This window comes from Flavobacterium sp. GW821-FHT11G01 (genome assembly GCF_058808175.1).
This window is the reverse complement of record NZ_JBXARK010000011.1, coordinates 1-57,671: the sequence shown is the minus strand read 5'-3', so window position 1 is coordinate 57,671 and position 57,671 is coordinate 1. Positions and strand designations below refer to the sequence as shown.

Genomic DNA, 57,671 nt, shown 5'->3' with positions numbered 1-57,671 from the left:
TCTTAGTGACTTTAGTTATTTATATTTCTTTAAAGGAGGTGGAGGAGGCGGTAAAATTGGACCTAAGTCTCCAAAGTCTATTATTTGTTTTGTTGGGGAAAATTTTAAATTTTTTTTAAAAGTACCTAATGAGTCAACAAAATTGTAAAGTTCTTGGGGGGCTCTATCTCCATATATAAAAATAGATTTACTTTTTCTATTAATAGAAATGTTTATCAAATAACTTTGGCCATCATATAAATTTTTTTCTGCGTAAACAGAATCAAATTTTTTAAAATTAAAAGGTTTAAGATATTTATTTAGTTTGATTTTTTCTTCACTTTGAATTATAGCAAAGAAATTTTCCGTTGGTGTTGGAAATCTTTTTTGAAGAAATACGGTATCACTTTTGGTAAACTTAATAGAATTATCATTATACTCGCCGGAATAAGAAAAAACTAAACTATCAAATGGAAATTCATTTTCTTCTTCCTTTTTACATCCAAAGAAAATAAATACGATTGCAACTAATAAAATTGTTTTTTTCATGATTTAAAATAATTACAAATTTGCAATCGCTCTTATAATCCATAAAAGTATAATAAATCCCAGAAAAGAGAATTGCACTTTATTTACTTTTTGATTCCTGAACTTTCTGACCAAAAATCTATCGATTAGTATTACTAGTAAAATCGGAATCAAACCAAATAAAATATAAATTCCCATTAAACCATCTTCTGCGGAGTTGCCGTTTATTAGTATTATGGCATAAATTATTCCTGCGACAATGGAGAGAATTCCAGTGATGAAGAATAAGGTTAGGTTTTTTGGCAGGTTTAAAAAATTCTTGTTTTTTATTTTTTCAAATTTTCTCTCACCATTTTTATCGATATAAAAGACAGTTTCTGATTTAGCGTTTTTTATCCAACATTCGACATTAGGGTTTTGTTGAACTTCCTTTGTTGCGAAATCTTTAGCGAGATCAAAAGTTTCGAATACAGTATATATTTCATTTTGATTATCTCCACTTTTAAAATAAAGACCATCATTTTTTAGAACAATTCCTGTTGTAAATTCAGCTTTGCTAACGGCAAATTGATTTTCTTTTAGGTTTATATCATTCATTTCTATGTTGATTTTACTTAGAATTGATTTATAGATTTTTTAAATACAGTTTTTCTAATTCAATAATTCGATCTTTCACAAAAAGAGCATTTTCATGAGCACAAATCATTCTGTAATCTTGTGATTCATGATCTCCATCAAGGTCTTTTGCAGTTTCGGCTTTGACTTTTTTAAAATATAAATCTCTTTTTTTAAGCCATGCCAATTGCTGATTTTTCAATTTTCCCTGATCAGATTGGCTTAATGTAGCTCTGATTTTTTTGTATGTGATGTTAAGTTGTTCGTCTATTTTAGTGTAATATTCGAGTGTACAGTTCAACATATTATTCCCTGTATCATCTAAACATTTTTGAAGTTTTGTGTCTAGTTTTTGTATTGCTTTGTTTTCTTGAGAGTGAGAATTCAAGCCAATTAAAAATAGAATGAAGATTAGATATATTTTGTTCATAGGAGTTATCGTTGCGGACACTGATTGCAAATTATCGGTAAGATAACTTTGATTATGTCAAGCTAAAATACTCTTTTTTTTCTTTCAAAATAATCTCACAAAACTAAAACATGAAGTGTTTAGGTTATATGATGAAGTGTTTAGGTTAATAATCTAAACGATGAGGTTACTAACCTAAAAAATTACGCCTGGTAACCTCAAATTTTAGGTTATTAAGCTAAAAGTTTAGATTAATCACCTAAAATTTTACCCCAACCAACGTAAAATTTTAGGTTCAGAATCCAAAAACTATAGGGCAGCACCTAAACGGTAATTGTAAAAGCTCAATCTATCCGGTTTGATTGCATGATTACACATGCAGATGATTGAAATTAATTTTCTGATTGTTTAAAAACTATTTTGTTATCCGTTTTTGCTATTTGGATTACATGAAAAGGTCTTGATATTCTGGTTGTGAGATCGCCTTTTTTTAGATTCTCTATTGTGATATTTATACTCTTTTGTTGTTGTGTTACTTTAGTAATATCGATAGAATGCCCGCCATTGCTATAGACTTTGTCAATAACAACGATGAGCTGATATTTTGTAAAATCAATTGTAGCGTAAGGTAAAAAGTAATTTGCATCGGTAACAGAATTTATTTTTGGAAGTAAGTTGCTCCATGTTTCCTGATCCTTTATTACCAAATTGGATTTTGGAAGATTATAATCTCCATTGAAATGATCTCCTTTAACAATTTCTGAATACTTTAGGTTTGATGTTTCCGAATCGTCGTTGTTGCAACTTGCTAATACCAGTAAAAGGCTAAAAATTAAAATAATCTGTCTCATGATTTTTGTTTTGGTTAATAAGAATTTTTTTGTAAAAAAACTGTTTATTAATGAGATGAGATTTTTTTTGATAGTTGCGTAGTTTGATGTTAAGTTTTTGTTTATTAATGTTTTGGTAACATATAAGCTTATTGTTGAAGGCATGGATTGCAAGTTCTGGTAATCAGGATCGGAGAGAACGCCAAAAAAAAATATTCTCATTTGTATCAATATTTCACCGAAATTTGCAAAACAAAGTCATAAAGCATAAAATCATGGCAAAAGGACCCGAAAAGAATACCAAAAATAAGGCTTTACATACCAAATTACTGAATCGGAAAAAAGCCAAACTTCAGGAAGAAAAAAGAGAACGGGCCTTGCGTTGGAAAGCTTTGGTGGCCAAAATGAACGAAAAAAAGAATACGGACGAATCTGATGTCATATAAATCAGATTGTATTTCTTTTCTGTTTTAATTTAACTGAAATTTGCAAATCAATCTCAAAACAAAATCAAAATGGAGGAATTCGGTAGAATAATAGTTTCTGAAACAGCAATGAATAGTGAAAATCTTCATGATGTGATTCATTCTAATATTTCGGTAATCAATTTAATGCGCGAAGAAGGTGTCGATGACGAATTTATTCATCCAGATGCTTTGATGAGTTATTATCTCGATTATTACTGGTCGCAATATGCCGAAGGAAATTTTGCGCAATTTGTCTATAAATCGGGTTGGAATAAAGAATTAAACGAATTAATCGAGGAAGGCCTGGCTTTAATTGGCGCCGAAAAACATTTGGAATTATTTCAACAACAAAGCAAAAAAGTCAAATTAATGAGCAGCGTAAAGCTGAATAAATTTGTGAGCGGAAAATTTGAAGGCGTTAATCCGGTTCGCGATTCTTTGAATAATGATACTTTTTATGAACTCGAAGAAAACTTAGTTACCCTAAATGCTAATTTCCTAAAAAATCACCCTGATTTCGAAGTGCTTTCGGTAGACGATATGTTTGCTACTCTGGAGGAATTTGTGGGGCATGAAATTAAGAGAGCTTAAATCTTTTACCACAGAGATACACAAAGGTTTCACAAAGATTCACAAAGGTTTTTTTAATCTCATAAATTCATGAAAGCGCAAAGTTTAATTTTCTTTGTGCAACTCCGTGAAAAATCTTTGTGTATCTCTGTGGTAGAATAAAATTTTAGACATAAGTACTTCTTTTATATCTATTTAGTTTAATTTTAGTTCCGTATAAATAGTACTATTTATGGAAGAACTAACGCATATCAAATCGATTATCGGGATTATTCTTGGATTGAGTTTAACACATCTTATTAAAGGATCGGTTATTTTTATTCAGCATCCGGGACGAAAGAAAGTCTATTTTGTGCACTCGCTTTGGGTGTTTTATGTTTTTTTGCTGATTATTCATTTTTGGTGGTGGGAGTTTAATCTCAAGTTGATAACCGAATGGTATTTTATAGATTACTTCTTTATCATTTGTTATATCCTGATTTATTATCTGCTCTGTGCGATTCTGTATCCCGATGATTTAGTCGATTATACCGGTTATGAAGATTATTTTTATTCGAGGAAAAACTGGTTTTTCGCAATTTTGGCCATCAGTTTTATTGCCGATATGATTGATACTGCTATCAAAGGCGGGAATTATTTTTTGTACAATCAAACGGAGTATTATGTAAGGATTGCTACACATGTTGCTCTTTGTCTGGTGGCGATTAAAATTCATAATAAAATTTTCCATACCGTTTTAGCGATACTTTTTATAGTTTATGAACTCTCTTATATTCTAAGATTATTTAATGTAGAGTAAAAACAGCGAATTAAAATGTAAACTTCCCATGTAATGGGTCAGTTTTTGATATGTAATTTTCTGTCGAATCCTGAAGTTTTGCTTGTAATGATTTTAGTTATTTAAATAGACTCAAAATGAGATATAAATACGTGCAGATATTGCTTTTTCTTTTTTTTGAAATAGGTTTTTCCCAAAATAAAATCAATCTTTTTTCGGAGATTAATTATAGTTCTATTCCAGCTGTTTCTCTAAATGACTATAAATCGGTTCAGGAACGTAATACTAAATTTCAAAACCCAAATATTGCATTGGGAGTTGCCATTTCGGGTGGTGGTTCAAGAGCGCAATTTTTTAGTATGGGCGTTCTTTTGGGATTAGAAGAAATTCAGGAAAGCGATTCGAAGCGTAACTTTCTTAACCAGATCGATTATTTTTCGACCGTTTCGGGAGGTTGTTATTCGGCCGGTTATTATTTAACTATTCTAAAAAATAAACTCAATCATGACAACTGTTCGTTTAATGAGTTTTATTTTTCTAAGGCTGATGCTTACAAAGATTATGTCGATAAATCGGCAACAATATTGTCGCTTTTAAGCAACGGCCGAAATGAAAGAGGGGATAAAATCTCGATGACACAACGTTTAGATTCGGAGATTCTGCAATACGACAACACGAATCCTGATAATCCGAATAAGTTTTCAAGCCAAATGTTGATGTCTGATTTTTTTGTTCCGAAGGAAAGTAAAAACGCACCCAGTTTACCCATGATGGTTGCCAACGGAACAGCATATAACAACGGAGAACGTATTCCGTTTATGCCTCATATTATTCGTGGTCTGAATTTAAATTCATCTTTAGCACCAAATAGAGCTTCGATTCCGTTAGATCGTAATGAGGTAAATGACGGTTTTAATTTCCCGGTTACTTATGCTATTACGGCGAGCTCAGCTTTTCCGGGAGTTTTGCCAAAAGTAAAATTTGGCGTAAAAAATCAACAGAAAATATTGTGCATTATAGATGGTGGTGCTTCTGATAATATGGGGTACAAAACTCTGGTAGAATTACTAAACAATGATTCTAAAGTAGATAATAAAAACAAAAGAGCACTTTTTATAGATTGTCTGGGACAAGGAAAAAAAGAACCTTATATCAGCGATGAAAAAATTAAGCTGATTTCACTTTTTGAAACAGCATCTTTATACACAGTTCAAACGCGTTACATAACTTTTGACAGAGATGTAGAAAATCTAATGGATCGTTATAAAATTCCGGTTTCGAATTATCAGGTTATTGGTTTTACAACGCTTCGGGATCATTTATTAAAGATGGAGAAAGATCAGAAGTACGAAGATTTGGTAACCGAATTAAAAAATTCAGATGACGATTATTCGACCTGGCTTCGATTTTATACCAATTTCAAAAAAGATTTAATTGATCAGTTTGGAGAACTCAGTTTTACAAAAGATAAAGAAGGTGAAGTGATTCTGGCTACTTTAACCCGCGAAAAGTTCAACGAATTAACTGCCAGCGAAATTCTTATTTTATATGAATTTGCTTCTCATGTGCAAACCAAATTGCGTATCACTCCAGAAGAAAGAGAGGTTTTATTACTTTCCGGTCGTTTGGCAACCTTTCTAAAAACAAATCAACTTAAAGAATTATTAGCCGAGCGTAAATAAGCTTGTTTCAAAGCTTCATTGTGAATCTTTGAGAAACTTTGCATTATTTTATGTGAATATTATGAAATACCTTACGAATTTCTAGAAATTATGTAAATCATCGGGAAATTTATGTAACATGTCGAGAATACTTTAAAATTAATTTAGCATTATTAATATTAAAGAAATCAAACATGAAAACGAAAAGCTTATTACTCGCCTTAATCCTAAGCATTGGCTTATTTACAACATCTTGCAGCAATGATGATAATGAAGGAGAAACATTAGTTCCATTAGAAGGAAAATGGGATCTTAGCAAAAAAGGACTTGTTGTTAACGGAAGTGAACAATTGACAGATGCACCAGAAAATCAAAGTGGATGTAACAAAGATTATTTAGAACTAAAAATAGATAACACAGTAAATGTTGGAGATTATGCTACAACTGCTTGTACATTAACAGTTCAATCAGGAATTTATTCCAGATCACACAATAATATCACTACAGTTATAAATGGTGTAACTAAAACTCAGGACATCGTGAATCTTACACTTAAGGAATTAAAAGTGAAAGATGCAGCTGGTGTTATCACGGTTTATACAAGATAAAATATTATATCTTATTGGCTGAATCTCAATTATTGAGACGAAGTTAAACGGAAACAGCTTGGGGGCTGTTTCCGTTTTTTTGTTTATTTCACAGACATACACCGACAATTCTACAATCCCGAGGCGTCGGGACGCGACGATTAAAAAGGCTTTTTGTATCTCTGTGTAATCTTTGCGTATCTCCGTAGAATAACTTTTTAGACTAAACTTTTGTCGTAATCTTAGCAAACATTTCCTTAAATTTGCTTCCTTTATATAAAAATACTAGTTATAAACACAAAGCTATGTTACAAATCGCATTTATTAGAGAGAATCAGGAGAAAGTAATCAAGGCTTTAGCAAAACGAAATATCGATGCTAAAAGCGTTGTTGAAGAGGTGGTGCAATTAGACGAAAACCGTCGTGCTACACAGGTGGAATTAGACAATACTTTAGCTGAATCTAATAAATTATCCAAAGATATAGGCGAATTAATGAAAGCGGGTGAGAAATCAAAAGCCGCAATCTTAAAAGAAAAAACCGTTTCATTAAAAGAAAAAAGTAAAGAATTAGGCGAAAAAGCAGAAGCTTTAGCAACCGAATTGACGAATAAATTATACACTTTACCAAATCTTCCTGCAGATATTGTTCCTGAAGGAAAAACTCCGGACGACAATTTGAATGTTTTTCAGGAAGGTGATATTCCGGTTTTGCATGAAGGTGCACAGCCTCACTGGGAATTGGTAAAGAAATACGATATCATCGATTTTGAATTAGGTGTAAAAATTACAGGTGCAGGTTTCCCAGTTTATAAAGGAAAAGGTGCTCGTTTGCAACGTGCCTTAATCAATTATTTCTTAGATAAAAATACAGCCGCAGGATATAATGAAGTGCAAGTGCCGCATTTGGTTAACGAAGCTTCAGGTTACGGAACAGGACAATTACCAGATAAAGAAGGACAAATGTATCATTCAACGATTGATGATTTATATTTGATTCCAACGGCTGAAGTTCCAGTTACGAATTTATTCCGTGATGTTATTTTAAACGAAAGCGAATTGCCGGTTTTGCATACTGCATATACGCCATGTTTCCGTCGTGAAGCAGGTTCTTACGGAGCACACGTTCGCGGATTAAACCGTTTACACCAATTTGATAAAGTTGAAATTGTTCGTATCGAACATCCGGATAATTCTTATGCAGCTCTTGACGGAATGGTGGAGCACGTAAAAGATATTTTAAAAGAATTAAAATTGCCATACCGAGTTTTACGCTTATGCGGAGGAGATATGGGTTTCACATCGGCTTTGACTTATGATTTTGAAGTATTTTCTACAGCGCAGGATCGTTGGTTAGAAATTAGTTCAGTTTCTAATTTTGAGACTTTTCAGGCAAATCGTTTAAAATTACGTTTCAAAGACAAAGACGGAAAAAACCAATTGGCACACACATTAAACGGAAGTTCATTGGCTTTGCCTAGAGTTTTAGCCGGAATTTTAGAAAATTACCAAACGCCGGAAGGAATCGTAATTCCAGAAGTTTTACGTCCTTACTGCGGATTTGATATTATAAACTAATTTAGTTTACAGTCTCAGTCTCAGTTTACAGTTTTCTCTGTGACTGAGACTGAATACTCAAACTGACTACGACTAAAAAGAACTGAAATATGAAAAACATCTTTATCTATATCGTTTTGTTGTGGTCCGGTTTTGCATTCTCTCAAAATGAGCAATTGGCTCAATATTACTACGATAAAGGCGATTTCGAAAAAGCTAAAATTAGTTACGAAGAGCTCTTAAACAGTGCGCCATCCAACACCCAATATTTTTTAAGAACAGTCGATTGTTATCAGCAGTTGCAGCAATTTGCTTTAGCTGAAAAAATGATTCAGGATCGTTATAATAAATACAAACAAGGTGTTTTTTTAGTGGAATTGGGTTATAATTTTCAGCTTCAGAAAAATGATTCAAAAGCCAAAAATTACTACGATCAGGCTATCGAAAAAATTAAAACAAATCCGAATGATGTTTACGGAATTGGAAATTCTTTTGAGAAAAAGGTGTTATTGGAATATGCATTGAAGGCGTATCAGGTTGCTATGCAGGTTCAGCCGAATTACAATTTTAATTTTCAAATCGGAATGTTGTACGGTCAATTAGGAAAAACCGATCAAATGATTGACCTCTTGTTGACAGAATCGTATCAAAATCCGCAAAATGCCAATTTAATTCAGACACAATTATCCCGTTTTATGAACGGTGAGACTGATAATACCGCTTTTAAAGATGCAATGCGAAAAGCATTAATTCTGAAAACACAAAAAGATCAGGATGTATTTTGGAATCACTATTTAAGTTGGTTTTATGTGCAGCAAAAAGAATTCGGGAAAGCTTTTATTCAGGAAAAGGCGATTTACAAACGCGAACCTGAATCACTTTCGAGTATTGTCAATTTAAGTCAGTTTGCATTAAATGAAGACGACACGGAAACGGCTGCAGAAATTCTGAATTTTATTCTTCTTAATACCAAAGATTTAGATTTATTGGTGCAGACCAATTACTATTTAATGGAAATTAAAATTGATAAAGCACAGGAAAAAGATTATCCAATAATCGATGCTGAGTTACAACAATTGCTTACAACCTATGAAATAACTCCTTTTACCTTATCTTTGCAATTAATTCAGGCGCATTTTAAGGCTTTTAATTTAAAAAAGCCAGAAGAAGGTATTGCAATTGTCAAACGAGCTTTAACGCTTAATCTGAATGATTATCAGGAAGCAGATGCTAAAATGGAGTTGGGAGATATTTTGCTTTTGCAAGAAAAATTCAATCAGGCGTTAATTTATTATTCGCAGATTCAATTGGATCTAAAGAATGATGTAATGTCGCACGAAGCGAGTTTAAAAGCAGCAAAAACAAGTTATTATAAAACTGACTTTGAATGGGCTTTAAAACAGTTCAAAGAATTAAAGTCGGCAAACACCCAGTTGATTGCGAATGATGCACTGGAATATTTTTTATTGATAAATGACAACACCGTTGCCGATTCGACACAAACGGCATTGAAGCAATTTGCAAAAGGTGATTTTCTAATTTATCAGAATAAAAAACCGGAAGCGATTACGCAGTTTCAGAACATTCTGAAGACTTATAAAGGCCAGGAAATAGAAGCTGTTACAATGTTGCGTTTAGGTAAAATTTACGAAAGTCTGAAGGATTATAATTCGGCTTTAAGCCAATACCAGCAGATCATTGATCATCATAGTGACGGAATTTATGTTGATGAAGCGTTGTTTTTTTCGGCAGAAATTTACAACGACGAATTAAAAGATATTGAAAAGGCAAAACCTTTATATGAGAAGGTAATTTTTAACCATCAGGACAGTATTTACTTTGTTGATGCGAGAAAAAAATACCGGGAGTTGAGAGGAGATAAGAATTTGTAAATTACAAAAACCAAGTTCTAAAATCCAAAAAAGAATTAGTAATATGAAGATTTGTTTTAAGAGTCAAAAAAGTAAAAAACTTAGTCCCTTAGAACCTCAGAATCTCAGAATCTTTAAGAAAAATGATTATTTACAACGTTACCACAAATATACACGAGAGCGTTCACGACCAATGGTTAAAATGGATGCAGGAAAAACACATACCGGAAATTCTGGCTACAAACAAGTTTTCTTCAGCAAGGATTGTCAGGGTTTTAATTGAAGAAGAAATGGGCGGAATTACTTATTCTGTACAATATGTTACCGACAGCAAAGAAACATTAGATAAGTTTTATATCGAAGATGAACCTGAATTTCATAGAGAAGCTTTGGGATTATTTGCTGATAAAATGCTTTCTTTCAGAACTGAATTAGAAGTTATTTCGGAACATTAATTTTTAGTATTCAGTCTCGGTTTTTAGTTTACAGATAAAAATGCGCCAAATATAATTTATGAAAAAACTCTCAGATTACGATATATCTTTAAGAGGACAACTTACAGTTAATTTACCTGTTATTTTAATTATTATTATAGTTGGATTTGGTCTAAGTATGTATTTTGATGTTCATTTTAAAATTGCAATGTTAATAGGTGTAATTTTAGGATGGATTTGTTGGAGTGTTTCTGTTAAAAAATGGATTGAATGGGCAGTTGAAAACGGAGTAGATGAAGATAGATTAGTAAAAGTTGGAAAAAGAGGATTATTAGTTTGGAGTAAAAATACTGTTGAAACAGTTACAAAACATAATAAAAGACCCTTTATATAAATAAAGACTTTGTGTCTTGGTGCCTTTGCGGCAAGGCAAAACAAAACAAGAAATGGAAAAAGTAAAAGCCAAAAAACATTTAGGACAACACTTCTTAAAAGACGAAAGTATTGCAAAAGCAATTGCTGATACCTTAAGCTTAAAAGGATACGATGAGGTTTTAGAAATAGGACCAGGGATGGGTGTGTTGACTAAGTATTTGCTTGACAAACCAATTAATACGCACGTGATCGAGATTGACACCGAATCTGTGACGTATTTGGGTGAAAATTATCCGAAATTAAAAGATCAGATTATCTCTCAGGATTTTCTGAAATACAATATCAATGAGGTTTACAAAGACAAACAATTCGCTATAATTGGGAATTTCCCTTATAATATCTCGACTCAGATTGTTTTTAGAACTTTAGAGTTTAGAGACCAGATTCCGGAATTTTCCGGAATGTTTCAAAAAGAAGTTGCAGAACGAATCTGCGAGAAAAAAGGCTCAAAGGCTTACGGAATCTTATCTGTATTAGCCCAGGCTTTCTATGTTACTGAGTATTTGTTTACTGTTGACGAAAATGTTTTTATTCCTCCGCCCAAGGTGAAATCGGGTGTGATGAAAATGACCCGAAAGGAAGATTATAGTCTTCCATGTGGTGAAAAGTTGTTCTTTACGGTAGTGAAAACTGCTTTTCAGCAAAGACGAAAAACATTACGTAACAGTTTGAAAACATTAAATTTAACTGATAATTTGCGATTAGACACTATCTTTGATAAACGTCCCGAGCAACTTAGTGTAGAAGAATTTATTGAACTGACTCAAAAAATAGAAGCCGATGGAGTTCAAAGTTAGCAAAGAATTAATACACCAATTAGAAGAGCATATTGTTCAGAAAAACGACAAAGAACTTGAAGTTTTATTGAACGATCTGCACCACGCAGATATTGCCGAAATCCTGGATGAACTGGATTTCGACGAAGCAACTTATATTTTCAGGGTTTTAGATAGTGATAAAACAGCAGAAATTCTTCTGGAATTAGAAGATGATTTGCGTGAAAACATCTTAAGCCGACTTTCGCCTAAAGAAATTGCAGAAGAGCTTGATGAGCTTGAAACCAATGACGCGGCCGATATTATTGGTGAACTTTCGCAGGAAATCAAAGCAGAGGTAATCTCGGAAATGATTGATGTCGAGCACGCCAAAGACATTGTCGATTTATTGCGTTACGATGAAAATTCTGCCGGAGGTTTGATGGGAAAAGAGTTAGTAAAAGTCAATGAAAATTGGAATGTATTAACGTGCGTGAAAGAAATGCGTATTCAGGCAGAAAATGTGTCCAGAGTACATTCGATTTATGTGGTGGATGATGAAAATCGCTTAAAAGGAAGATTATCTCTTAAAGATTTATTGACAACTTCGACCAAAACACAAATTGGCGATATTTATATTAGAAAATTAAATTTTGTAAACGTTGATACCGAAGATGTTGAGGTAGCACGTATCATGCAAAAATACGATTTGGAAGCCATTCCGGTAGTGGATGAACTCGGTCGTCTTGTGGGAAGAATTACTATTGATGATATAGTAGACGTAATCAAGGACGAAGCCGATAAAGATTACCAATTAGCGGCGGGTATTACACAAGACGTTGAATCCAACGATAGTGTTTTAGAATTAACCAAAGCGCGTTTACCATGGCTTTTAATCGGGATGGTGATTGAAATTGTAGCTTCTTTTGTGTTGAAAGGAAACGAAGCAACATTCCAAAAATATTCCACTTTAATTATTTTTGTGCCGTTACTTTCGGCTACAGCCGGAAATATTGGGGTTCAGGCTTCGGCGATTGTGGTACAAGGTTTGGCAAACGGAACTTTAAAAGAATTCAGTCGAGGTTATTTTAGCAAAGAGATTTCTGTATCGATGATTTCCGGAAGTATTATTTCATTGCTTCTTTTAGGATATCACTCGATTATGTACCAACAATATTTAGTGGGAATGGCGATTTCAATTTCGATGATTGTGGTGATTTTATTCGCTGCGACTTTAGGAACTTTAGTGCCGCTTTTCCTTCACAAAAATAAAATTGATCCCGCTATTGCTACAGGTCCGTTTATCACAACAACCAATGACGTTTTCGGAATTATGCTCTACTTTGGAGTGGCAAAATTGATTCTTGGATTTTAGATTTTTGCCACAAATTAATAGATTACAGTGATTTAAGATCTTTAAAATCTATGTAATTTGCGAACCGAAAATATGCTATTAACCAGCCAATAAATAAGCAATGAAAGTACATATAATTGGAGGAGGGAATCTGGGGGTTTCTATTGCCCTGGGGATTGCTAAATTCTCCAAAAACAACCAAGTTACAGTAACAAGAAGAAACACGGCCAGTATTCAATATTTAGCTGAATACGGAATTACGGTTTCTAATGATAATAAACACAATATTCAGGAAGCTGATGTGGTGATCTTAACCATAAAACCGTATCAGGTTGATACTGTTTTTGCTGAAATTTTACCGGTAATAAAGGGAAAAACGATTGCTTCTGCGGTAAGTGGTTTGTCTTTGGATATGCTTCAGACTAAAACAAATAACGAATATCCGGTAATTCGAATCATGCCCAATATCGCAGCACAGTTTGGAGAATCGGCGACTTGTATTTCTTTCCCTGAAAAGGACAGAGATAAAGCATTGCCAATTGTAGATTTATTTCAGGATTTAGGAACGGCTCCGGTTATTGACGAAAAATTAATGGATGCAGCAACAGTTCTTGGAGCTTGCGGAACAGCTTACGCTTTAAGATACATTCGTGCGTCAATGCAAGCCGGAATCGAAATTGGATTTGATTCACAAACAGCTTTAGCAATTGCGGCACAAACCGTAAAAGGAGCGGCAAAAATGTTATTAGAAGAAAAAGTACACCCGGAACAATTAATCGACCGCGTAACGACGCCTCAGGGCTGTACAATCGTCGGTTTGAACGAAATGGAGCATAATGGCTTCAGTTCATCTTTAATAAAAGGGATTAAGACTTCTTTGAAACAGATTAAGGGGTAAAATTTAAAATTCCAATATAAAAAAATCCAAATTTCAATTTTCATAATTGGGATTTGGATTTTTTGTTTTTTAAAGAATAGCTTAATGAGTACTGTTTGTCATTCCGATTTCTATTACAATATTGTGAGAAAGTTGGAATACACGATTTTTATTTGCTTTTACAGTATTCTATTAAATTAGCTATTTCTTTTTTATCCAATGTTTTGGAGAACATCAATCTATGATAATCAATTCCCATTTTTTCAACTTTTGTACTATCAATTTTGTACTTATTTTTAGTAAGCCATTTTATAAATACCAAAGAATCAGTTTCAGCAAGTGCCGGTCCAGTTGATCTTGCATTTTTTTTATGACAAGCTGCACAGTTAGAATTAAAAATTTCTCTTCCTTTTGTTTCCTTTTCGGTAAAATTTGGTGTCCCGCACCAAGGAACTGGAATTGCACATACGGCATTTTCAGGAACATATGTTTTTATTTTATATAAAATTACTCCAACAAGCAGAATAATTAATGTTATTGAAATTATAAGTATTTTTTTGATTTTATTCATTTTGGAATTTGGAATTTTTTAATTTGAAAAAACTTCAAAATGCTCTACCTTTTCCTCAAATTCTAAGAGAAAATAATCATCTTCAGGATAGTATTTTGCTTTTTCAAAATCTTCTCCTGCAAAATTTTTAATTACTTCGAGATTCTCCCAATAGGTAATCAAAGTAAAGTGACCTTCGTTGTTTTTGATGTTTCTTAAAAAGGATAATTTTATAAAACCAGCTGTTTTTGAATAATCAGGAATAGCAGTCTTTATGATGAAATCTGTATAAATTTCATAATCCTCAACTTTCGTTTTTCCGTGCCAGATTCTTGCAATCATAATAATAAGTTTTAAAGTTAGTTATGATGTGATGCTAAATTTAATAAAGCATTTCAAGATTTCTATTTCTTAATCAATTGAATATATTTCAAACCACATTCTGAAATCTTAGTGTAAGAATTCATAGAATTACCATAATTCTGAATTGTAAGTGTGTCTTTTACATAGCTTGCGTCAATTCCAACCGGAATTTCTAAATCAGGTTTAGGTTTTGAATCAGCAACAGAATCATTTTCTTCTTCATTGCTAATATCTCCTTCATATTCATCCCATTGTATGCCTTCTAAAACCAAATACTTTTCTCCGGATTCATTTTTAGAAAAAGTAGCCTTGCCTTTCAATTTACGGATATTCGTTTTTAAAAAGTATTGATATCCATCTTTGGTCTTTGTTATTTCTAAAGAAATATCGCATTCGGTCGTTTTATAAATTCCTTCAATTGATTCTTCGTCTTTATTTATTTGAAGGGAAATATCAGTTTGAGGAACGTTTTTGTCTATAACATTTTCAGCTTTTTTATCATTACAGGATAATGTAATTAAAGCTGATAAAATTGGAACTATTATTTTAGATGAGATTTTCATTACTCCAAATTATTTTTCTTAGACAAAACATACTTCAAATAAACAAATCCGAAAATTCCGGAAAGGACAGAAGCAATCAAAATGGCAATTTTAGAAAAAACAATAGTTTCAGGATCTTTGAAAGCCAATATGGTAATGAAAATTGACATTGTAAAACCAATTCCGCCCAACATTCCGGCACCTAAAATATGAGGCCATTTTAGTTTCTTCGGAAGCGCACACAGGCCCGCACTTACTCCTAAAAAAGAAAAAAGAAGAATCCCCAAAGGTTTTCCGATAGTCAGGCCTAAAATAATTCCGAATGTATTGGGATGATCCAAACCCTGATGCCAATCAGATTCTATAGCAATACAGGTATTCGCAATGGCAAATAATGGTAAAATCAGGAAAGCGACGGGTTTGTGTAAAAAGTGTTGTAATTTATAAGAAACTGATTTTTCGCCACCATCTCCAAACGGAATCACAAATGCCAAAATAACTCCGGTAATTGTTGCATGAACGCCAGAATTCAGCATAAAATACCACATAAAAATACCGCCAATCAAATACGGAATAAGATTGTTGACTTTCTTTCTGTTTAAAATAAACAAGAATCCCCAAATGGCTAATGCAATTCCAAGATTAATAAATGAAATCGAAGTGGTGTAAAAGATCGCAATAACAATGATGGCACCCAAATCATCAATAACCGCAAGTGCCGTTAGAAATACTTTTAAAGAAGGTGGAACTTTATTTCCTAACAATGACAGAATTCCAATTGCAAAGGCAATGTCTGTCGCCATCGGAATTCCGGCTCCGTTCTGAGTTGCAGTTCCAAAATTTAAGGCTAAAAATATTCCGGCAGGAACTAGCATTCCGCCCAAAGCGGCCATTAAAGGCAAAGAAGCATTTTTTATACTCGATAATTCGCCATGATAAATTTCACGTTCTAATTCTAAACCAATCAGCAAAAAGAAAATCGCCATCAATCCGTCATTAATCCAGTGTGTGATAGAATGTCCGGCTAAATCTTTTTCCCAAAAAGCAATATATTCAGTTTGAAAAGAGGAATTAGCAAGGTAAAGCGAAATAATAGTAACAAAAAGCAATAAAAGGCCGCCCGATTTTTCGTTTTCAAAAAAAGCATTAAAAGTTTTAGTCAATTTCATGTGAGGGAATTTATGCTGATTTGAAGATGAATATCGGGGAGATTCTCAGCGAAGTTATTTTCAAAGTTAAAAAAAATAGAGCCAATAAAAAATTCTCAGGAAACCTGAAACCTTAAACTTGAAACTTTCTAACATTTAGTAATAAATAATAAGCTGTATTTTTGTGCTTATTAAATCTATTTTATGAGCACAAAAATTCTACATATCGACAGCAACAATCCAATACTTTGGCAACAACTTGAAGAAGCAGGTTTTGAAAACCACGCCGATTTTAAATCTTCGAAAGAAGAAATTGAAGCTAAAATTCAGGATTATAACGGAATCGTAATCAGAAGTCGTTTTAAAATTGATAAAACTTTTTTAGATAAAGGAGCCAATTTACAGTTTATTGCCAGAGTTGGTGCGGGTTTAGAAAGTATCGATTGTGATTACGCCGAAACAAAAGGCATACACTTAATTGCCGCTCCAGAAGGTAATCGCAACGCTGTTGCAGAACATTCTTTGGGTGTAATTTTATCACTTTTCAATAATTTAAATCAGGCTGACACCGAAATAAGAGCCGGACACTGGAATCGTGAAAGCAATCGTGGTCATGAATTGGACGGAAAAACAGTCGGGATTATTGGTTATGGGAATATGGGAAAAGCTTTTGCCAAAAAACTTCGCGGTTTTGAAGTTGATATTTTGTGTTATGATATTCTTGATAATGTAGGCGACGAAAATGCTCAACAAGTTTCTCTGGCTGAATTACAAAAAAGAACAGATGTTTTGAGTTTACATCTTCCGTGGACACCGCAAACGGATAAAATGGTAAATGCCGATTTTATAAACGCATTTGCAAAGCCATTTTGGATTATTAATACTTCGCGTGGCAAAAATATCGTTACAGCAGATTTAGTTGAAGCTATGAAGTCTAAAAAGATTCTGGGAGCAGGTTTGGATGTTTTGGAATATGAGAAATTATCTTTCGAAACACTTTTTCAGGATAAAAATACGCCAGAAGCTTTTCAATACTTATTAGACGCTAAAAATGTTTTGCTGACTCCGCATATTGCAGGATGGACCTTTGAAAGTCATGAACGTTTAGCACAGGTTATTGTAGATAAAATCAAAGCGATTTATGTCTAATGTCCCAATATTGCTAAGGTTTAAAGAGTTATAATTTTTCAGTATCATCAATTTGGTTTTTAATAACAAGTCTTTTCTTTAAAAGTAATATTCGGAATTAGTTTTTAAGATTATTTTTTTCTAATATTGTTCGGAAAATTTTTAACAAAATTTTTAGACAGGAGTAGCCGAAAATCCTAAATAGAGTAGGGTTTAACTAACTAATTTTTTATTAATTATGATTGAATGGTACAAAAAAGCAGTTTTTGAAAACTATGCCGACTTCACTGGAAGAGCTAGAAGAAGTGAATATTGGTATTTTCGTTTAGCTACAACGGTTATTTTTTTCTTGCTTATAATTTTAGGAGTGGTATTGTATGCTATTACATCTAATGGCCCTCTGGCTGTCGGTTTAGCTTGCGGATTGCTTGTGCTTTACTCTCTTGCTACTTTGGTTCCTTCTTTGTCTGTTGCGGTTAGAAGAATGCATGATATTGGTAAAAGTGGATGGACAATTTTTGTTGCTATGATACCATTAGTTGGTCCTATTTGGATACTGGTTTTACTATTCACTGAAGGAGATTCTGGTGAAAACTATTATGGAACAGATCCAAAAAGTGAGATTGAAGAAATCAATGAAATCGGAAACGTTGAATTACAATAATTTATTAACATAATAAAAGATGGAAACTACAAAACCAGAGGCTTGGAATACCCCAGCTGCACCAAAACAAGAAAATAAAAAAGTACTAGCAGGCGTTTTGGCTTTAGTATTTGGATATTTAGGGATTCATAAATTTATACTAGGTTATACTCAGGAAGGAATTATCCAATTAGTAATTAGTATTGTTACTTGTGGACTTGGAGGCATAATTGGATTTATAGAAGGAATTATTTACCTAACCAAAACAGACGAAGATTTTTACCAAACCTATCAGGTTGGAAAAAAAGGCTGGTTCTAAAACATATACGGAAATCCCATTTGCCATTGGCCGATGGGATTTTTTCTTTTTAATAATTTAAAACTAAAATTAAAGCATATGGAAAATACACAATCAGAGTTTGGAGCAGCTAAACTAGAAAATAAAAAAGTTGTATCAGGGATTTTTGCAATTTTATTAGGTTACTTGGGAGTTCATAAATTTTATTTAGGATATACCAAAGAAGGAATTCTTCAGATTCTTTTAACTCTTTTGTGCGGAGTAGGTGCTATAATTGGCCTAATAGAAGGAATTATTTACCTGACAAAAACAGACGAAGAGTTTTACCAAACGTATCAGGTTGGTAGAAAGCCCTGGTTCTAAAACATAAAAAGAATCCCTTTCGAAAGAAGGGGATTTTTTATTTACGGTTTGCTTTGTTCTAAAAATGCCTTTATCTAATATAAAAGTGGCCTTTATGGTTAATTTTTAATTTTTTTAAAATCTAATTTGCGCTTAGAATAAGTTTGTTAAATAGGTGAACTTATTGATGTTAATTAGAAATATTAAATTTTATCAGTTAAGGAAATGGAAAACACTACACCGGAATTAAAAATTGTAAAACCTGAAAATAAAAAAGTTACTGCTGGAATTCTGGCAATTATAATAGGATCGCTTGGGGTTCATAAATTTTATTTGGGTTATACAAAAGAAGGAATTATTCAGATTGTTTTAACTATTGTAACCTGCGGAATTGGAGGCATGATGGGGCTTATAGAAGGAATTATTTACCTGACAAAAACGGATGAAGAATTTTATCGAACTTACCAAGTGGGTAGAAAACCCTGGTTCTAAAACATAAAAAACCCGTTAGTAAATGCTAACGGGTTTTCTTTTATATCAAATTTGCAATCTAATCTTCTTTTTCAGATAATTTGCGCTCTAATTCTATTTGAAATTCTTCAATAACAGGTTTCATTGTGCTCTCCGGAATATCGGCGATTCTGATGTACATTAAGCCGTCAATTGCATTGTTGAATAAAGGATCGACGTTAAAAGCTACAACACGTGCATTTTGCTTGATGTATTTCTTAATTAAAACAGGCAAACGTAAATTCCCAGGCTCTAATTCGTCAATGATTTTATCAAATTTATTTAAGTCTGATTCGGCTTCATCAAAAATAAAGTCTTTATCAGCATCTTTCAATTTTACTTTATAAGCTTTCTTTGGATGAATATATTGCGCAATATAAGGATCGTAATAATTTGATTTCATGAACTCAATCATCAATGATTTAGAGAAATCAGAGAATTGATTACTGATACTTACACCACCTAGCAAGAATTTATGTTCCGGATGACGTAATGTTGTGTGAATAATTCCTTTCCATAATAAGAATAAAGGCATTGGTTTTTGCTGATATTCTTTTACGATAAACGCACGACCCATTTCGATCGATTTATGCATCATATCATGCAATTCAGGTTCGAATCTAAAAAGATCATTCAGGTAAAAACCTTCGATTCCGTATTTAGGATAAATTTCGGCACCCAATCCCATACGGTAGGCACCTGCAATTTTTTTAGTTTCATCATCCCACAAAAACATATGGTGGTAATATTGATCAAATTTATCAATATCAATAGATTCATTGGTTCCTTCACCTACTTCACGAAATGTAATTTCGCGTAAACGACCAATTTCATGCAACACATTCGGAATAGATTTCGCTCTTGCAAAAAAGACTTCGTAATTTTTACTTTGCAGCAAACGGCAATCACTGTTTCTTAAAGCATCGACTTCAGCAATCATTTTTGATTCACTTGCCGGCGTTACAATTTTTTTAGGCGCTTTTGGTATTTTTAAGCTTGCAGTATCAATTAATTTACTATCCTTTTCAAAAGGATTCGCAAGCATATAAGTCTTCTTTCTTAAGAATTCTGAATAGTCTTCAAACGATTCGATTTCGTTTTGTTCGTTTACTGAGATCGGTTTACCAATACGAACTTTAATTACACGATCTTTTTGAGTTAACAATTCAGATGGCAATTTTGCAGTACGCAAAGTATCGTCAATTTTAGAAAGCCAGTAGAATAATTTGCTGTTTTTAGCATGGAAATAAATCGGTACAACCGGAACTTTTGCTTTTCTGATCAACTTCAAAGCGCCTTCTTCCCAAGGTTTGTCGACTACTAATTTTCCGTCTTTATAAGTCGAAACTTCCCCGGCAGGAAAAATCCCTAAAGGTTTTCCGTCACTTAAATGGCGTAAAGTTTCTTTGATTCCCACCACGCTTGATTTTGCATCCTTATGATTTTCAAAAGGATTAACAGGCATAATGTATTTTTTAAGCGGAACAATTCGGTGTAATAAAAAGTTGGCGATAATTTTGAAATTTGGTTCTCTTTCCAACATTAATTTCAAAAGTAAAATACCATCAATTCCTCCAAGCGGATGATTAGAGATTGTAATATATGCGCCATCTTTAGGTAAACGTTTTAAATCTTCTTCAGGAATTTCAAATTTAATTTCCATCTCATCCAAAATCCCGTTTAAAAACGCAACATCCTCTAAATGTTTATTGTGATCGTAAATTTTATTAAGGGTAGAGATCTTAAGAACCTTCATAAGAATCCAGCCAGAAAAAGTACCGAAAACTCCGTACTTATCAACATTTATTGCCTTTGCAACTTCTTTCGCGGTAACTAAACCCATGTACTATTTTTAATTTATTAGAGCAGCGAACAAAGATAACAAAAAACTCTACTTTTCGTTGATTCAAACGCAAACTTTCCACTTTTTTATTACATTTGGAATCCTAAAAAAAATACACTGATGAAAATTATTTCTTATAATGTTAACGGAATTCGTGCAGCAATAACTAAAGGTTTTATTGAATGGCTACAGCAGGCGAACCCTGATGTAATTTGCCTTCAGGAAATAAAAGCGACTCAGGAACAAATTCCGGTCGAAGATATCACGGCTGCCGGCTATCCGTTTCAATATTATTATCCGGCAACCAAAAAAGGGTATAGCGGTGTAGCGATACTTTCTAAAATAAAACCTAATAATATCGTTTTTGGAACCGGAATTCATCATATGGATTTTGAAGGTCGTAACCTTCGCGCCGATTTTGACGATTGTTCTGTAATGAGTTTATATCTTCCATCAGGGACAAATATTGAGAGATTAGACCATAAGTTTATGTTTATGGATGATTTTCAAAACTATATCAATGAATTGAAATTGACCATTCCGAATCTAATTATTTGTGGCGATTATAACATTTGCCACGAAGCAATCGATATTCATGATCCGGTTCGTAATAAAACAGTTTCAGGATTTTTACCGGCAGAACGTGCATGGCTTGACGGTTTTATGAAATCTGGATTTATTGATAGTTTCCGTCATTTCAACAAAGATCCTCACCATTATTCGTGGTGGAGTTATCGTGCCGGAGCCCGCGGAAATAACAAAGGTTGGCGTATCGATTACAATTTGGTAAGCGATTCTATGGAGCATCGATTAAAACGTGCTGTTATTCTGCCAGATGCCATACACTCAGACCATTGTCCGGTTTTAGTTGAAATTGACTAAAATTTGGTATTGTTCTTGTTAAGATTGAATAGCAATTTATGAGGAATTGCTATTAAAGAGTTGTCCTGGAATTTATCCTGACACATTTCGAGATTTGACTTTTAAGGAAACTCTCGTTGAATACAAGAAATTTTGAATTATTAAAACCCTCCAAATAAAACCAAAAAGTAAAATGATTAAAAAGGCCTCAGTCGGATTACTAGTTGTAGCGATGTCTATGACTTCATGTGTATCCAAGAAAATCTACAACGATCTTGAAAGCAAATATTCAGATCTTAAAAAAGAAAATCGTTCCATCACTGATGAAAATGCTGATTTAAAAACAGCTAAAAATCAGTTAGAATTAGATCGTGATAAATTAACCAAGGATTTAGCAAGTACAAAAGACGATCTTGCAAAACAAAAAGCAGATTTAGCTGCCGAGCAAAAAAAATACAAAGTATTACAGGATTCTTATAATGCATTAGAGAAAAACAGTAATGATGCATTAGAAAGCAATATGGCTAAAAACCGCGAATTGCTGGCGCAGTTAGAAGCAAAATCTAAAAAATTAGCCGAAGAACAAGCACGTTTAGATAAAACAGCAAGCCGCTTAAACGAACTTGAAGCCATGATCGCCGCGAAAGAAGCAGCAATGAAAAAATTGAAGGAAACTTTATCTAAAGCCTTAAATGGTTTTGAAGGAAAAGGTTTGACAGTAGAACAAAAAAACGGAAAAGTTTATGTTTCTATGGAAAACAAATTGCTTTTTAATTCAGGAAGCTGGGCTGTTGGTGTTGAAGGAAGAAAAGCGGTCGTAGAATTAGGAAAAGTTTTGGGAGACAATCCGGATCTTTCCGTATTAATTGAAGGACACACAGATGACGATCCGTATGCAGGTTCTGGTCCAATTGCAGACAACTGGGATTTATCGACTAAAAGAGCTACAGCAATTGTAAATATTTTAGGCGAAAACAAAAAAATCAACAAACAGAATTTGACAGCTGCAGGTCGTAGCGAATTTTCTCCGTTGGCAAGTAACACCACTCCGGAAGGAAAAGCAAAAAACCGCAGAATTGAAATCATTCTGACACCAAGATTAGATGAAATCGCTGAGATGCTTAATAGTATAAATTAAGGTACAGAGGTTCAAAGATGCAAAGGCTCAGAGTTTTTAACTTTGGGCCTTTTTTTTGCAAGGTTTCCAAAACCTTATTCTTTTTTTAACTTCTGTAGAATTTTCATTTGAATTTTACCTTTGTACCTTTGAACCTCTGCAACTTTGAACCTTAAAAGAAAAGAATGAAATACACAACTTTACCCAACACCGATATAAAAGTTAGTAAAATATGTCTCGGAACGATGACTTTCGGGCAACAAAATACAGAAGCTGAAGGGCATGCCCAAATGGATTATGCACTTGAAAGAGGCGTAAACTTTTTTGATACTGCCGAAATGTATTCGGTTCCGGCGAGTGAAGCGACTTACGGTAGCACTGAGAAAATCGTTGGAACCTGGTTTAAGAAATCAGGAAACCGTGAAAAAGTAGTTTTGGCATCAAAAATTGCTGGCCCAAATGCTAATTTTGGCTATATGCGCGAAAAACTGGATTTCTCGCCTGCAAGTATTAAATATGCGGTAGAAAATAGCTTAAAACGTCTCCAAACAGATTATATTGACTTGTATCAGATGCATTGGCCGGAACGAAAAACAAATACTTTCGGACAACGTGCTTTTAAAGTTCAGAATGATCCTTGGGAAGATAATTTCAGGGAAGTTTTGGAAACTTTTGATGGTTTAATTAAAGAAGGAAAAATAAAACATATTGGGGTTTCTAATGAAAACGCCTGGGGAATGATGCGCTTTTTAGAAGAAAGCAAATATCAAAACCTGCCAAGAATCAAAACGATTCAAAATCCGTATAATTTATTGAATCGTCTTTTTGAGGTTGGTTCTGCAGAAGTTTCGATGCATGAAAATGTGGGTTTACTGGGATATTCTCCATTAGGATTTGGAACTTTGACGGGTAAATTCTTAACCGGAGAAGAACATCCAAATGCGAGAATTAAACTTTTCCCGCAATATACCCGCTACGCTAGCGAGCAATGTACACAAGCAACTAAATTATATCAGGAAATTGCTAAAAAAAACGGATTAACATTGACAGAATTGGCAATGGGTTTTGTGTTGCAACAGCCGTTTCTAACAAGTGCGATTATCGGCGCTACAACATTAGAACAATTAAAAGAAAATATCGATACGATTGATATCGTTTTATCAAAAGAAATCTTAAACGAGATTGAGAAAGTTCAGGCAATTATTCCTGATCCGGCGCCATAAGAAATTGCCACTAAGGCACTAAGACACAAAGTATTTACTAAGCTTTGTGTCTTAGTGCCTTAGTGGCAAATCATTACAAATCAAATTCATCATCCGTTGCTAGTGAATCAATTTGAACCGCAGTTGAATCAGGTGCTTTTATCTTAATTAAAGATCGGGCATTTCCAGAAATATAAACAGGTAATTGACCAATAGTATCTTCAGGAATTAACAAACCACGACGAAACATTAAATTCTTCAGGAAGTTCTGATTCTTTACGGCGTAATCTCGTAGGTTGCCCTGATCATTAAATTGGTACATGAATTTTCTTGGCTTCGGAATGATTGTAGCCAAATACAAACATTCGTCTACATTTAGGGCTGAGGGAGGTTTTTGGAAATAAAAATGACTTGCTTCTCCAATTCCGTATACATTTGGCCCCCATTCGATAATGTTGAAATAAACTTCCAACATTCTTTCTTTGCTTACAATTCGGTTATTTTCCAAAATATAAACCAATAAAATTTCTTCCAGTTTTCGCGAAACCGTTTTTTCACGAGTCAGAAAAACATTTTTAATCAATTGCATGCTAATCGTGCTGGCGCCGCGCGAGAATTTTTTAGTCCTAATGTTCTTTAAAATCGACTGTTTGAAAGCTTCATTGATAAAACCACGATGCGAAAAGAAAGACGGATCTTCCGTTGTTAAAACCGATTTTCTCAAATAAGGAGAAATCTGGTCTAAAGGCGTGTAATTCGGATTTGCATTTCCAACCAAAATCGGGCGTTGCAATACATTTTGAATAATAGCACGATAGACAAATTCTCCATTTAATTTGTTCAGATTGGCTTCTCCATATTTCGTGATTCGTAAGTCTTCTTTGTTGAGCTTACTGTCAAAAACTAAAGTATTCGGTTTGTTTTTATTGAATTTGAAATCCAGTTTATAATCGAAATTTCCGGTAGCTTCCATTCCCTGAAAGTGGGTAAATAATCCGTCTGGCAAGGAAACAATAAAATCCTGCGCCTTCATTTTCGGAATATTAACTTTCAAAGTATAAACCGTATCTTTTTCAGTATTATACGAAACATAAGGTTTTACTTTTATTTTATTCAACTGCATTGTCGAAGTACTGTCAATTGAAATGAAATCATCTCCCAATAAAAAGCGATAATCAAAGCGGGCGTTTTTGATCACGACGTCTTTGCTGGCAATTTTCGGGTGATTGATTTTTAAATTGGTAATCGAAGTATAGCCGTCAATATGTAATTCGCTTCCATCTTTATCAATGTTTTCAACGTTCAGTCGAATAGAGTCAAAACTTGCTTTTAGATTATAACGCTCGTCCAAATAGGGAACACGAATGGCGCCGGTATCCAGATTAAAAAATCGAATATCTGCTTTTTTGTTTCTTGGATCGGCAAAACCTTTTATGTTCCAGCGCTGATCAAAATCTTTACTTTGCACATGAAGATTGGTTTCGAGCTGTTTGTTGTCTAAAACGAGCTTGCTAATTGAAATTGAGGCTTTTTTGCCGTTATCATCAATTCTGAAATTCAGATTTTCTAAATTCATGTCGGTTGGGACCAAATTCAGTAATTTTGAAATGATTCGATAGGCAAAAGTTGCATATTTACGTTTTTCATTAGTATCTGAATCCGATTTGTCTCTTTTTAGAAAAGCATCAAAATTTCGAACTTTTCCCTTTTTTACAAATTGAATATAACCGTTATTGATTTTTAAAGTTCCAACCTGAACATCACCAATCAATAAGTTGGATAAACTAATGCTGGTTTCTATTTTATGGATGTGAAAAAGCGTGTCTGCATTTTTTGGAACAAGAATAACATCCGTTAATTTAATAGTAGACAAACCATCAAACGAAGCTGATTTTACTGAAAAAGAACTGTTGTAATCGACAGCCATTTTGTGGGTTACTTTGGCAATGGCTTGTTTTAAAAGAGAATCACGAAAAAAGTAAAGTCCTGAAAAAAGCACTGCTAATACCAGGGCAAGTATTAAAAGTGCTTTATATATTTTTTGTTTTGGAAAATTCATAAAGTAGGTTTGTAAAAAATTAACCAAATAAAATACTGGCTACATCTTCAATTTTTGCCACAAGCTCAATTTTGATTCCGGTATTTTTTAAGGCGATTTTATTGTACTTGGACACAAAGATAGTATTGAATCCTAATTTTTCAGCTTCCTGAATACGCTGGTCTACACGATTTACAGGGCGAATTTCACCAGAAAGTCCAACTTCGCCGGCAAAACAGAATCCTTTGGTTACCGGAATATCTTCGTTCGAAGATAAAATTGCGGCAACAACGGCTAAATCAATTGCAGGATCATCAACAGAAATTCCGCCCGTTACATTCAGGAAAACGTCTTTGGCGCCTAAACGAAATCCGGCTCTTTTTTCTAAAACAGCCAAAATCATATTTAGTCTTTTTGCATTATAACCTGTTGTGCTTCGTTGAGGCGTTCCGTAAACGGCAGTGCTTACAAGCGATTGTATTTCGATCATTAACGGACGCATGCCTTCCATTGTAGTGGCAATAGCAGTTCCGGACATTTCTTCATCTTTATGTGAAATCAATATTTCTGACGGATTACTTACTTCTCGTAAACCACTTCCTAACATTTCATAAATTCCCAATTCGGCAGTGGAGCCAAAACGGTTTTTCAACGAACGTAAAATGCGGTAAACATGATTTCGATCGCCTTCAAATTGCAAAACGGTATCGACCATATGTTCCAGAATTTTTGGTCCGGCGATATTTCCATCTTTAGTAATATGTCCGATTAAAATAACCGGAATATTGGTTTCTTTAGCAAATTTGATAAGCTCGGCAGTAGTTTCTCTAATTTGAGAAATACTTCCGGCAGTTGATTCAATATAATCTGTATGTAAAGTCTGAATAGAATCTATAATAACAATTTCGGGCTGAATAGCTTCAATTTGTTTGAAGATATTTTGCGTTTTCGTTTCTGTCAGAATGTAGCAATTGTCGCTGTTTGGCGTAATTCTTTCCGCACGCATTTTTATTTGTTTCTGACTTTCTTCACCAGAAACATATAAAGTTTTATAAGGTAATTTTAATGAAATTTGAAGTAAAAGTGTACTTTTTCCTATTCCCGGTTCACCTCCTAAAAGCGTCAAAGAACCAGGAACAATTCCTCCTCCTAAAACACGATTCAATTCACCATCAGTTGTATCCATTCGGATTTCCTGAGCCGAATCAATTTCGTTAATCTTTAAAGGTCTTGGTGCTTTTGTACTTGAGGTTGGTTCGCTTTTCCAGGCGACTTTTTCCTGCTTTTGAATGATTTCTTCGGCAATAGTATTCCATTCTTTGCAGGCATTGCATTGCCCTTGCCATTTGGCATATTGGGTTCCGCAATTTTGACAAAAAAAGGAAGTTTTAACTTTTGACATTATTTGGTTTTTTTTGCAAGTGTATTCATTTCATCAATTTTCTCATACATCAAATCCTTATTCAAATCGCCAATTGGTTCCATTTGCGAAGCATTTTGATATTTTTTTGAAGCATGTTTCGGATCACCCATTTTTTCATACATCAATCCTAATTCATATTCTCCCAGCATTGCTTTTGGATAGTTTACGTTTCCAATTTCGGCCATTTTTCCTAATTCATCGTAAGCATTTCTTTTTAAGATAAGGTTTTCAATTACTTTGAAATCACTCATTCTAACCGGAATCTGTACGCCTAAAACCTTAGACATAACATTGTATTTATTTTCAAGATAATCGGCATAACCAGATTGTAAAACAGCAATTTTATCATTGAATTCTGTGGTGTTTATTGGTCTGAACACTTCAAATATCTGGTATAAAGCACTCGGAATAGAGTGTAAAACTTCAGTATAATGCGTTGTGTTTTTAAATACATCATATTTATAATTCACTAACGGATTATTAGCGATTTTAATATTGCTGTCCAGTTTTTCTATAGGTTCTTTGATTTTTTTAATATCTCCGTCTGCTGCAGATAAATAATAAAAGAAAGGTTCTGTTACTTTAGCAAATTTCTCCGGAATACGAATTTCCATTTTAGGAGCAAGTTCTGGGCTCAAACAAATATAGCCGTTAAAAAGAGGTTGCTCTTTGTATAAATAAAAATTGATAAAACTGGCTGTAACATCATGACCAGCGATAATTTTGAAAGGAGCGGTACGGTATTTTTTCTCAATGTAAGGAAGTAATTCTCCGCCAATAAATTCGAAGAATTCAGCACCTTTTTCAAAAGGTAATCCTGTATTTTGATCAATTGTAGTGTCATCATAACGTTCTTCATCTTTATTTTGATGAACACCAATTATGATCATTTCCGGTAAATCTCCCCAATACGATCCGTAGCTTACGGCACCAGAGAATGGGTCAAATAAATAGTCGCCGTCTAATAAATAGAGAACAGGATATTTTTTTTCAGGATTAGCTTCGTAAGAAGCGGGAAGTCCGATGGTTATCCTTCTTTCTTCTCCAAGTTTTTCAGATTTAATGTTGTCGAATTTTTTCTGGGCAAATGAAGAAATTGACACTAAAATAAACAGTAGGTAAGCTTTTTTCATGATTTGTGGCATTTCAGTAAATTAAAAAGTATTGAAATAATGTAGCAATATAATACTTTATTTGCTTTTTTCTTACAGTAGAATTTTAAAAAGCAATGACTTTTGGCTCAAAATCTATTTTGATTTTAGACCAAAGAAATACTGTTTGTGCAAAAATAATTTTGACAAATAATTGGGAAGATAAAGTGTAAAAGGAAAACTTAAGTTAACGAATTATCGTTTTCATTAGGGAAAATGATCCATGGTTTGAAGGTTTTGGCTTCTTCAAAATCCAGGGTAGCATATGATATAATGATTATAATGTCGTCTTTTTGAACTTTTCTAGCAGCAGGACCATTCAGCGTAATATCTCCTGAATTTTTTTCTCCTTTAATAGCATAAGTTTCAAAACGTTCGCCATTATTGATATTTACAATAGATACTTTTTCACCTTCAATAATATTTGAGGCTTCCAGTAATGTTTCGTCAATAGTAATACTGCCGATATAATTTAAATCAGCTCCAGTTACTTTTACACGATGAATTTTAGATTTTATAACTTGAATTTGCATGCTGCAAAGGTAAATTAATTTAATGAAATGGTGTCAATCAGTCTTATAGAATTAACAAATACTGCTATAAAGGCACGATAGTTTTTATCTTTAATTTTGTTTTCTATAGGTAATAATGTGGATTCGTCAGCAATGACGAAATATTCAAGTTCAAATTTTGGATTGTCTTCGAAAGAATTTTTAACAAATTCTATCGTTTCTTCAGGACTTTTTGTTTTGAATATTTCTTTGGCCTCCATTAATGTTTTATAAATGATAGAAGCTTCTTTTCGTTCTTCTGTAGTTAAGCGTTCATTGCGGGAGCTCATTGCCAGCTGATTTTCTTCCCTATATATAGGACAGCCAACAACATTTACCGGCATATGATTTTTTTCGACCATCTTTTTAACGATCTGCAGTTGCTGAAAATCTTTTTCACCAAAGTAGGCATTTGTTGGAGTCACGATTTCAAATAATCGTTTTACAATAGTTCCAACTCCGTTAAAATGTCCGGGTCTGAATTTTCCTTCCATTTGATTTTCCAATCCGTCAAAATCAAAATCCTGCGAAATCGTATGTCCTTCATAAATATCTTCTACAGAAGGAGCATATAAAATCATTTTGTCACTTAAACCTCGCATTTTTTTAACATCTTCTTCAAGTGTCCTTGGGTATTTTGCGAGATCTTCAGGATTGTTAAATTGGGTAGGGTTTACGAAAATACTAACAACTGTATCATCGTTTTCTTTAAGAGATCGTTGCATTAAAGCCAGATGCCCTTGGTGTAAAGCGCCCATTGTTGGTACAAATCCGATAGTTGAATTTGTGGTTTTGATAGTTTTTAAATAAGCTATCAAAGCTACTTTACCGTAGAAAATATGCATGGCGGTATTATTAAAATTTAGTGCAAACATAATATATTAGTTATAAACTGCATAAATTTTTGTAATTTTGCAACGTTTTTATTACCAAAAATTAAGTAAAATACTATTATGAAAGATAAGAGGATATTATATGTATCATCTGAAGTCGTGCCTTATTTGGCTGAAAATGAGGTTTCTTTAATGTCTTATGACGTTCCTAAAATGATTAACGATCAAGGAGGTCAGATAAGAATTTTCATGCCTAGATATGGGAATATCAACGAAAGAAGACACCAGTTACACGAAGTGATTAGACTTTCAGGAATGAATTTGGTAGTGAATGACTTAGATATGCCATTGATTATTAAAGTAGCTTCAATTCCGAAAGAAAGAATTCAGGTTTATTTTATCGATAATGATGAATATTTTAAGCGTAAAGCAACTTTTGCTGACGAAGAGGGAGTTTTATATCCTGATAATGACGAAAGAGCAATATTTTTTGCAAAAGGAGTTGTTGAAACAGTGAAAAAATTAAACTGGGTTCCGGATATAATCCATGTTCATGGTTGGTTGGCAGCTATGTTGCCGATTTATATGAAACACTATTATAAAAACGAAGCCTTATTTTCTGAAACTAAAATTGTGACTTCTGTTTACGGTCAGTCTTTTGATGAAAATTTAGATTTAGAAATGATTAACAAGGTGAAATTTGACGGCGTACCACATGAGTCAGTTGCTGATTTAGAAACACCTAATTACGAAAATATCTTAAAGGCCAGCATATTGCATTCTGATGCTGTTATTATAGCGTCTGAAAACGTATCTCCAAGTTTAACAAAATTTATAGAATCTTCAGGAAAACCTTTTTTACCTTTCGCCACGAAAGATGCATTCGCTGAAGCGTATACAAATTTCTATAAAACAATGGGTCTTTAAAAATTAACTTTATTATTAAACATGTATAATACTTCTTTTATTAAGAAAATTCTATTAGTTGCAACGGTTGTTCTTTTATATTCTTGCGATAAAGATTTTAATGCGATTGGTGATGATTTAATCGGAGATAATCATTTTGACCTTCAGGGTGAAAAATATGATGTTTTGGCATATAATCAGGAAGTAACTCCTGTTCAGTCAAATGGATTGGCAATTAATGGATTAGGTATTTATGATAATCCTGTTCTTGGAACTACAAATAGTAATTTTGTTACTCAACTTACTTTGGCAGAATATGCGCCAACAATTGGCGAAGAACCAGAAGTACAAAGTGTGGTGCTTAGCATACCCTATTTCAGTCATATAACAACCACAAATACAGATGGAACACATGTTTATGAGTTAGATTCTATTTATGGAGCAACAAATGGAAAACTGAAATTAAGCGTTTATGAATCAGGAGTTCAGATGCGTAGCACGGTTATTAATAACGGAACGCAATTAGCTCAATTGTATTATACAGATCAAAAAACTGATTTTGAAAATTTTATAAATCCAAATCGTTTGAATGATGCTACTAGTAAATTGCAAAATGATGAATTCTATTTTGCTTCTACTGAGTATAAGGATGTAACGACAGATGCAAATGGGAAAGAGACAACAACTTTGGTTGCACCAGAAATGCGTTTGAATTTGAATACGACTTTTTTTTCGGATAAAATCTTAAAAGCTGCTGCTACAAAACTTGCCAATGCTGATGCTTTTCAGGAGTATTTTAGAGGATTGTATTTTAAAACGGAAAAATCAGCGGCTACTACGGACAGTAATATGGCACTTTTGGATTTTACTAAAGGTAAAATAACGATTAAATACAAAGCTAAAACTGCAATTACAACAGATGGAGATGCTAAAGAAGATAAATCGCTGGTCATTAATTTAGCTGGAGCTACTGCTGGTTTACTTAATGACACTAAAAATGCAAATTATGATACTGCGATAAAGAATCCTGATAACACTAATGGTGATGAAAACCTTTATTTAAAAGGAGGCCAGGGATCACTTGCTGTTATTGATCTTTCTAATTTTGCAACTAAGTTGGCAGAAATTAGAACAAACAAATGGATTGTAAATGAAGCAAATTTGGTGTTTTATGTTGATTCTCAAAAAATGGGAGCTGCTGACGAACCAAAAAGAGTGTATTTGTATGATTTAACAAATAATGTTCCATTAATAGATTATACTGACGGAACTAGTGGATTTGCAGGTACTGATCCTAAAGCAACCAGATATATTTTTGGCGGACTTTTAGAGGTCGATGCAACTACTAAACGTGGAAAATCATATAAGGTTAGAATAACTAATCATATCAGAAATCTGATAAAAGATGCTACTGCTGTAAATGTAAAATTAGGTTTGGTTGTAACAGAAAGTATTGATATTGCAACTTCTAATAAATTAAAATTAAAAAATAGCGTTATTTCAGAAGCGCCAAGAGGTTCGGTTATGAGTCCGTTAGGAACGATATTATACGGAAGTAAAGCGAGTATTCCGGAGGATAAGAGACTGAGACTTGAAGTTTACTACACGAAACCAAATTAATAAATATATATGTGTGGAATTGTTGGATATATCGGCCATCGAGAGGCGTATCCTATTATTATAAAAGGATTAAAGCGACTCGAATACAGAGGATATGATAGTGCAGGTGTTATGTTATATGATAACTCAGGCGTTAAACTTTGTAAAACAAAAGGTAAGGTTTCGGATCTTGAAGCTAAAGCAAAAGACGGTTTTACGACAAACGGAACAATTGGAATTGGACATACACGTTGGGCAACCCACGGAGTTCCAAATGATGTAAATTCACATCCGCATCTTTCTAATTCGGGTGAATTAGTGATTATTCACAACGGAATTATAGAAAATTATGCTCCACTCAAAGAAGAATTAATAAAAAGAGGATATACTTTTAAATCGGATACAGATACTGAAGTTTTAGTGAACTTGATTGAAGAGGTTCAAAAAAATGAAGGTATAAAATTAGGAAAAGCAGTGCAAATTGCTTTGAATCAAGTAGTAGGTGCGTATGCAATTGCTGTATTTGATAAAAAAAATCCTGATGAAATTGTTGCAGCAAGACTAGGAAGCCCTTTGGCTATTGGTGTTGGTGAGGGAGAATATTTTATTGCTTCTGATGCCTCTCCTTTTATTGAATACACTTCAAATGCAATTTATCTTGAAGATGGTGAAATGGCAAACATTAGATTGCATAAGCCTCTTAAAGTTAGAAAAATAAAAGATGACTCTTTAGTAGATCCTTATATTCAGGAGCTTCAAATGAATTTGGAGCAAATTGAAAAAGGAGGTTATGATCATTTTATGCTTAAAGAAATCTATGAGCAGCCTAGTGTTATAAAAGATACTTACAGGGGAAGACTTCATGCAAATGAAGGAATTGTTCAAATGGCTGGTGTAGAAGATAACCTTGAAAAATTCTTAAATGCTAAACGAATTCTGATTGTTGCTTGTGGTACTTCATGGCATGCAGGATTGGTAGCAGAATATATTTTTGAAGAATTCACCCGTATTCCTGTTGAAGTGGAATATGCATCTGAATTTAGATATAGAAACCCAATTATTAATAAGGATGACGTTGTAATTGCAATTTCTCAATCTGGAGAAACGGCAGATACAATGGCAGCTATTAAATTGGCAAAAGAAAATGGTGCTTTTGTATTTGGTGTTTGTAATGTTGTAGGTTCTTCTATTTCAAGAGAAAGTCATGCAGGTGCTTATACACATGCGGGGCCAGAAATTGGAGTTGCATCAACTAAAGCTTTTACTACTCAAATCACAGTTTTAACTATGATTGCTTTAAGATTAGGAAAAGCGAAAGGGACTTTGTCAAATACTGATTTTCATACTTACTTACAAGAATTGGAAATAATTCCTGAGAAAGTAGCTGAAGCTTTAGAAACAAATGATAGAGCGAAAGAAATTGCTGCAGCTTTTAAAGATGCGCCAAATTGTTTGTATTTAGGTCGTGGATATAATTTCCCGGTTGCTCTTGAAGGTGCTTTGAAACTGAAGGAGATCTCCTATATTCATGCTGAAGGGTATCCTGCTGCTGAAATGAAACATGGACCAATTGCATTAATTGATGAACATATGCCAGTTATTGTAATTGCGCCTAAACAAGGTCATTACGATAAAATTGTAAGTAATATTCAGGAAATTAAATCAAGAAGCGGAAAAATCATTGCAGTAGTTACTAAAGGAGATACTCAAGTTCGCGAATTAGCGGATTATGTAATTGAGATTCCTGAAACTTCGGATGCATTGTCACCTTTAATTACTACAATACCATTGCAATTGCTTTCTTATTATATTGCTGTAATGAGAGGTTGTAATGTTGACCAGCCACGTAACTTAGCTAAATCTGTTACTGTAGAATAAGTACATAACTATACAATATGTTAAAAAAGCGAGATTTTTGTCTCGCTTTTTTTTTATTGTCAAATTTTTTTTCTAACCCCTCTATTTTTATTAAATCTTCATTTTTTCTCTTAAATTTTATATGTATGCATACTATTTAAGATTTGAAATGCTTTGTTGTTGCTGTTAATTTAATAAAACTCAATGTGAAAAAGTTAAAATACTAACAAAAAACCTGCGTTATATTAATTTTTTTTAACGTTTTTTTATTAATATCAAAAATATTTGTATTTTGGCTAGATAAACTAACCAAAAACTAACCCACATGAGAGTGTATTTGCTAATTATGTTGTTTTTCTGCGGAGTATCCTTTGCGCAGAATACAATTACTGGTTCTGTTACCGATAGTAACAAACAATCTATTCCTGGTGCCAACGTTAATGTGGTCGGAAGTTCAACTGGAACTTCGACAGACTTTGACGGTACTTTTAAATTAAACACTACTGCAAAACCACCTTTTTCAATTAAAGTATCAGCGGTAGGGTTTGAGACTAAAACAATTAGTGTTACATCACTAAATCAAAAATTTGATGTAGTTCTGAAAGATGAAGAAACTAAGTTGGATGAAATTGTAGTTTCGGCTTCCAGAACCCCTGAAAGAGTAATTGAATCTCCCGTAACTATTGAAAGAATGGGTATTCAGGAAATCAAGAATACAACTGCAGCAACTTTTTATGATGGCTTAGAAAATTTAAAAGAAGTAAATTTTAATACCAGCAGTATTTCTTTTAAATCAATCAATACACGTGGTTTTGCTACTGTGGCTAATACGCGTTTTATGCAATTGGTTGATGGAATGGATAATTCATCACCGGCATTGAACTTTGTATTAGGTAACTTAGTGGGTATCTCTGATATCGATGTGGCAAATGTGGAACTTTTACCCGGTGCATCTTCTGCACTTTATGGAGCAAATGCTTTTAATGGTATTATGTTTATGAATAGTAAAAGCCCTTTTACAAATGAAGGAATTACTATTTATTATAAATATGGTCAAACGAGCCAGGATGCTGCTGGAACAAATGATTATAATGATTTTGGTATTAGAGCTGCAAAAGCTTTCACCGAGCATTTTGCATTAAAAGCAAATTTCACCTATATGGAAGCTTCTGAATGGATTGCTGCTGATAAAAGAAGTATGACTGGAGGTTCTGAGGGTCATGCAATGAATCAAAATTATGACGGATTAAATATTTATGGAGATGAGGTTACTACTTTTATTCCGAACGTAGGACAAGTTAGTAGAACAGGATATCGTGAACAAGATTTAACAGATAATAAAGTTAAAAATATTAAAGCAGATTTCTCTGCACACATCAAACCTTTTAAGGATGATACAGAAGTTATTTTGCAATATAAAATTGGTTTAGGTAGTACAATTTACCAAGGAGCAAATAGATATGCATTGAAGGATTTTATGATGCAACAAGCAAAAATCGAAGTAAAAGGGAAAAACTTTTTTGCAAGAGTATATACAACAGATGAAGATGCAGGAAATTCATATGATATGAGATTTGCTGCCTGGAACGTAAACAGAGCAGCAAAATCAGATCAGGAGTGGTTTACAAATTATGCAACGGCATACCAATATTCTGGGGCTGTTATGGGAACGAATGCAAATGAATCTGCTGCAATAGCAAGAAATTTTGCAGACTATAATGTACTGCCAGCTGCTATTTCGTTTATTCCTAAGCCAACTGGTTCTGCAAGATTCGAACCGGGATCAGCTCAATTTAATAACGCTCTTAAAACAGTAATATCTAATCCTGATTTAACTCAGGGAGCTAAATTTATAGATCATTCTAAATTATATCACTCTGATGTAAATTATAATTTTAGAGATATGATTAAATGGGCAGAAGTTCAGGTGGGAGGTTCTTGGAGAAAATATATAATGGATTCTGAAGGTACAATCTTTACAGATTACGATGGTCCAATTGAATATAAAGAGTATGGTGCATATGCACAATTACAAAAGAAATTCATGGATGATCGTTTGAAATTTACAGGATCATTACGTTATGATAAAAGCCAGAATTTTGACGGTAATCTTTCTCCAAGAGTTTCATTTGTATATTCTGCCGGAGAATCTAAAAGACATAACTTCAGATTGTCTTATCAAACAGGTTTCCGTAACCCAACAACACAAGATCAGTATATCGGTTTAGATCTAGGACCATTTGCGTTAATTGGTTCTGCTGCTGAAAATTTAGATCGTTTTCAGGAAACTGTAAATGTAAGTCCGGCTGGACAAACAATTGCAGGACAGCCAGCAACTATTGGGATGTCAGGTCAAAATGCTTATCATAATGCATATACAGTAGCTTCTGTTCAGGCTTTTGCTGCTTCTGCAAATCCTGGGGATCTTAAAGTTGCTAATATTGGTTTAGTAAAACCTGAGCAGGTTCAGGCTTTTGAGATAGGATACCGTTCAGTAGTTCAAAATGACTTATCGATTGACTTAAATGCTTATTATAATATTTATAATGATTTCATGAATACTGCGAGAGTAATTTCTCCTTATTATGGAACAGTAGGAACAGATCCTTCTAATCCTGCAGTACAACAGACTTATCAGGCATTAGCATTTGGAGACAGAAGAGTTTATCAAGTATATACAAATACAACTGCCGAAGTTTCTTCATTAGGTTTTGGAGTTGGTTTATCTAAAAAAGTATATAAAGATTTTGAATTAGGAGTGAATTACAATTACGCTCAATTTGACTTTGATCAATCAGAAGATCCAAGTTTTATAGCAGGATTTAATACACCAAAGCACAGAATTAAAGCTTCTCTTGGAAATGCGAAAGTGATTGAAAATTTAGGATTTAATGTGAATGTGAGATGGAATACAGAATACTTATGGCAATCTTCTTTCGGAGATGGTATGATTCCTGAAAACACAGTTCTTGACGCTCAGATTAATTATGGTATTCCAAAACTTAAATCAGTTATTAAAGTGGGAGCAACTAACCTTTTCGGAAAAGATTATCTTCAGGTAATTGGTGCTGGAGCAATCGGTCAAATGTGGTTTGCTTCCTGGACAATTAATCCATAATTAAAAGTAGTGAATTAGATGAAGAGGGTTTCTTTCTATTTGTTTCAAAGAAATAAATAGGTAAAGAAGTAATAATTTTAAACTTAAAATGACATGAAAAAAAATATAAAATGGCTTTTATTGGTTTCTTTAACCTTTATGGCGTGTAATAATGATGATAGTGATGCACCTGTAGAAGTGCCAGTAGTTCCAGGGTCTGCAGTTTTTACTAAATATGTAGCTCTCGGAGATTCTTTTGCGGCGGGTTATAGTGATAATGCGCTCTTTAAAAAAGGGCAGGAAGGAGCTTATACGAATATTTTGGCACAACAATTTGTTGCAGCCGGAGGAGGAGCTTTTGCAACACCATATATGAATGATAATATTGGAGGATTGCTTTTAGGAGGAAAAGTTATTGCAGGGACACGTTTATATTTTGTTGGAGAAACTCAGACTCCTGTAAATGTGACGGGAAAACCAACAACTGAAGTTACAGCTCATCTTACAGGTACGTTTGGTAATTTAGGTGTTCCGGGTGCAAAAAGTTTTCATTTACTAGCTGCGGGTTATGGAAATGTTGCAGGTGTAGAGGCAGGATTGGCGAATCCATATTTTGCCAGATTTTCCAGTGCACCGGGGACTTCGGTTTTAGCAGATGCAATTGCTCAAAATCCAACGTTTTTCTCTTTATTTATTGGAGGAAATGACGTTTTGTCCTATGCAACTTCAGGTGGAATAGGAAAAGACCAGACAGGAAATATGAATCCCACGACATATGGAGGAAATGATATTACAGATCCGACTGTATTTGCAAGTGTGTATAATAATTTAGTTACGGGACTTACTGCTAAAGGTGCAAAAGGTGTTGTGGCAAATTTGCCATACATTACGGCATTGCCTTATTTTACAACTGTTCCATATAATCCGCTTACACCAAAAATACTTGGGGGTGGAAATGAAGCTGTTGGTAAAGCAACAATAAAAGCATTGAATACTCAATTATACGGTCCGTTAAAACAAGTATTAACTGCTTTTAACGCGGGAGACAGAATTAATTTGTTGTCTGAAACAGCTACAAATCTTCCACTTTTAATAAAAGATGAGAGTTTGACAAATTTATCAGCACAGTTAACAGCGGCATTTACTCCAACATTAGGGGCGCAGACTGCAGCTTTTTATGGTGCTGTATTTGGACAGGCCCGACAAGCTAAAGCAACAGATTTGGTAGTTTTAACAACAAGACCGGACATTGGCACTGCTCCTACGGCTGTAAATTCTGGTGTAGGAATTGTACCGCCCGCTCCTTTAGATAAATTTGGAATAACTTATCCACTACAAGATAAACATGTATTGATTCCAACTGAAACTGCAGAGGTTAAAAAAGCGACAGATGCTTATAATGTGACAATTGAAGCGGTTGCTAAAGAAAAAGGTTTAGCTTTTGTTGATACAAAAGCAATCTTAACACAATTAGCAAGTGGTGGAATTAGATTTGGAAATTTCACTATGTCGTCTTCATTTGCTACGGGAGGGGCATTCTCTTTAGATGGAGTACATCCAAGTGCAAGAGGTTACGGTTTAATTGCGAATAACTTTATAGACGCAATTAATGCAAAATATGGTTCAACATTGCGTCATGTTGATTTGGCTTTATATCCAATTCAGTTTCCGCAAGTAATTCAATAAAGCCAATTTTTTTTAGTAAGAAAGTCACTCATTTCTAAAATGTAGTGGCTTTTTTTATTTCTAAAAAAATTGCCATTTTAGATATTTGAGGCCTGTCTTTTAGGAATCAAACAAAATCGTAGTATTTTTTATGAAAAAAAAATTGATTTTATATTTTAAAAAATTATCTTTGCGCTCTGAAAAAAGAGGTATTTTCGATAAACCTAAATAGCTATTTAATAAATACATAAGTAATGTCAAAAGTAATAGGAAAAGTTGCTCAAATCATTGGACCAGTAGTTGACGTAGTTTTCAACGGTAAAGATGTTGAACTTCCAAAAATTTATGATTCATTAGAAATCACAAAAAAAGACGGAACATTGTTAGTTCTAGAAGTACAATCTCACATTGGTGAAAACACGGTGCGTACCATTTCGATGGACTCAACTGACGGTTTGAGCAGAGGTTATGAAGTGGTTGGAACAGGAAACCCAATCAAAATGCCAGTTGGAGCAGATGTTTACGGACGTTTGTTTAACGTAATTGGTGATGCTATCGATGGTTTAGGAAACTTACCAAAAGATGGTGACAATGGATTGTCTATCCACAGACCAGCACCAAGATTTGAAGATTTATCAACTTCATCTGAAGTTTTATTCACAGGTATTAAAGTAATCGATTTGATTGAGCCTTATGCAAAAGGAGGTAAAATTGGATTGTTTGGTGGTGCCGGTGTTGGTAAAACAGTATTGATTCAGGAGTTGATCAACAATATCGCAAAAGGTCACGGTGGACTTTCAGTATTCGCAGGAGTAGGTGAAAGAACACGTGAAGGAAATGACTTACTTCGTGAGATGTTAGAGTCAGGAATTATTAAATACGGTGATGATTTCATGCACTCTATGGAAAATGGAGGATGGGATTTATCTAAAGTAGATATGCCAGGAATGAGAGAGTCTAAAGCTACTTTCGTTTTCGGACAAATGAATGAGCCTCCTGGAGCTCGTGCACGTGTGGCACTTTCAGGATTATCTATCGCTGAGTATTTCCGTGATGGAGCTGGAACTGATCAAGGTAAAGATGTATTGTTTTTCGTTGATAACATCTTCCGTTTTACACAAGCAGGTTCTGAGGTATCAGCACTTTTAGGTCGTATGCCTTCTGCAGTAGGATACCAACCAACTTTGGCAACAGAGATGGGAGCTATGCAAGAGCGTATTACTTCTACAAACAAAGGATCTATTACATCTGTACAGGCGGTTTACGTTCCTGCGGATGACTTAACTGACCCGGCACCAGCAACAACATTTGCTCACTTAGATGCTACAACTGTATTGTCTCGTAAAATTGCTGAGTTAGGTATTTATCCTGCGGTTGACCCGTTAGATTCTACTTCAAGAATTTTGACTCCTCAAATTTTAGGAAATGAGCATTACGATTGTGCACAAAGAGTAAAAGAGATTCTTCAAAAATACAAACAATTGCAAGATATTATCGCGATTTTAGGTATGGAAGAGTTATCTGAAGAAGATAAATTATCAGTTTCAAGAGCACGTCGTGTTCAACGTTTCTTATCTCAACCTTTCCACGTAGCGGAGCAATTTACAGGTATTCCTGGAGTTTTGGTTGACATTAAAGATACTATCAAAGGATTCAACATGATTATCGATGGTGAGTTAGATCATCTTCCTGAAGCAGCTTTCAACTTGAAAGGTTCTATTCAGGATGCTATCGAAGCTGGAGAAAAAATGTTGGCTGAAGCTTAATATAATTATGAATTATGAGTTATAAATTATGAGTTTCTGCTCACTTATAACTCATAACTTATAACTCATAACTCAAAAAAAATGATTTTAGAAATAGTATCACCAGAAGCAAAATTATTTTCAGGAGAAGTAACATCAGTTACATTGCCTGGAGTTGATGGAAGCTTTCAAATATTGAATCATCATGCGCCTATTGTTTCTATTCTAGAAAAAGGAACTATTAAAATTGTAGCTTCAGGTTTCAATTTTTCTAAAGAGGTCGCGAGTAAATTCACGAAAGTAAATGACCAAACCTATACATTAGAGATTACGTCAGGTACTATCGAAATGAAAGACAATAAAATTATTGTATTAGTTGACTAAGACAATTTTAAAATAAGTTTAAAAAGCCAAACAGAAATGTTTGGCTTTTTTGTTTTACTAAAATCCGTATATTTGAATTATTAGAATCTCTTTATAAAATATTGATCGTATCATAAAAGCACAGTAAGCTTTTATTATTTCGCTTTATCAGGAAGATAAGGCGTAAAATATTTATGTCAAATTTTATAAAGAATACAAATGAAAAATATAAATAAAGTGGCCGTTTTAGGCGGTGGCGGAAGAACTGGAAATTATCTTGTAAACCAGTTATTGAAAGAAGGATTTAGCATAAAACTTTTGCTTAGAAATCCTGAGAGTTTTACCATTCAAAGTTCACAAATCGAAATTATTCAAGGAGATGCACTTGATCTCAATTCCATCAAGTTATTACTGAAGGATTGTCAGGCCGTTTTAAGTACTGTTGGACAACGCAAAGACGAGTCGCTTGTGGCATGTGCAGCTACAAGGAATATTCTACAAGTAATGAATAAGTACGGAATTCAGCGCTATGTTTTATTAGCCGGACTAAATATTGATACGCCTTTTGATAAAAAAAGCGCTAAAACACAAATGGCAACTAACTGGATGAAAACGAACTTTCCGGTAATTCAGGAAGACCGACAAAAAGCGTATGATTTATTAGAACAAAGCAACGTGAATTGGACACAAATTCGGGTTCCGTTTATTGAGTTTACAGATGAAACGGCTAAAATCGCTGTAAGTTTAGAAGATTGTTTGGGAGATAAAATAAACGCAGATGATATTGCCAGGTTTATGATAAACGAAATGCTGGAATCTAAGTATAGCAGAAAATCACCATTTATAAGCGCAATATAATAATCAAATTAAAAATAGCAGGCGACATAAAGCCTGCTGTTTGTTTAATTTAAGTTCTATTTCATAACTTTGCTTTTATGAAATTACCTGAAAATCTTATTCAAAAGCTTGAAACCCGAAAGCAAAATAACGCGTTAAGACAATTGCCAAGTTTTAATAATCTTGTCGATTTTTCTTCAAACGACTATATTGGATTTTCAAGATCTGAAGCTATTTTCAAATTGGCACATCATTATTTGATCGAAAATGAGATTGTTCAGAATGGAGCAACGGGTTCCCGATTGATTTCTGGAAATCATTCTTTGTATCAAATTACAGAGACTTTCATTGCTGAATTTCAAGACGCTGAATCAGCTTTGATTTTTAATTCGGGTTATGATGTCAATGTTGGTTTTTTTAGCGCTGTACCGCAACGAAATGACGTTATTTTGTATGATGAATTAAGTCATGCTTCAATTCGTGACGGAATAATAATGTCAAATGCGAAATCATATAAATTTAATCATAACGATTTTGAAGATTTAGAGCATCTGATCTTAAAATTTCCTGATACAAATATTTATATAGTTACCGAAACTGTTTTTTCTATGGATGGCGATAGTCCAAATCTGGAAGAATTAGTAATACTTTCAGAGAAGTACAATTGTTATTTAGTTGTGGATGAAGCGCACACTCTGGGCGTTTTTGGCGAAAAAGGTGAAGGCCTGATACAATACCTGAATTTGCATCATAGAATTTTTGCCAGAATCATGACTTTTGGAAAAGGTCTGGGATGCCACGGTGCTGTTGTCTTAGGAAGTCAGGAACTTAAAGAATATTTAGTAAACTTCGCCCGAAGTTTTATTTATACAACAGGATTGTCTCCACATTCTGTCGCGACAATTTTAGTCGCTTATCAACATTTAGAAATTGAAAAGGAAAACATTGAAAGACTGCGCCAAAACATTGTATTCTTCAATCAGCAGAAAAATTTATTAGGCTTAAAGCCAATGTTTGTTAGAAGTAAATCGGCAATTCAGTCGGCGATTGTTCCTGGTAATCAAAAAGTAAAACAATTAGCGCAACAACTGCAAGATAAAGGTTTTGATGTCAAACCAATTCTTTCTCCAACGGTTCCGGAAGGTCAGGAACGTTTGCGTTTTTGTATCCATAGTTACAATTCAGAAGAGGAAATTAATCAGGTTTTAGAACTTCTGAGAGATTTCGTTTTTTAGTTTAAATTATTACACAGAGATACACAAAATTAACACAGAGAGGCGCAAAGTTTTTTGCGAATCTGTGTTTTTTTTATTTGTGAGTCTCTGCGAAACATCCCGTCTTTCCTCACTTTTTTTAAAAAGTTTTAAAAAATTTAATTTTTTTTGTAACGTTTTGATTGTTTGATTACTTACGAGTCGTAATCAAATAAACCAAAATAATTATGAAAACAATAATCACTTTAGTAAAAAACATCATTTGTAATGTGGCACTTTTTTTAACGGCATTGCAGCTAACCTATTTGGTAATAGACCATCAAATGTATGCTAAGCCTTATCCACAACTTTTTATTATTATACTTTGTTTACTGGCGGCAACTTTCACGCCGATACAAAGAAAAAAGTACACAAAATAATAACAGGAGTTTTAATCATCAAATCAATCAACAACTTTAATCAATCAACAAAATGAAAAATGTATTCAAATCAGTAATTACAGCAATTGCAATTGTTTTTAGTTTGTCAACTCAGGCGCAAAATAAATCTCCAAAACTTGAAAATTCACTTTTATGGGAAGTTTCCGGAAACGGATTAGAGAAACCTTCTTATTTATATGGAACCGTTCATATGATTTGTGGAGGAGATTATTTTCTTTCAGAAAAAACAAAAAAGGCATTAGAAGCTTCCAATAAATTAGTTTTAGAAATCAATTTTGCTGACCCGAGTGAAATGACAGACATGCAAAAAATGGCAATGGGAAAAGAGCCTTTAAATAAAAAGTTAAATCCGGAGCAATTGGCTAGATTAGATGCAGTTCTGAAAAAAACAACCGGAATGAATGTTCAACAAGTAGACAGTTTTAGTTTAATGACTGTTATGAGTTTAATTTCGATGAAAAGTTTTGGCTGTACAGATATTAAACTTTACGAAATGGAATTTATAGAGCAGGCCAAAAAGCGAAATATAGAAATTGGAGGATTAGAAACAGTTAAATCTCAATTTGCAATGTTTGAAAATGCCTATTCAAATGATGAAATGATTACTATGTTATCAGAATCAACTTCTGAGGAAACGACTAAATTAGTTTCTTCTTACAAAGCAGAAAATATAGATGCGCTATTTGCAGTTAGTACAGATCCGAAGTTTACAAGTGATAAAACGAAGAAGATTATACTTGATAACAGAAATAGTAATTGGGTAAAAGAAATGCCAGAATTAATGAAAAAAGAAAGTGTTTTTTTTGCAGTTGGTGCGGCACATTTAGGAGGTGAAGAAGGAGTAGTTAATTTGTTGAGAAAAGCGGGATATAGTGTAAAACCAGTAATGAAATAGAGCTGTTTTGAAAGAAAAAGAACAAGAGTTTTTAAGTCGGATAGAAAACCATAAAGGAATATTGTACAAAGTTTCCAAGATGTACATGGACAATTCTGATGATCAGCAAGATCTTTTTCAGGAGATTGTTTGTCAGCTTTGGAAGTCTTATGGTACTTTTCGCAATGAAAGCCAGTTTTCGACCTGGATGTATCGGGTGGCCGTTAATACAGCGATCGTTTTCCTCAGAAAAGAAAAGCGAAAGGTTGACAAATACGAAATTGCATCAGAAAATATTAAAGATGATGAAGGCGATTCACACATTAAAGAAAGTCAACTCGATCATTTTTATAAAGCGGTTCAAAAACTCGAAAAAATTGACAAAGCCATTATTTTCTATCAACTTGAGGGTTTTTCTCATAAAGAAATTGGAGAAAATCTCGGTATTTCTGAAGGAAATGCCAGAGTAAAATTAAACAGAGCAAAAGAAAAATTAAAAGAAATAATTAAAAATCAAGGATATGGATTTTAACGATATACAAAACGCATGGAACAGCGAAAAGACCGATAATGTAGTTCTTCCGGATAATTTAGAAAAAATAAAATCGGCTAACACGCCTTTGGACAAGATTAGAAAGAATTTGAGAAATGAACTTATAGGACAGACGGTTGCTGTATTATTTATTGGGTTAACCCCTTATATCTTTCATTTTCCTGAGAAATGGATTTTGTCTTTTTACTTGTTTTACAGTATAGCTTTTGCTGTGTCGGTTTATTATTTGCTCAAACTTTATTTCTTTTATAAGAGATTGAATAAGATTGCTTTGAAAACAAAAGACAGTTTGTATGAAACGTACTTTGACATACGGCTTAATATGGAGTTGTATAAAACTTTCGGATTTGCTTTAACTCCATTTATGGTGCTGTTTATAATTGGTGTTTGGTACAATAAAATTTCGCAACATCCAGGTTTTGATGTTGCTAACTTTACTAATAGGCAGCTCATAAGTGCTTTTGCAGGTATTGCAACTTCTATATTATTTATGGGGCTGGCAATGGAATGGACGGTTCACTATTCTTATGGAAGATATGCTAAAGAAATCAAGAAAGTAATCGACGAATTAAAAGAAGAATAAAACAGAACCCATCGTAATTGATGGGTTTGTTGTTTTTATTGGTATTTTTGCAGACAATATTACACAGAGATTCACAAAATTATTTATTCTTTATGTCGCTTTGTTGGTTTCTTGGCGAATCTCTGTGAAACAAAAGCTTATGAAAATATTTATAACAGGAATTTCCACCGATGTTGGGAAAACGGTGACTTCAGCAATTGTGGTTGAAGCTTTAGAAGCCGATTATTGGAAACCTATTCAGGCAGGAGATCTGGACAATTCTGATAGTCATAAAGTAAAATCTCAGGTTTCAAATTCTAAATCTCAATTTTACCCGAACGCTTATCAATTAAATACGCCTGCCAGTCCACATTTAGCGGCAGAAATTGATGGAATTACAATTGATTTAAAAGAAATTCAGGAACCAAAAACAGAGAATCATTTGGTTATTGAAGGTGCGGGTGGAATATTTGTTCCGTTGAACGAAAAAGATACAATCGTCGATTTGATCCAACCAGACTATAAAGTAATTGTGGTGTCAAGACATTATTTAGGAAGCATCAATCACACGCTGTTAACTATTGAAGCGATTCAGAATCGAGGTTTTAAAGTGGCGGGAATTATCTTCAGCGGAAGCGAAAATAAATCGACAGAAAGTTTGATTCTGAATAAAACCGGAATAAAATGTATTGGCAGAATTAATGAAGAACCGTATTTTGATCAAAATGTAATTCGTGAATATGCTGATTTGTTTCGGGAAAATCTATTGAATTTATAGAGTAAAGAATATAGAATAAAGAAAATAGACTTTCCTATCTTTGTAAAAACTATGGAGTTTAGTCTTTTTTCTATACTCTATTTTCTATCTTCTAAAAAAATGACATTAACAGAAAAAGACAGCCAATACCTTTGGCATCCTTATACCCAGCACAAAACCTCACAAACGCCAATTGCAATTTCCAGAGGAGAAGGCGCATTGCTTTGGGATGAAAACAATAAAGAATATATTGATGCGATTGCTTCGTGGTGGGTAAACCCGTTTGGGCACAGTAATAAATTTATTGCCGATGCGATTTACAAACAACTGACAACTTTAGAGCACGTATTGTTTGGTGGTTTTACACACGAACCAGCAATAAATGTGGCCGAAAAACTGATGGAAATCCTGCCAAAGAATCAGCAGAAAATCTTTTTTTCAGATAATGGCTCAACTGCAGTTGAAGTGGCGATTAAAGTAGCTTTACAATATTTTTTCAATAAAAATGAAAAGCGAACGACTATAATTGCTTTCGAAAATGCCTTTCACGGAGATACTTTTGCGGCAATGGCGGCAAGTGGAATTTCCTTTTATACGCAGGCTTTTCAGGGAATGTTTATCGATGTAGTTCGGATTCCGGTTCCGGTGAAAGGGCAGGAACAGGAAAGTTTTGATGCACTGAAAAACGTTATTCAAAATCACAATTGCGCCGGATTTATTTTTGAGCCTTTAGTTCAGGGTGCTGCCGGAATGGTGATGTACGAACCCGAAGCATTGGCAAAACTGATTCAGATTTGTGCAGCAAATAAGGTTTTGACAATTGCCGATGAAGTAATGACGGGCTTTGGTAAAACCGGAAAAACCTTCGCAATGGATTATGTTTCGGAAGACCCTGATATGATTTGTTTGTCGAAAGCCTTAACGGGAGGAACAATTCCGATGGCAATTACCACTTTTACACAAGATGTTTTTGATGCTTTTTATGATGATGATATCAATAAAGCTTTATTTCACGGACATACCTTTACGGCTAATCCAACAGGTTGCGCAGCAGCTTTAGCCAGTATCGATTTGTTGCAGACTGATGAAATGCAGACAAATATTGAGAGAATTAACAAAAGTCATTTAGCCTTTCAAAAGAAAATTGAAAATCATTCAAAAGTAATTACAGCCAGAACGCTGGGCGTTATTTTTGCTGTTGAAATTAAATCAGATGCAGAAGAAAGTTACTACGGATCGATGCGTACTAAATTGTATAATTTCTTTATTGATAAAGGAGTTATTTTGAGACCAGTTGGAAACATCGTTTACGTTCTTCCTCCATACATAATGACAGACGAACAGCTTCAAAAAGTCTACAAAACGATTGAAGAAGCTATAGAAATGGTATAATTTGCCCACAGATTGTACGGATTAAACCGATTTACACAGATTAATAATTTGAAATCCGTTTAATCCATGACTCATTTTTCACAAAACTTCGTGAACTTTGCAATTAATTGATTCAAACATTTACAAAGTTTTGCGACCTTTGCGTAACCCTTTGCGATCTTTGCGGTTAAAAAAACAACCAGCATAAAAAAACTATTTTGAACACACAAAAAATCTCCATAACAGCTTTTTCTTCTATTTCCCCTTTAGGAAATAATACAGATAAAGTTTGGAAAAAATATCTCGATAATAAACATTGTTTTTCGAAACAATTTTTAGATCAGCAGGAAACTTCAATTGCGGCTCTAAGTGCTGAATCAAAGCAAATTGTTGCTGAAATTCGGGAATCAGATCCGAAATATAAATTTTTAGATGATTCTGTTTTATTTGCTTTGGCAGCTTCGCGAAAAGCAGTTGAAGAAGCAGGTTGGAAATCAGATGATATCTTCGGAATCAATATCGGGTCTTCTCGTGGTGCTACCGATTTATTTGAAAAACACTATAAGGAATACATTGATACTGGAAAAGCACAAACTTTGGCTTCTCCAACAACCACTTTAGGAAATATTTCGTCGTGGATTGCTCACGATTTGCAAAGTGTTGGTCCTGAAATTTCGCATTCAATAACATGTTCAACAGCGCTTCATGCTTTGTTAAATGGAGTAGCCTGGTTGAAATCTGGAATGGCGGATAAGTTTTTAGTTGGTGGAAGCGAAGCACCATTAACAGATTTTACCATTGCTCAGATGAGAGCATTAAAAATTTATTCCCGTATTAATCAGGAAGAAGAGAGTTGGCCAAATCTGGCTTTTGACTTTGAGAAAAAGCAGAACACTATGATTCTTGGTGAAGGTGCTGCCGTTTGTTGTTTAGAAGCTGGTGATAGTGAAAACGCAATCGCTTATGTTACAGGTGTAGGTTATGCAACAGAAATCTTAGAACATAATATTTCGATTTCTGCGGAAGCAGACTGTTTTCAGAAATCGATGAAGATGGCATTAAAAGATGAAAACTTAGAAGATATTGATGTTATAGTAATGCATGCTCCCGGAACCATAAAAGGAGATTTAACCGAATTGCGTGCTATTGAAAAAGTATTCGGCTCAAAGGTGCCTTTACTGACCACAAACAAATGGAAAATTGGGCATACGTTTGGAGCATCTGGAATTTTAAGCTTAGAATTAGCTCTTTTAATGATGCAAAATGATATGTTTATTGGAGTGCCATTTGGCGAAAAGCAAACTCAAACTAAATCAATTAAAAAGGTTTTAATTAATGCGGTTGGTTTTGGAGGAAATGCTGTTAGTATTTTGATTGAAAAGAGATAATATAGTTTTCGAAAATGAATTATAAATAAAAAATCCATTCGCCGCAGCGAATGGATTTTTTTATATTTCTGGTTTGTTATTATTGAAATACAACTTTCTTCGTTACGACAAAATCATTTTCCAAAGTCACTTTTACTAATAGAACCTGATTTCCAGATTGTAAATTTGATATCTGAAGCTCGTTTGAATTTACCTTCGTTTTAGTATAAATCATTTTTCCGGTGATATCAAAAATCGTAACTTCTTTGATGCTTTCTTTTGCTGAAGTTACTTTTATGGTTTTATCTTTTACAGCAACCAAAAGTCCGTTTTCGATGTTTTCAAAATCACCAGTTCCTAGTGTTTTGTTGGTATAGCGCAATACGAAACGATCTGTAAAAGTTCCGATTGCAGTTGTAAAGGTATAATTTGCTGCTTGTAGATTCTGAATCTTACCAGTTGTTTTGTCTTCCAGATAGATTGGCTGAGTATTAAAAAATCCATCAACCTGATCAATAGAGATCGTAAAATCTCCTGCAATACTAGTCTTATATCCTAAGGGAACTATATCGGTATCAACAAAAGGCAATGCACGTCCCTGAATTACAAATTTTCTCGTACCTTCTATACTATAAAAGTCAATGTATTTGTTTCCGTCAAATGAAGTTCCATCGTATCCTCTGTCATAATCGTTGGTAGCTCCTTCGATATATCCAACAAGCATTTGTTTAAAAGCACCTTCCTCGTTGGTCATGTTTAACCATAAACGATTTTTTTCTATACCTGTTGTTTTGGAAGTTTTACCAGGTTTGAAAAACTGAGCGTTTTTATCAGCTCCAATACGCATTGAATTGGTAAATTGGATCTCTCCGGGATAACTAAATCCTGCCATAAACGACTGCCCCGCTGCTATATATCCCTGTGGCGCGCTATCAATATTTCCGGGTGCATCATTTGCAGTTTTTGCTGCTTTCATTGTTTTGGTACCTCCACTCAAATTGTAACTTGCATAATCATCGGCATTATATCTATAATAACCTCCAAGTGTTACCGGTGTATTGTGTGTCCAGAAATACAATGTTCCCTGCAGTAACCCTTTATTATTAAGATCAGTAAGAAATTTATCGGCATCAATAGCAGACGGATAAGGATTTCCAAGCAAATAGTATTTTCCTGAATTATAGGTTTCACTAGTAATGGTTCCGTTGTTAGGTATCCCTGTAAAAGTACCTGTATACGGTACTCTTACAGTGTTTGACGTTCCTTCCGGACCACGAATGATGTATCCCTTACCAACAGTCATAACTGTGCTCTTAGGAGTTACAACCCAGCCTGTGCCGTTAAAAGCTAAATATTTATCACTAGCAGTAAGAGAAGAAAGGGCTGCGAGGGTTTGTCCCTTAACAGGCGAAGACCAATAAACATAATCCGCCTGACGGATCGGAAGAGTAGTACGTATATAATTAATAGTTCCTGTATTGATATTTGGGTCTGTGCTCGTTTGTATTAAACTAGCACTGTTCTCAAAGGTTAATAATGAGCCAGAATCAATAGTAATAAAATTGTTAATGGTCATTGTTTTGCCAGCTTTTATAGTAACTTTTGCATTGTTGGTTACAGTACATGAACATCCACTTATATCGTTAGTTGCAGTATAATCTGCTGTAAATACGAGTAAATCATTTGATGTTGGGCCTGCGTTTCCACCTGACCATATAGTACCATTCCAAGTATTACCAGACAGGTTTGCTTCAGCTGAATATAAAGATGTTCCGCATGGATTATCAATAGCAAATTTGTATTTGCCAGGACTTAAACCAGAAATTGTCATTGTTGTCCCGTTAATGGCATAAGTTGCAGTTGTAGAATTTCCTGCTAAGGAACGTAATGTTCCAGTGCCTGGTAAATTATTTAAGGTTATACTTCCCGTTGGCGTAGTACATGTTGGTACTACTATTGTTCCTAATGTTGGCGCTGTTGGCACTGGATAAACAGTAGTAGTGGAAGATGTTGGTGTAATTGCTGAGCAATTATTAGGATTACCATTACTATAATTTACTGTTACTGTTTTACTTCCGACAGTTAACCATTTTATAGTTATTGTGTTGGTTGATAAATTTCCGCCATTAATTTTATAATCAGTATTTAAAGCTCCAGTTATTGTCCAGACATAATTTGTTTGATTAGGCTGCGTTGCATATATTACGTCAGTTTCGATACATGAATCTGTTCCGGCTTGTGAAGTAAATGTAACTGTTGGTACTGGTTTAAGTTGTACGCCAGTTTCAATGGCATAGAATTCTGTTGCTGTACACCCAGGAGTTTGTGTTACGGCTCTAAAAGTAGTATTAACTGTTAAAATATACAAAGGATCAGTCGATGCTGGCTGATACTCTATTAATCCTTGAGTTCCAGGGATAGGAGTCCATGTCACATTACCATCAGTGCTATATTCCCATCTTAAAACTTTTGAAGAATAGGAATATGGGGAACCTTGGCCAGGATTATCAAAATTAACCAATTTAAATTTTGGAGTTACAGTTCCTTTACAAATTTGTCCACCGCCCTGTGTTCTTCCACGATCTGTTGTAATTACAGTAAAGGATATTGTGTTAGAAGATACTGCTGCTGTTGTTGATAAACATGGAGTTGCATTAGAAGTCATTTCAACTCTAATCGCATCTGTGTTTGTAACATTATAAAGTAAATAGGAGTTGGAGGTTTCTGTAAGTACTGTTGATCCATTGTACCATTTGTATGTTGGGTTAGTACCTCCATTTGTAGGTTGTGCAGTAAATCTAACGTGAGTACCCTGACAAATTGTTAGACTTGATTGATCATGGGTGATTGTTACGCTCGCATTTTTGTTTGGGTTCACAACTGTTGTTATGCTATTTGATGTAGCCGGACTACCTGCTAAGCAAGGAGAAGCATTAGATGTCATAATAACTAAAACAACATCATTGTTTGCAAGAGTTGTAGAGGTAAAGGTTGCAGAATTAGTCCCTACATTATTGTTATTTAATTTCCATTGATATGAAGGTGTGCCTCCATTAGTAGGAGTTGCAGTAAAAGTTACCGAAGTTCCAGGACAAATTGCCCCAGTAGCTGAAGAAGTTATACTTACGCTTGCATTTAAAATTGGGTTTACTCTAATTGTACCAGTTGCATTTGCATTTCCACAGCTTCCATTTAATTGGATGCTATAATTATAAGTTCCTGTAGCAGTAGGTGTTCCGCTAAGAGTCAGGGTATTATTGCTAAAGTTTGCATTGACTCCTGGAGGCAAATTAGTAGACGATGATATTGTTGTAAATCCTGTGGTTGCGTGTGTAATTGCTGTTAAAGGTGAATTGATACAAACTGTTGGAGTTGATGATGCAGCAGAAATCGAATTACTGACCGTTATTAAAACTGGTGTTGAATAACCCCTGCAATAATTTGTCCCTGTTTGTAAAATTACTGCTCTAAAATAGGTGCTTTGATTCAAATTACCAATTGTAGTGCTAGATAACGTAGAGGTATTTACACCGATATATTGAACATTTGTTGTAAAATTAATATCGCTAGCAGATTGCCAATACTCAACGGGACTTGAATTTCCTGTCAAAGTTAGATCTGTTGTGGGTTTTGTTCCAGCACATATACTTTGAGCTGGAGATACATCTCCTGCTACAGGTCCCTTAGTTGCAAAACTTATTACATTTGAATAAGCTGTAAGATTGCCACAATTATCGACCGTTCTAACTCTAAAATACAATGTACCACCAGGTATGTTGCTTACATAATAACCATTATATGAAATATAAAAATTGTTGTAATTAGGCAAAATGTTTGTAAAATTAACATCTTTTGCAATGTCAAAGTAGTATCCTGCAGCGTTTGTAACTGCATTCCAATTCATTTGTCCAGCATTACAATCAAAATTTGTTGCTGCTGAAGCGACAGGCGGAACGATAGCTAATGTTTTGAATGTGCCAACAGGTGAATTTCCGCTTAAACCACAAGCTTCTAAACGTCTAAGTCTAAAATAATAGTTTGTATTGGGAGATAATCCTGATAACGTTATATTGTTTGCTGTACCAACATCTTTATTGTTATAGGCAGGGACAATAGTGCCTGGATCAAATGTATTTGTAGTTGCAACATCAATATAAAAATTTGTAGCTGATCCGTCCCATCTTGCAATGTAACCACCACAGCTAACATTGTCTCCTCTAATGCTTCTAGGGGTTTCTATGGGCAAAGTTGTGAAATTAGCTACTGTTGAACTAATGCTTGTGCAGGTTGAACTCGAAGCCCTAACTCTAAAATAATATTTAGTACTTGGATTTAATCCCGTTAAAGTTATATTGTTCACGTTTCCAACATTTTTATTGTTATATGTTGAAACAATAGTACCTGAATCAAATGTGATTGTTGTTGCAACATCTATATAAAAAGCTGTACCAGCAGATCCATTCCATCTTGCAATATAACCATTACAACTTTCGTTATCTCCTCCAATGCCAGTTGGAGTGGCACATTGAGCATTCGCAATATTAATGCTAAATCCTAGCAAAATCGAAACAAAAGCAATTTTAAAATTAAATTTTTGAGAACGTATTTTAAAAAAGTGTGAAATGATAAAAAATAAAAAACTTAAAAGTAATTTTCGAATCATATTAAATCGTGGCATTTAATTTAAAAAATGTTTTTTTATTTTGTTTAACGATCCTATGCTTTAAAATATTTAAAAACACACCCAAAAAAGAAGCTGTCTAGTCATGTTAAACGGTTTCAATCAGGATGTTATGCTAGCATAAGATTTAACTAAGCAAAGATATATACATCTACGAGTTTGCAATAATCACGGTTTTATAATAGCCAATTAATCGATGAAGTGATTGGATTAATCGTTGAAATACATATTAAAAAGTGTGATTCTGTGGATTTTCTTATAAATCTTTAAATTTAAACATAAGAAAAATCGCAAATTATTAGATAAAATGAATTGATTTTTACAATTTTAAGCTAAAAAAAGCGAGATAAGATGAATAATTCGCAAGAAAGCAACATTTGTATAGGAAGGTATTTTCTGATAAAACGATGTTGTTAGTAGAAATTTATGAAGGGAACTTTGTAAGAAAAACGGAAATTACTTTTTTTCCATCTCTTTTGCTTTATCATAAACAAAATTACTTTCATAACCACGACGCAGGAGATAGTCGCAGAACTTTTTTCTTTTTTTTAGGATATTTTTTTCCTGAATACTGTTCCAGCATCTTTCAGCAAGATTTTCGAAAGTAGATTCGTACTCTTCTGAAGAAATCTCTTTCAGCGCCAGTGAAATATTAGTCGATGAAATTTGTCTGGCTTTAAGTTCATTTGTAATCCTAATTTTTCCCCATTGCTTAATTCGGTGTTTACCTCTTGCAAAGCTACAGGCAAATCGGGTCTCATTTAAAAAATTATTTTCAATTAGCTGAACCACAATAAAATCAACTTCTTCCGAGGACATTTTGAGACTGTATAATTTCGAAATCACTTCGGCATGACAGCGTTCCTGGTACGCACAAAAGTGTTCTAATTTCAGTAAGGCTTCTTTTATTGTAGGAATTGTATTCATAGCTTTTTTCTTTCTTTTTAACTATTATTGCTAAAAATAGTCATTTTGTTGTTAAATTTTATGATAATTTTTTATCATTTCTCAAAAATAAAATTGCTAAAATGTTGTGTGTGTGCGGAATTATAATATTTTTGTGCGATAAAATCACAAGTTTAGTTCTGTTTGAAAAACAGGATTTTAGCTTGATTTTTTATTAGTTTAAAAGCCAAAATTAAAGTATTGCCCCAAAAAATGCTATACCATTTAGTTTTCTTTTAACGCCAAAAACAAATTTAATACCACGCCTATGCTTCGAAAACTACTTTATTTCGTTCGTTCTTTATTTTTAAATTTTTCTAATTCTTCTAAAGAAAGATGTTTTACGATCAGTTTGCGGTTACTTTGTTTGGGAATGTTTTTTGTACATTCGAATAATTATGGACAATGTCCTACATATCCAACAACTTCAACTTCCGCAGGAACTTATACTTTTACCGTCGACAATAGCAATACAATAACAACAGCAAGTTTAAATGCTGGGAGACATGTAGTATTGAATGTTGTTAAGGGTTTTACTTATAGTTTTACCGTAGGAAATGTATTTAGTGGTAGTGATGAAAATTTAAGTATTTATAATGCATCTGGAGATGTTTATATAACAGGTAATAAAAATAATAACGGTTTAACTCTCACCTACACGGCAGGTTTTTCTGGTCAAATAAAAATTTTATTGACTAAAGGAAATTGTCTTACTGATGGGTCAACGGGAGGCAGTTTAACGTTAACATTAACGGGGGTTAATAATACCGAAGACAATCAGTTATCTTATGGAACAAATTCTTGGATTGGCCATGTGTATAATATAGCTACTGCGCCGCCTACAACTAATGCTTATAATGCAGCCTTAATAAATCCTACTGGTTTATATGGTTACGTTGGATATGTAACTATGCCAGAGACGTTTTCAATCTTTAACTTTGGTGGTAATACAGTTAATTACCAAACATTGTCCAATGGAGTGAATAGAGCTAATATTTATACTGAAAGTTTTGGCGTTAGATACAGAATGCGCTCAACAAAAGCTGGATGTTATCTGGTTACTGTTAGTGGTGATGATGGCGTAAGACTTTATGTAGATGGTGTTAAAGTTTTTGATGCTTATGGTGATCACGCAACTGAAACATATGGAAATGTTTTAGTAAATTTATCAGGAAGTAGTGATTTAGTTCTTGATTATTATGAAAATGGGACAGTAAACGAAGTAAGTTTTAGTATGACTCCTTTTGTGTCATCTTCTAATTCCGTAACAGTTCCAACAAATACAAATATTTGTAATGGAACTTCTCCTGGTACTTTTGATGGATCATCTTATTTATATAACGGATCATCAGTAAATCCATCAATTAATTACCAATGGCAATCAGCTCCTGATGTTTCAGGCGCTCCTGGAACATGGTCGAATGTAACTACAGGAACCGGGATGACTTTAGAAGATTACACACCAGTTACTATTACTGGGAATACTACTCCTAATATTACCTGGTATAGGCGTAATATTACGGCTGCAGCTTCAAACGCAACGGCTTGTACTTTTAATAGTAATGCGTTTTCAATCACGACAAACCCAACAAGTGTTGGCGGTACACCAACTCCTACACAAACTATATGTTCAGGAACACAACCAGGAAATATTTCATTGAGTGGGAATGTAGGTGCAGTTACAAAATGGCAAAAAACTACTGATGCAACTTTTACTACTGGAATTGTTGATATTCTAATAGCATCAACCACATTAACAGGAGCTAATATAGGCAGTTTAACTACTACAACTTATTTTAGAGCAGTAGTTCAAAGCGGAAGTTGTGGGACAGTAAATTCTAGTTCTGCAACAGTAAAAGTAAATTCAACACCAACAATTACATTAAATAAAACAGATGAAACTTGTGCTGCATCTAATAATGGAACTATTACACCAGTTCTTTCAGGAGGATTAACCAATGTTAGATATATTAAATTAACACAAAAGTATGTTAATGCAGATGCTTATCAGCAAGTTGGAGAAATTGAAGCTTTTGAAGTTTTTACAGGTACAAATGTCGCACTATCTTCAAATGGGGCAACAGCTTCAGCTACTTCAACTTGGTCGTCTTCATATCCAGCATCAAGTGCTATCGATGGTACTAATGATGGCAACAATAATTTTTGGCATAGTACGACAACAAATATTAATGAATATATTTTAGTTGATTTACATTCAGGTAAAAATATTGATTATTTAAAAATTTATAATCGTACAGATTGTTGTGCAGAAAGAGGGCAAAATATGTTGCTTGAACTTTTTGATACATCCAATACTTTGGTTTATTCTAAAACTGTAGATTTATATCAATCTAATACAGTTAGAAATGTTACAGTGAATGTATTGGATGTTTCTTGGGCTGATAGCGCAACTACCTTGAATAGAACTGGTTTAGACTCTGGAACTTATACATTGAACTATTCAGATGGTGCAGGTTGTTCAACAAGTCCTCAAGCTAATATCGGTACAACTAATCCAAATGCAAGTATTGCTTCTGTTACCGGTGCCAATACAGTTTGTATAACAGGGACTACAACCTATACAGCCAA

At 33.9% G+C, this 57,671-nt stretch carries 53 protein-coding genes; 37 read left to right on the top strand and 16 right to left on the bottom strand.

The annotated features are described in order from the left end of the window. Positions 1-15: 15 nt before the first annotated feature. From AC1RRN_RS18180 to AC1RRN_RS18165, 4 genes are all read right to left on the bottom strand, one after another. The gene (locus AC1RRN_RS18180; protein ID WP_492968666.1) at positions 16-528 is read right to left on the bottom strand and encodes a hypothetical protein; all 513 of its coding nucleotides are present in this window, start codon (positions 526-528) and stop codon (positions 16-18) included. 12 nt (positions 529-540) lie between these two features. After that, the gene (locus tag AC1RRN_RS18175; protein ID WP_492968665.1) at positions 541-1,104 is read right to left on the bottom strand and encodes a hypothetical protein; all 564 of its coding nucleotides are present in this window, start codon (positions 1,102-1,104) and stop codon (positions 541-543) included. Between the two features lie 28 nt (positions 1,105-1,132). After that, positions 1,133-1,552, bottom strand: a complete 420-nt coding sequence (locus AC1RRN_RS18170) for a lysozyme inhibitor LprI family protein (protein WP_492968664.1) — start codon at positions 1,550-1,552, stop codon at positions 1,133-1,135. A 371-nt stretch (positions 1,553-1,923) separates the two neighbouring features. Then, positions 1,924-2,382 carry a hypothetical protein gene (locus tag AC1RRN_RS18165; RefSeq protein ID WP_492968663.1) on the bottom strand — a complete coding sequence of 153 codons (459 nt, stop codon included), beginning with the start codon at positions 2,380-2,382 and terminating at the stop codon, positions 1,924-1,926. Between the two features lie 254 nt (positions 2,383-2,636). Between AC1RRN_RS18165 and AC1RRN_RS18160 the strand changes: the two genes are divergently transcribed. The 12 genes from AC1RRN_RS18160 to proC all read left to right on the top strand — a co-directional run bounded on the left by AC1RRN_RS18160 (position 2,637) and on the right by proC (position 13,727). After that, positions 2,637-2,807 carry a hypothetical protein gene (locus AC1RRN_RS18160; RefSeq protein ID WP_492968662.1) on the top strand — a complete coding sequence of 57 codons (171 nt, stop codon included), beginning with the start codon at positions 2,637-2,639 and terminating at the stop codon, positions 2,805-2,807. 69 nt (positions 2,808-2,876) lie between these two features. Continuing rightward, positions 2,877-3,419 carry a DMP19 family protein gene (locus tag AC1RRN_RS18155; RefSeq protein ID WP_492968661.1) on the top strand — a complete coding sequence of 181 codons (543 nt, stop codon included), beginning with the start codon at positions 2,877-2,879 and terminating at the stop codon, positions 3,417-3,419. Between the two features lie 211 nt (positions 3,420-3,630). Further along, positions 3,631-4,197, top strand: coding sequence for a hypothetical protein (locus AC1RRN_RS18150; protein ID WP_492968660.1), 567 nt, complete (start codon positions 3,631-3,633; stop codon positions 4,195-4,197). Between the two features lie 116 nt (positions 4,198-4,313). Next, positions 4,314-5,858 carry a patatin-like phospholipase family protein gene (locus AC1RRN_RS18145; RefSeq protein WP_492968659.1) on the top strand — a complete coding sequence of 515 codons (1,545 nt, stop codon included), beginning with the start codon at positions 4,314-4,316 and terminating at the stop codon, positions 5,856-5,858. A 173-nt stretch (positions 5,859-6,031) separates the two neighbouring features. Then, positions 6,032-6,445 (top strand): lipocalin family protein, encoded by a 414-nt coding sequence (locus AC1RRN_RS18140; protein WP_492968658.1) that lies wholly within the window; start codon positions 6,032-6,034, stop codon positions 6,443-6,445. 284 nt (positions 6,446-6,729) lie between these two features. Beyond that, a complete protein-coding gene (serS, locus tag AC1RRN_RS18135; protein ID WP_492968657.1) occupies positions 6,730-8,001 on the top strand; it encodes a serine--tRNA ligase in 1,272 nt (423 codons plus the stop codon). 89 nt (positions 8,002-8,090) lie between these two features. Next, positions 8,091-9,872: a tetratricopeptide repeat protein gene (locus tag AC1RRN_RS18130; protein ID WP_492968656.1), complete on the top strand. Its 1,782-nt coding sequence runs from the start codon at positions 8,091-8,093 to the stop codon at positions 9,870-9,872. Between the two features lie 122 nt (positions 9,873-9,994). Beyond that, the gene (locus AC1RRN_RS18125) at positions 9,995-10,306 is read left to right on the top strand and encodes a DUF4286 family protein (RefSeq protein ID WP_492968655.1); all 312 of its coding nucleotides are present in this window, start codon (positions 9,995-9,997) and stop codon (positions 10,304-10,306) included. A 58-nt stretch (positions 10,307-10,364) separates the two neighbouring features. Continuing rightward, positions 10,365-10,679, top strand: coding sequence for a hypothetical protein (locus AC1RRN_RS18120; protein WP_492968654.1), 315 nt, complete (start codon positions 10,365-10,367; stop codon positions 10,677-10,679). A 52-nt stretch (positions 10,680-10,731) separates the two neighbouring features. Then, a complete protein-coding gene (gene rsmA / locus AC1RRN_RS18115) occupies positions 10,732-11,517 on the top strand; it encodes a 16S rRNA (adenine(1518)-N(6)/adenine(1519)-N(6))-dimethyltransferase RsmA (RefSeq protein WP_492968653.1) in 786 nt (261 codons plus the stop codon). Continuing rightward, positions 11,501-12,850, top strand: a complete 1,350-nt coding sequence (gene mgtE, locus AC1RRN_RS18110) for a magnesium transporter (RefSeq protein WP_492968651.1) — start codon at positions 11,501-11,503, stop codon at positions 12,848-12,850. Before rsmA ends, mgtE begins: the two co-directional genes overlap by 17 nt. A 100-nt stretch (positions 12,851-12,950) precedes the next feature. Further along, entirely contained in the window at positions 12,951-13,727 is a 777-nt protein-coding gene (proC, locus tag AC1RRN_RS18105) for a pyrroline-5-carboxylate reductase (protein WP_492968650.1), read from the top strand. Positions 13,728-13,875: 148 nt separating this feature from the next. Here proC and AC1RRN_RS18100 read toward each other — a convergent pair whose 3' ends face one another. The 4 genes from AC1RRN_RS18100 to nhaA all read right to left on the bottom strand — a co-directional run bounded on the left by AC1RRN_RS18100 (position 13,876) and on the right by nhaA (position 16,330). Further along, the gene (locus AC1RRN_RS18100; RefSeq protein ID WP_492968649.1) at positions 13,876-14,277 is read right to left on the bottom strand and encodes a c-type cytochrome; all 402 of its coding nucleotides are present in this window, start codon (positions 14,275-14,277) and stop codon (positions 13,876-13,878) included. An 18-nt stretch (positions 14,278-14,295) separates the two neighbouring features. Next, a complete protein-coding gene (locus AC1RRN_RS18095; RefSeq protein ID WP_492968648.1) occupies positions 14,296-14,598 on the bottom strand; it encodes an antibiotic biosynthesis monooxygenase family protein in 303 nt (100 codons plus the stop codon). Positions 14,599-14,660: 62 nt separating this feature from the next. Then, the gene (locus AC1RRN_RS18090) at positions 14,661-15,182 is read right to left on the bottom strand and encodes a hypothetical protein (RefSeq protein WP_492968647.1); all 522 of its coding nucleotides are present in this window, start codon (positions 15,180-15,182) and stop codon (positions 14,661-14,663) included. Then, on the bottom strand, positions 15,182-16,330 hold the full coding sequence (gene nhaA / locus AC1RRN_RS18085) for a Na+/H+ antiporter NhaA (RefSeq protein ID WP_492968646.1): 1,149 nt from the start codon (positions 16,328-16,330) through the stop codon (positions 15,182-15,184). The genes AC1RRN_RS18090 and nhaA overlap by 1 nt, the downstream gene beginning before the upstream one ends. A gap of 183 nt (positions 16,331-16,513) precedes the next feature. On the opposite strand from nhaA, the gene AC1RRN_RS18080 reads away from it, so the two are divergent. The 5 genes from AC1RRN_RS18080 (at position 16,514) to AC1RRN_RS18060 (ending at position 19,212) form a co-directional block, all read left to right on the top strand. Continuing rightward, entirely contained in the window at positions 16,514-17,458 is a 945-nt protein-coding gene (locus AC1RRN_RS18080; protein WP_492968645.1) for a 2-hydroxyacid dehydrogenase, read from the top strand. 217 nt (positions 17,459-17,675) lie between these two features. After that, the gene (locus AC1RRN_RS18075; RefSeq protein WP_492968644.1) at positions 17,676-18,101 is read left to right on the top strand and encodes a DUF805 domain-containing protein; all 426 of its coding nucleotides are present in this window, start codon (positions 17,676-17,678) and stop codon (positions 18,099-18,101) included. A 19-nt stretch (positions 18,102-18,120) separates the two neighbouring features. Next, on the top strand, positions 18,121-18,399 hold the full coding sequence (locus tag AC1RRN_RS18070) for a TM2 domain-containing protein (protein WP_492968643.1): 279 nt from the start codon (positions 18,121-18,123) through the stop codon (positions 18,397-18,399). Positions 18,400-18,477: 78 nt separating this feature from the next. Continuing rightward, complete coding sequence (locus AC1RRN_RS18065; protein ID WP_492968642.1) at positions 18,478-18,741, top strand: TM2 domain-containing protein; 264 nt, start codon at positions 18,478-18,480, stop codon at positions 18,739-18,741. 204 nt (positions 18,742-18,945) lie between these two features. Further along, on the top strand, positions 18,946-19,212 hold the full coding sequence (locus tag AC1RRN_RS18060; protein ID WP_492968641.1) for a TM2 domain-containing protein: 267 nt from the start codon (positions 18,946-18,948) through the stop codon (positions 19,210-19,212). 58 nt (positions 19,213-19,270) lie between these two features. Here AC1RRN_RS18060 and AC1RRN_RS18055 read toward each other — a convergent pair whose 3' ends face one another. Beyond that, positions 19,271-21,073 (bottom strand): GNAT family N-acyltransferase, encoded by a 1,803-nt coding sequence (locus AC1RRN_RS18055; protein ID WP_492968640.1) that lies wholly within the window; start codon positions 21,071-21,073, stop codon positions 19,271-19,273. Positions 21,074-21,193: 120 nt separating this feature from the next. Between AC1RRN_RS18055 and AC1RRN_RS18050 the strand changes: the two genes are divergently transcribed. The 3 genes from AC1RRN_RS18050 to AC1RRN_RS18040 all read left to right on the top strand — a co-directional run bounded on the left by AC1RRN_RS18050 (position 21,194) and on the right by AC1RRN_RS18040 (position 24,274). Beyond that, positions 21,194-21,955: an exodeoxyribonuclease III gene (locus tag AC1RRN_RS18050; RefSeq protein WP_492968639.1), complete on the top strand. Its 762-nt coding sequence runs from the start codon at positions 21,194-21,196 to the stop codon at positions 21,953-21,955. A gap of 172 nt (positions 21,956-22,127) precedes the next feature. Continuing rightward, positions 22,128-23,072, top strand: coding sequence for an OmpA family protein (locus AC1RRN_RS18045; protein WP_492968638.1), 945 nt, complete (start codon positions 22,128-22,130; stop codon positions 23,070-23,072). A gap of 164 nt (positions 23,073-23,236) precedes the next feature. Beyond that, entirely contained in the window at positions 23,237-24,274 is a 1,038-nt protein-coding gene (locus AC1RRN_RS18040) for an aldo/keto reductase (RefSeq protein WP_492968637.1), read from the top strand. A gap of 73 nt (positions 24,275-24,347) precedes the next feature. Here the strand turns inward: AC1RRN_RS18040 and AC1RRN_RS18035 are convergent, their stop codons facing one another. From AC1RRN_RS18035 to panC, 5 genes are all read right to left on the bottom strand, one after another. Beyond that, the gene (locus tag AC1RRN_RS18035) at positions 24,348-26,312 is read right to left on the bottom strand and encodes a transglycosylase domain-containing protein (RefSeq protein WP_492968636.1); all 1,965 of its coding nucleotides are present in this window, start codon (positions 26,310-26,312) and stop codon (positions 24,348-24,350) included. Between the two features lie 19 nt (positions 26,313-26,331). After that, entirely contained in the window at positions 26,332-27,693 is a 1,362-nt protein-coding gene (gene radA / locus AC1RRN_RS18030) for a DNA repair protein RadA (RefSeq protein WP_026984157.1), read from the bottom strand. Continuing rightward, positions 27,693-28,847, bottom strand: coding sequence for an alpha/beta hydrolase (locus AC1RRN_RS18025; RefSeq protein WP_492968634.1), 1,155 nt, complete (start codon positions 28,845-28,847; stop codon positions 27,693-27,695). The genes radA and AC1RRN_RS18025 overlap by 1 nt, the downstream gene beginning before the upstream one ends. 200 nt (positions 28,848-29,047) lie before the next feature. Continuing rightward, positions 29,048-29,398, bottom strand: a complete 351-nt coding sequence (gene panD / locus AC1RRN_RS18020; RefSeq protein WP_026984155.1) for an aspartate 1-decarboxylase — start codon at positions 29,396-29,398, stop codon at positions 29,048-29,050. A gap of 14 nt (positions 29,399-29,412) precedes the next feature. After that, a complete protein-coding gene (panC, locus tag AC1RRN_RS18015; RefSeq protein ID WP_492968633.1) occupies positions 29,413-30,291 on the bottom strand; it encodes a pantoate--beta-alanine ligase in 879 nt (292 codons plus the stop codon). A 78-nt stretch (positions 30,292-30,369) separates the two neighbouring features. Between panC and AC1RRN_RS18010 the strand changes: the two genes are divergently transcribed. From AC1RRN_RS18010 to AC1RRN_RS17935, 16 genes are all read left to right on the top strand, one after another. Beyond that, on the top strand, positions 30,370-31,176 hold the full coding sequence (locus tag AC1RRN_RS18010) for a glycogen/starch synthase (protein ID WP_041520305.1): 807 nt from the start codon (positions 30,370-30,372) through the stop codon (positions 31,174-31,176). A gap of 21 nt (positions 31,177-31,197) precedes the next feature. Next, a complete protein-coding gene (bamH, locus tag AC1RRN_RS18005) occupies positions 31,198-32,775 on the top strand; it encodes a BamH family beta-barrel-assembly machinery protein (protein ID WP_492968631.1) in 1,578 nt (525 codons plus the stop codon). Between the two features lie 9 nt (positions 32,776-32,784). Then, a complete protein-coding gene (gene glmS / locus AC1RRN_RS18000) occupies positions 32,785-34,632 on the top strand; it encodes a glutamine--fructose-6-phosphate transaminase (isomerizing) (RefSeq protein WP_492968630.1) in 1,848 nt (615 codons plus the stop codon). A gap of 304 nt (positions 34,633-34,936) precedes the next feature. Continuing rightward, complete coding sequence (locus AC1RRN_RS17995) at positions 34,937-37,729, top strand: TonB-dependent receptor (RefSeq protein ID WP_492968629.1); 2,793 nt, start codon at positions 34,937-34,939, stop codon at positions 37,727-37,729. 93 nt (positions 37,730-37,822) lie between these two features. Beyond that, positions 37,823-39,394, top strand: coding sequence for a G-D-S-L family lipolytic protein (locus tag AC1RRN_RS17990; protein ID WP_492968628.1), 1,572 nt, complete (start codon positions 37,823-37,825; stop codon positions 39,392-39,394). 233 nt (positions 39,395-39,627) lie between these two features. Then, a complete protein-coding gene (gene atpD, locus AC1RRN_RS17985; RefSeq protein ID WP_041520300.1) occupies positions 39,628-41,139 on the top strand; it encodes a F0F1 ATP synthase subunit beta in 1,512 nt (503 codons plus the stop codon). Between the two features lie 81 nt (positions 41,140-41,220). After that, positions 41,221-41,502 carry a F0F1 ATP synthase subunit delta/epsilon gene (locus AC1RRN_RS17980; RefSeq protein ID WP_492968627.1) on the top strand — a complete coding sequence of 94 codons (282 nt, stop codon included), beginning with the start codon at positions 41,221-41,223 and terminating at the stop codon, positions 41,500-41,502. 198 nt (positions 41,503-41,700) lie between these two features. After that, positions 41,701-42,339, top strand: a complete 639-nt coding sequence (locus AC1RRN_RS17975; protein WP_492968626.1) for an NAD(P)-dependent oxidoreductase — start codon at positions 41,701-41,703, stop codon at positions 42,337-42,339. Between the two features lie 77 nt (positions 42,340-42,416). Continuing rightward, on the top strand, positions 42,417-43,553 hold the full coding sequence (locus AC1RRN_RS17970; RefSeq protein ID WP_492968625.1) for an aminotransferase class I/II-fold pyridoxal phosphate-dependent enzyme: 1,137 nt from the start codon (positions 42,417-42,419) through the stop codon (positions 43,551-43,553). Between the two features lie 206 nt (positions 43,554-43,759). After that, the gene (locus AC1RRN_RS17965) at positions 43,760-43,951 is read left to right on the top strand and encodes a hypothetical protein (RefSeq protein ID WP_492968624.1); all 192 of its coding nucleotides are present in this window, start codon (positions 43,760-43,762) and stop codon (positions 43,949-43,951) included. Between the two features lie 52 nt (positions 43,952-44,003). Continuing rightward, complete coding sequence (locus AC1RRN_RS17960; RefSeq protein WP_492968623.1) at positions 44,004-44,867, top strand: TraB/GumN family protein; 864 nt, start codon at positions 44,004-44,006, stop codon at positions 44,865-44,867. A 7-nt stretch (positions 44,868-44,874) separates the two neighbouring features. Further along, positions 44,875-45,378: an RNA polymerase sigma factor gene (locus tag AC1RRN_RS17955; RefSeq protein ID WP_492968622.1), complete on the top strand. Its 504-nt coding sequence runs from the start codon at positions 44,875-44,877 to the stop codon at positions 45,376-45,378. Next, a complete protein-coding gene (locus tag AC1RRN_RS17950) occupies positions 45,368-45,982 on the top strand; it encodes a hypothetical protein (protein WP_492968621.1) in 615 nt (204 codons plus the stop codon). The genes AC1RRN_RS17955 and AC1RRN_RS17950 overlap by 11 nt, the downstream gene beginning before the upstream one ends. A 139-nt stretch (positions 45,983-46,121) precedes the next feature. Further along, positions 46,122-46,739 (top strand): dethiobiotin synthase, encoded by a 618-nt coding sequence (gene bioD / locus AC1RRN_RS17945; protein WP_492968620.1) that lies wholly within the window; start codon positions 46,122-46,124, stop codon positions 46,737-46,739. A 99-nt stretch (positions 46,740-46,838) separates the two neighbouring features. Continuing rightward, complete coding sequence (bioA, locus tag AC1RRN_RS17940) at positions 46,839-48,110, top strand: adenosylmethionine--8-amino-7-oxononanoate transaminase (RefSeq protein ID WP_492968619.1); 1,272 nt, start codon at positions 46,839-46,841, stop codon at positions 48,108-48,110. A 197-nt stretch (positions 48,111-48,307) separates the two neighbouring features. Next, on the top strand, positions 48,308-49,477 hold the full coding sequence (locus AC1RRN_RS17935; protein ID WP_492968618.1) for a beta-ketoacyl synthase N-terminal-like domain-containing protein: 1,170 nt from the start codon (positions 48,308-48,310) through the stop codon (positions 49,475-49,477). Positions 49,478-49,556: 79 nt separating this feature from the next. Here AC1RRN_RS17935 and AC1RRN_RS17930 read toward each other — a convergent pair whose 3' ends face one another. Both AC1RRN_RS17930 and AC1RRN_RS17925 read right to left on the bottom strand, forming a co-directional pair. Then, on the bottom strand, positions 49,557-54,134 hold the full coding sequence (locus AC1RRN_RS17930) for a DUF8693 domain-containing protein (RefSeq protein ID WP_492968617.1): 4,578 nt from the start codon (positions 54,132-54,134) through the stop codon (positions 49,557-49,559). 459 nt (positions 54,135-54,593) lie between these two features. After that, positions 54,594-55,064: a regulatory protein RecX gene (locus AC1RRN_RS17925; RefSeq protein WP_492968616.1), complete on the bottom strand. Its 471-nt coding sequence runs from the start codon at positions 55,062-55,064 to the stop codon at positions 54,594-54,596. Between the two features lie 391 nt (positions 55,065-55,455). Between AC1RRN_RS17925 and AC1RRN_RS17920 the strand changes: the two genes are divergently transcribed. Continuing rightward, the coding region (locus tag AC1RRN_RS17920; protein WP_492968615.1) for a discoidin domain-containing protein at positions 55,456-57,671 on the top strand (2,216 nt) is incomplete at its 3' end.

What these genes read in the sequence shown, in the direction of transcription:
- AC1RRN_RS17990 (WP_492968628.1), top strand. Translation starts at nt 37,823, where the DNA reads ATGAAAAAAAATATAAAATGGCTTTTATTGGTTTCTTTAACCTTTATG.
- AC1RRN_RS18140 (WP_492968658.1), top strand. Translation starts at nt 6,032, where the DNA reads ATGAAAACGAAAAGCTTATTACTCGCCTTAATCCTAAGCATTGGCTTA.
- AC1RRN_RS18055 (WP_492968640.1), bottom strand. Translation starts at nt 21,073, where the DNA reads ATGGGTTTAGTTACCGCGAAAGAAGTTGCAAAGGCAATAAATGTTGAT.
- nhaA (WP_492968646.1), bottom strand. Translation starts at nt 16,330, where the DNA reads ATGAAATTGACTAAAACTTTTAATGCTTTTTTTGAAAACGAAAAATCG.
- AC1RRN_RS17980 (WP_492968627.1), top strand. Translation starts at nt 41,221, where the DNA reads ATGATTTTAGAAATAGTATCACCAGAAGCAAAATTATTTTCAGGAGAA.
- bamH (WP_492968631.1), top strand. Translation starts at nt 31,198, where the DNA reads ATGTATAATACTTCTTTTATTAAGAAAATTCTATTAGTTGCAACGGTT.
- panC (WP_492968633.1), bottom strand. Translation starts at nt 30,291, where the DNA reads ATGTTTGCACTAAATTTTAATAATACCGCCATGCATATTTTCTACGGT.
- bioA (WP_492968619.1), top strand. Translation starts at nt 46,839, where the DNA reads ATGACATTAACAGAAAAAGACAGCCAATACCTTTGGCATCCTTATACC.
- AC1RRN_RS18170 (WP_492968664.1), bottom strand. Translation starts at nt 1,552, where the DNA reads ATGAACAAAATATATCTAATCTTCATTCTATTTTTAATTGGCTTGAAT.
- AC1RRN_RS17995 (WP_492968629.1), top strand. Translation starts at nt 34,937, where the DNA reads ATGAGAGTGTATTTGCTAATTATGTTGTTTTTCTGCGGAGTATCCTTT.
- AC1RRN_RS17930 (WP_492968617.1), bottom strand. Translation starts at nt 54,134, where the DNA reads ATGCCACGATTTAATATGATTCGAAAATTACTTTTAAGTTTTTTATTT.
- AC1RRN_RS17960 (WP_492968623.1), top strand. Translation starts at nt 44,004, where the DNA reads ATGAAAAATGTATTCAAATCAGTAATTACAGCAATTGCAATTGTTTTT.
- glmS (WP_492968630.1), top strand. Translation starts at nt 32,785, where the DNA reads ATGTGTGGAATTGTTGGATATATCGGCCATCGAGAGGCGTATCCTATT.
- AC1RRN_RS18130 (WP_492968656.1), top strand. Translation starts at nt 8,091, where the DNA reads ATGAAAAACATCTTTATCTATATCGTTTTGTTGTGGTCCGGTTTTGCA.
- AC1RRN_RS18145 (WP_492968659.1), top strand. Translation starts at nt 4,314, where the DNA reads ATGAGATATAAATACGTGCAGATATTGCTTTTTCTTTTTTTTGAAATA.
- mgtE (WP_492968651.1), top strand. Translation starts at nt 11,501, where the DNA reads ATGGAGTTCAAAGTTAGCAAAGAATTAATACACCAATTAGAAGAGCAT.
- AC1RRN_RS18060 (WP_492968641.1), top strand. Translation starts at nt 18,946, where the DNA reads ATGGAAAACACTACACCGGAATTAAAAATTGTAAAACCTGAAAATAAA.
- AC1RRN_RS17975 (WP_492968626.1), top strand. Translation starts at nt 41,701, where the DNA reads ATGAAAAATATAAATAAAGTGGCCGTTTTAGGCGGTGGCGGAAGAACT.
- AC1RRN_RS17925 (WP_492968616.1), bottom strand. Translation starts at nt 55,064, where the DNA reads ATGAATACAATTCCTACAATAAAAGAAGCCTTACTGAAATTAGAACAC.
- panD (WP_026984155.1), bottom strand. Translation starts at nt 29,398, where the DNA reads ATGCAAATTCAAGTTATAAAATCTAAAATTCATCGTGTAAAAGTAACT.
- AC1RRN_RS18155 (WP_492968661.1), top strand. Translation starts at nt 2,877, where the DNA reads ATGGAGGAATTCGGTAGAATAATAGTTTCTGAAACAGCAATGAATAGT.
- AC1RRN_RS18150 (WP_492968660.1), top strand. Translation starts at nt 3,631, where the DNA reads ATGGAAGAACTAACGCATATCAAATCGATTATCGGGATTATTCTTGGA.
- AC1RRN_RS18050 (WP_492968639.1), top strand. Translation starts at nt 21,194, where the DNA reads ATGAAAATTATTTCTTATAATGTTAACGGAATTCGTGCAGCAATAACT.
- AC1RRN_RS18045 (WP_492968638.1), top strand. Translation starts at nt 22,128, where the DNA reads ATGATTAAAAAGGCCTCAGTCGGATTACTAGTTGTAGCGATGTCTATG.
- AC1RRN_RS18160 (WP_492968662.1), top strand. Translation starts at nt 2,637, where the DNA reads ATGGCAAAAGGACCCGAAAAGAATACCAAAAATAAGGCTTTACATACC.
- AC1RRN_RS18120 (WP_492968654.1), top strand. Translation starts at nt 10,365, where the DNA reads ATGAAAAAACTCTCAGATTACGATATATCTTTAAGAGGACAACTTACA.
- AC1RRN_RS18075 (WP_492968644.1), top strand. Translation starts at nt 17,676, where the DNA reads ATGATTGAATGGTACAAAAAAGCAGTTTTTGAAAACTATGCCGACTTC.
- AC1RRN_RS18180 (WP_492968666.1), bottom strand. Translation starts at nt 528, where the DNA reads ATGAAAAAAACAATTTTATTAGTTGCAATCGTATTTATTTTCTTTGGA.
- AC1RRN_RS18065 (WP_492968642.1), top strand. Translation starts at nt 18,478, where the DNA reads ATGGAAAATACACAATCAGAGTTTGGAGCAGCTAAACTAGAAAATAAA.
- AC1RRN_RS18070 (WP_492968643.1), top strand. Translation starts at nt 18,121, where the DNA reads ATGGAAACTACAAAACCAGAGGCTTGGAATACCCCAGCTGCACCAAAA.
- proC (WP_492968650.1), top strand. Translation starts at nt 12,951, where the DNA reads ATGAAAGTACATATAATTGGAGGAGGGAATCTGGGGGTTTCTATTGCC.
- AC1RRN_RS18040 (WP_492968637.1), top strand. Translation starts at nt 23,237, where the DNA reads ATGAAATACACAACTTTACCCAACACCGATATAAAAGTTAGTAAAATA.
- AC1RRN_RS18100 (WP_492968649.1), bottom strand. Translation starts at nt 14,277, where the DNA reads ATGAATAAAATCAAAAAAATACTTATAATTTCAATAACATTAATTATT.
- AC1RRN_RS18080 (WP_492968645.1), top strand. Translation starts at nt 16,514, where the DNA reads ATGAGCACAAAAATTCTACATATCGACAGCAACAATCCAATACTTTGG.
- AC1RRN_RS18125 (WP_492968655.1), top strand. Translation starts at nt 9,995, where the DNA reads ATGATTATTTACAACGTTACCACAAATATACACGAGAGCGTTCACGAC.
- radA (WP_026984157.1), bottom strand. Translation starts at nt 27,693, where the DNA reads ATGTCAAAAGTTAAAACTTCCTTTTTTTGTCAAAATTGCGGAACCCAA.
- AC1RRN_RS18165 (WP_492968663.1), bottom strand. Translation starts at nt 2,382, where the DNA reads ATGAGACAGATTATTTTAATTTTTAGCCTTTTACTGGTATTAGCAAGT.
- AC1RRN_RS18090 (WP_492968647.1), bottom strand. Translation starts at nt 15,182, where the DNA reads ATGAAAATCTCATCTAAAATAATAGTTCCAATTTTATCAGCTTTAATT.
- AC1RRN_RS18035 (WP_492968636.1), bottom strand. Translation starts at nt 26,312, where the DNA reads ATGAATTTTCCAAAACAAAAAATATATAAAGCACTTTTAATACTTGCC.
- AC1RRN_RS18025 (WP_492968634.1), bottom strand. Translation starts at nt 28,847, where the DNA reads ATGAAAAAAGCTTACCTACTGTTTATTTTAGTGTCAATTTCTTCATTT.
- bioD (WP_492968620.1), top strand. Translation starts at nt 46,122, where the DNA reads ATGAAAATATTTATAACAGGAATTTCCACCGATGTTGGGAAAACGGTG.
- rsmA (WP_492968653.1), top strand. Translation starts at nt 10,732, where the DNA reads ATGGAAAAAGTAAAAGCCAAAAAACATTTAGGACAACACTTCTTAAAA.
- AC1RRN_RS17950 (WP_492968621.1), top strand. Translation starts at nt 45,368, where the DNA reads ATGGATTTTAACGATATACAAAACGCATGGAACAGCGAAAAGACCGAT.
- AC1RRN_RS17965 (WP_492968624.1), top strand. Translation starts at nt 43,760, where the DNA reads ATGAAAACAATAATCACTTTAGTAAAAAACATCATTTGTAATGTGGCA.
- serS (WP_492968657.1), top strand. Translation starts at nt 6,730, where the DNA reads ATGTTACAAATCGCATTTATTAGAGAGAATCAGGAGAAAGTAATCAAG.
- AC1RRN_RS18095 (WP_492968648.1), bottom strand. Translation starts at nt 14,598, where the DNA reads ATGATTGCAAGAATCTGGCACGGAAAAACGAAAGTTGAGGATTATGAA.
- atpD (WP_041520300.1), top strand. Translation starts at nt 39,628, where the DNA reads ATGTCAAAAGTAATAGGAAAAGTTGCTCAAATCATTGGACCAGTAGTT.
- AC1RRN_RS18010 (WP_041520305.1), top strand. Translation starts at nt 30,370, where the DNA reads ATGAAAGATAAGAGGATATTATATGTATCATCTGAAGTCGTGCCTTAT.
- AC1RRN_RS17970 (WP_492968625.1), top strand. Translation starts at nt 42,417, where the DNA reads ATGAAATTACCTGAAAATCTTATTCAAAAGCTTGAAACCCGAAAGCAA.
- AC1RRN_RS18175 (WP_492968665.1), bottom strand. Translation starts at nt 1,104, where the DNA reads ATGAATGATATAAACCTAAAAGAAAATCAATTTGCCGTTAGCAAAGCT.